The organism is Martinezella rhizogenes (assembly GCF_027460065.1).
GTDB classification, from domain to species: domain Bacteria; phylum Pseudomonadota; class Alphaproteobacteria; order Rhizobiales; family Rhizobiaceae; genus Agrobacterium; species Agrobacterium rhizogenes_C.
Genome location: NZ_JAPYZZ010000017.1, coordinates 57,672 through 109,225 on the forward strand (window position 1 = coordinate 57,672; position 51,554 = coordinate 109,225).

Below are 51,554 nucleotides of genomic sequence, written 5' to 3' on the forward strand. Positions count from 1 at the left end.
CATGGTGGTGACCACATCGCGGCGGACCTATCATATCCAGCTCAAATCCCATGCAAGTCAATACATGGCGAGGGTGGGTTTTTCCTATCAGGAAGACGTGTCGACCAAACTTGCGGACGTCAATGCACGGCTCGATACAGGCGGCATGGCCGGCTCCGCTCCCGATAGACTGAACTTTTCCTATACAGTGAGTGGAAGCGCGTCCTGGCGGCCGCAGCGCGTCTATTCGGACGGAGCAAAGACCTATATCCAGTTCCCCCGCTCGATATCCGCAACGGATGCACCTGTGCTGTTCGTCGTCAGCGGCGGCCAGAACCGTATCGTCAATTATCGCATGAAAAACGGCATGATGGTCATCGATTACGCGGTGGACAAGGCTGTGCTCGTCTCCGGGATCGGCTGGAACCAGGAGAAGATCACCATCCGGCGAGGGACCGACCGATGAGGTGGGTAATCACCGCCGTCAGCGTCCTCTCCGTTCTATCCGGTTGCCAGACCGGAAGCGACATACTGACCTCCAACTCCAGGCCCGCCACTGTCACCGGCCCTACCGCAAGCGCAATTGCCGGCGATATGGCAGGCCGTTTTGCCGAGCAGGTGGGACCTCCCGGCACAATGACCTTCAAAATGGTCAAGGACAGCTCCGAATATGCCACAGCGCTCGAGGCGGCGATCAAAGGATGGGGCTATACCATCGTTACCGATGGCAGGGTCGGCAAGAAAGAGACGCCGGTCGATATCTCATGGTCAGTCGACAGTCTCGACGGCCAGATACTCGCCCGTCTGAGCACACCGCTGATAGCGATCAGCCGCGCCTACACGACGACGAAAACAGGCGCGATGCCTGCCAGTCCGCTTTCGATCCTGCAGAAGAACTGAGGGAATCCGGATCATGGTTCAATCGCTTCACCTCGGAACGACTGATGACACTGATCATCAGGATGGCATGCGGCGTGTCAACCGCCTGCCGATCATCGTCGCCGTCGTCATTATCATGTTGTTTTTTGGCGCCGTCGTCCTGGGCCTGTCCTGGCGGGGGCTTTCGTTCAATCGCAGCAACGCACCGGACAGCGCCTCGAACGCACCGGCGACCAATTTCGCCGACCGACTGAAACGGGGCGTGACAAACGGGATCATCGGCGAGCCCGAGCCGAAAGAGATGTTTCAGCCGAGCCCTGTCATCATTGAACGAGAGGCTGAAAAGGACACTCCGGTCACGCACGAGGTAGGTCCTGAACGGCAATCACGAATCGAGCCGGAAGACGAATGGAAGGCCCGGCTGAAACGCGAACAGGACGAGCAGATCGTTCGTGAAGCGCAGCGTCAGCGGATGGCAAGCCTCCAAGCGCGGGCAAGCGCCCTGGAATCACCTTTGACGGTCGATATCTCCGATATCGGAAAAAGCGACACCGACCGCGTGGGCGACCGCCGCCAATCCTTGAACGCGCAGCCAGACAGCGCATCGGATCTCTATGGTGCCGCAATGAAATCCGGACTTTTCGGACAGAATGTCGACCCAAACGCCCAGACCTCCAAGGAGGATTTCTTCAATCAAGACATCAAAAATCTTGGGTATCTGCCCAACCAGATCGTGCCGCAGCGCTCACATTTTGAGTTGAAGCGAGGCTCGGTGATCCCGGCGACGTTGATCACGGGACTGAACTCCGACCTGCCCGGAAGGATTTCCGCGCAGGTCAGCCAGAACGTTTATGACAGCGCCACTGGTTATAGGCTCCTCATCCCGCAAGGCACGAAGCTGTTCGGGCGTTACGATTCCAAGGTATCGTTCGGGCAGGAACGGGTCCTCGTCATCTGGACCGACCTGATCTTTCCGGACGGGTCGACGCTTCAGATCGGCGGAATGGCGGGTACTGATGCCCAGGGCTATGGTGGCTTCAGGGACAAGGTCGATCGTCATCTCTGGCGGACCTTCGGTTCCGCTGCGCTTGTCGCCATGATCGGCACGGGCATCGACATGTCGATGCCGGACAATTCGACGCGTGCCAGGCAGGATACTGCCTCGGATGCGGCGCGTCGGAACTTTGCCGAAAGCTTCGGCCGGGTTGCCGAGCAGACAATCATGAAGACGCTGAACGTGCAGCCCACCATCAGGATTCGCCCAGGATACAAGTTCAATGTCCTGGTTGATCAGGATATAATCTTTCCCGGTTCGTATCGAAATTAAAATCGACTTTCGCTGGCGTCGATGAACTGCCATATACCTGAAACTATTTTATACTATACGAGCCTGCGCGAGCGATATATTTTCTTGATAGGCAATTTTGCCCGGTGGCAACGATGATGTTTCGCATTTGTCTGCAGTTATATGGCCTCTCCAAGAGGTGCTCGAGCCTGATGACGGCAATCCTTTTTCATTCATGGCTTCAATCGAAGGAGGCTTGGGTTGGACCAATGGTTTGAGCGTTTAACCGAGCGCGTCACGCTCGCGCAGGACGAGGCGTCGGTAAAGGCGATCCTGGAAAAATTAACCCGCGAGGTGGGGTTCAACGCATATGCATATTTGAGCGTTCAGGCGGGAACGCAAGTCGCCATCTCAAATTATGAACCGGACTGGCAAAAGCGATATTTCGAAAAGTCCTATGCCAAGATCGATCCGGTCGTGCGCAACGCACGCGATCAGCTTGAAGCATTTGCTTGGTCAAACGAGACCTCGTTCAGAACAAGCAAAGAGCGGCGCACCTTCTATGGCGAGGCGGCCGAATTCGGGATCCGGTCCGGCATCACAATTCCGATCAAGAGCGGTTTTGGACGAATGGCCATGCTGACCCTGGCATCAAAGGAAGCAGAATTTGCCAAAGCGCAGGCGGTCAACCCGGTGCGCGCGGCATCTGCCGTTGCACTTCTCCATTCGCGGCTCGAACGCCTGGGTACCAGGCCAACCCAACAGACGCCGATTCGAATGAAGTCCGATGAGTTGATCTGCTTGCGTTGGTCGGCCGAGGGAAAGCCCATGAAGGCGATCGCCATCATCGAAAATACGAGCTATTCAAACGTCGCTTTCTTTCTCCGCAACGCAAAATCCGCTCTGGGGGCGACAAGCCTGCCGCAAGCAACCGCGATGGCAAAGGAGCTCGGCCTGATCTAGGGTCTGGATTCGTTGATCACGGCCAGAAGACGACTGCCGTTGCGATACGGATTGGTTAGGTCCGGTGCCTCGGCAATATCCACCGAAGGGAAGCAGAACCTCCCCTGCATCAGCAAACGCAGCAACAACTATTTTCGTCGCTTGATCATTTACGGAGCAAGGTCATGCTTGATGCATCTCGATCGCGACCAGGATTGTCTTGGCGCCTGAATCGATGCTTTGCGGCTGAGAATACGCGTTAACAAGGTGACCGAGCTTTGGCTGCCAAGCTGGCCCGTGTCGTTTGGGTCGTCCTAACGAAGCCGGGGGCCACGTACATGCGCCAGATCGCAGCTTAGCCCCATCGCCTTTTTGGCCATCGACGGTCAAGACACCTCCAGTATCGCGAGCACGGCGGTCAGCAAAAGATTCTCTGCCTCGACACCTTCTGCCGCGTTCAGAACCAGCTCTTCGTCTCCCCAGATGTCGTATTCCATTTCTACGCGCAGATTGCCCCGTTCCAGCACGGCCCATGAATGATCGAGGCCACCACCCATGTCGAGCGACCATCCGTGTTCCCGCAACGCGGATATCGCCTCGTACCAAGCGCCTTTGGATATACAAAAATGGCAAATTCGTTCCGACATTTTCGTCACCTGTGCAAGAGTATCGCGAGTGTTGTCGCTAATGCGTCGTCCGAGGGCTCATGTATTTCGGACAGAGGCTGAAAAAAACTGCGACATTGTTGACGCCATTGCGAATATCGAGTCCATCATCCGGAAAACATTTACACATCGCGGCGGCGAAAAGGAATATGATGCGCTTTCTCCTCATTCTTGGCTCGCTGATCGCTGGAGTTATCGTCGGCATCTACCTGTTCGGGATGATCTGGCGTACCACTGCTCCGCAAGGAGCTACAGCGATGATCGTCGGAGGAGGAACGCCAGTCGTGCTCGGGGCTTTGACGTTTCTCTGTACAAAGGCGGCCGACGGGAAGCGACCGAGCCTGAGCAACCCGCGCACATGGGTTGCCCTAGTTGGAATAACGGCAGCAGCGGCCGGGCTCTTCATGCTTCTTATCGCGACGCTTTTTCTGATCGTGCAACGCGGCTAGCTGCCATCCGCGCTGGAGTGCTCATTGGACCAATTTGGGGTCATGTGTGGATTTTGTGGTTCTGTTGCAATTTTCCATTTTGGTCATAGTGGCCGTTGGTTGGGACGTCGATTACCGGGCAGCCTCGCGGCTTTTGAGACTCCGAGCGCGCAGTTCTGCTGCCGTCGCCGTGCCATTGCGACCGGAGGAATGGCCAGAAAATAACTCGCCCAGGCCTTATGCAAAAGAGCGATCTGATTCTTCGGATTTCCCGATTCGCAAGTCCACGCAAAAGCAATATTGTATTCGCGGAGATCCAAAGGGTTTGAGTGCCTGTTGTCGACATCGAGGCGACAAGATTTTAACGCTAGGGTTGGGTCTCACTGGATATATGGACCAAGCTCACGCACAGTTCGGCGCAACGGGTGGCGGCGATCTGCCCACGTTTTTTGTATTTGGGCCCTGGATCATTCTACTGGCTGTAATCCTCGGCTCATGGCGGCTTTATCCAGCTGGAAGGCCGCGCCTTTGTAAGGCAATGCGTCGTGCCCTTTTTGTTTATACGTTTGTGGAGATCGTGCCGATATCGGTATGTCTTCTTTTGATGCCCATATTCAACATGGCACAATCAGCGGGTCTGTTTTTCTGGGTCGTATCAATGATGGGCGTTGTATTTTCCGGCATTGTGCTTTCTGTCTTTATATTAGCGGCGCTGATCCTGGACTGGGTTTTCGATCTTTGCCGCAAAGAAAAAGAACACCGTGAGCGTTGAGCTTTCTCCAGATGCTAGCGGAGCACCGTTCCCGTAATAGGTTCACCGAATAGTTCAGTGTCCTGTCGTCCGTGGCATTTCAGGCATGTATCCCAGAATATCGAGCAGCGTCGACACAACCGTCTGCTGCGCGTGAACTGCGATCATGGCGGCGATGTAAGCCCGCGCGATCTCGAGGTCCGGTTCTTGCTCGACCGCTGCTTCCATCATTACGGCGCCTTCGCGCAGACGACGGTGCTTTTCAAGCTCCCGAACGAGATGGCGTTCGATCTCGTCCGGCGGCTGACCGCTCATCAGCCCGAACAAGGGGCGCAGGACAAGCTTCGCCTCTGACAAGTGTCCATCGTTTTCCGGTTTGAGCATGACCAGTCCAATCAACGTTCCAGCCACTGCAGTAAACCATCTTCGCGTGTCGCGATCCTGGAAAGTAAAAACGACCCAGGATGCATTTACATAATATAGTTGATAAACTTAAAGTATGTAAATGACGATCTTCACCGCATGGATATGCGCAAGCTGGTCGGCCGGAATTTTGCCCGCCTCCGTCGGGAAAAAGGCCTGACGCAGGAGGAGGTCGAGATACGCAGCGGCTATAGCCAGCAGTATCTGAGCGGCCTTGAAAGGGGTCGACGAAATCCGTCGATCATAACGATCTACGAGATCGCGCAGGCACTGGGCGTGAGCCATGTCGATCTAGTTAGACCCGACGAGTGACTATCAAGTACGGACGCACAAATTCGGTCGCCTTTTTGTCGCAGCCGTAGTGCCATTGAGCGCCTCCTGGTGACGATGCGTTGACAAGTCTTGATATGAAGCGCGTCAGTGGCACGCTGGCACGCTCAGAGCATCCATTTTGGCTCAGCCTGAAGATAATCTTCCAGCCCCTCCGCTAATCCCCGAAATGCTCTAAGGCGCTGCAATCGATCCTCAAGGTCTTTTCGCAGTGCGTTGTTCACGTTGCCCTCTGTCTGAGCGCACTATCGTGATCAGGCATCTTGGGCAAGTAACACCACCTCACAAATCGCAAAGATGACAAGTGTCACCTTTGCGATAGGCTCATCGGCGCTTTTTCTTGCGCCACGGGGCGTCACGCTGCCAGTTGCCGGCCATGATGCTGCCAAACGGGATCACCTCGTCGACCACTTCGGCCAGCCCGTAGTGGTCGATCTGTGCCCGCACATTGGCGGCCGACTTATATGCGCTCGGTAACTCGGAAATATCTGCGTTGCCGGAGAAAAAGCGCGCATCGAGCCCCGCTGTTTCCTTCGCCATGATGTCGGCAATATTATTTGGGCTCAGCCCACGCTGGTCCGCACCATATTCCTCCGCAAGGCGGCGGATATGGGCGCTGCGCGAAAAGTTGCGACCGGCACCATGCGGTGAGAAGCCGAGGCCATTGGCGGCGTTCGACCCGCGCACGATCAGGATCGGTTCCGCCATATTGAGCGGAATGATCGTCAGATCGGTGGCATCCTCCGCCCAGCCGTCGAAAGCCGGCGTTGCACCCTTGCCGTGGTAGAAGAGCCCATCCGACTTCCGGAACACGAAATTATGCTCGTTCCAGAAACGGTCCGACACGCGCGCAGCGAGCTTCTCAGCCGCCAAGTCGTGTAGGATATAATGGTTTTCCTTGGTCCAATGGCGGATAATCTGGAGAGCCGACCAGTAATGGTCGCCTTCCTCGGTATCCGCCGGTATCCAGGCGTTATCCCGTTGCGTTTCCGGCGAAAGCTGTTCACGGAACTTGTTTGCTATCTTCATGCCACGCTCGTAGAGGCGGGCGCCCGGCGCACGCGAACCATGATGTGTCACCAGAACCGTCTCGCCGGTCGATTTCATCGTTCCAACATAGGCGAAATGGTTGCCATCACCCTGCGTGGCGAAGTGCTCGATGCCGACATCAAGCGCCGCACCGGTGAGATACGGATTCTCCTGGAAGGCAGCGAGTGTGGCTTCCGATGGCTTGATCTGCTGGCCTGCCGCTCGTCCCCCGGGCCCGAAATGGGTCACGGAATGGATGGCGTCGAGCAGCGCCTTCGGATCCACCCTCGGAAAGACCGAGATGGCCATCGAGCAGCAGATATCTGCCGAATGCATGCCCGGATGGATAGCCTCCGAAGCGACGACGCCGCCGACGGGAATGGTCCCGACCGGACCGGCTGGACAGGCATCCGGCATGATGGCGGCAGAACGCACCACGGGAGTGCAGGCGAGCGCGCGCATGGTGGCATTCACCTTCTCGACATTGTCTTGCTCGAAAGCATTCTCAGCACGGATGTTGGAATAGATATCGATATCGCCTTCCAGTCTAAGCGGGACAGTCGGCGCCGGTTGGAAAACACGGGCAGCGGCCATGGCCACATCCATCGAGCCGCCTTCGCTCAACACCTTGTTGGCCGCATCCAGCGCGGGGCGAAACCATTTGCCCTGCGGCATGCCTGCATCGATCAAATCCTGTCCGCTTACGATCTCAACCATTTTCTTTTCTGCGTTTGCAGTCCTTCTGTTCATTTCCACATCTCTGCCGGAGGGCCTATCCCACCCGGCACTTTCTTACAAAAAGTCGGCAGCGGCGACGAGGGTAGACGAAAATCAGGCGGTCCCGCTCGTGCCAGAGAGCGCTGCCAGGGATGGGAGTCGAACCCATCAGACCGCCAAGTTGGCGGCTGTAATTTCGTCCGGCATTCGCCGCTGCATTCCGGTCGTGGCGACCAGTATTGAAGAAACCTCCGCATCAACGACCTTACGGTCGTTCCGCGGTGCGGGCCTCGAACCCGCGACCCTTACGGGTTACCACTGTAGTTTCCCCGGCATTCGCCACAGTATTTCGGTTCATGGCGACGAGGTGTCCAGAAACATTCCACCGCTCTTCCGCTGAGCTACCGGCCCATTGTGTCGGGCCGGGCGGGATTTGAACCCGCGACCTGTGAATTAACTGTAGTTTCCAGGGCATTCGCCATGCATTTTATGTCTGTCCTTTCGAGTGCGGCGACAAGAGTTTGCGAAATATGAGGCAGACGCATCCGCCCAAGCGTGACAGGCTGTAGTTTCGCAGGCATTCGCCGCTTCATTTCAATTCAGCCATGGCGACAAAAGAAGTTGGAAGAAACATTTTCGAAAGAGAGCGATGTAGTTTCTTCCGGCATTCGCCATGCAATTTTCAATTCGTCCGTGACGACGAAAAGTGGTGGAACGCCTGCTCAACCACTGAGCTACGAAGTCCTGCTGCACGCAGCTGAAACCTCGACGGGACTCGAACCCGCGACCTGGCGATTAGTAGTCTGTAGTTCCATCCGGTATTCGTCACGGTGCCCTGCGCCATTCACGGCGGCGCAGGACTTTTTCTAAAGTTCGATCGCCTCGATCCGGCGCAACCACGCGTCCGGGCTCGATTTTCCGGCCGCAAAGCTGTTGATCGCACCATAGACGGCATCGGAGAAACCGCCGATGTTCAGCACATCCACACCCTTTGCCGGGGTCTGGACATAGGGCTGAATATCAAGGCAAACCAGCTTTGCAGCCGGGTTGATCCTCTTGATCCGCGCCCATTCGCTCATCATGCCAGTTGCCTGTCCGCCGCCGCGAGCATCCATCCAGGACTGATTGTCCGAGACGAGGACCACGAGGTCGACCTTGGCCCTTTCATTGGCCAAGAGCTTCAGCGGAGCCGAGCAATTGGTTCCACCACCACCAACCGCCGCAAGTTTCGCTGCATTGGTCATGACGCTGTCGCGACCGTTGAGCTGCACGCGCACCACATGATTTTCGAACGGCAGAACGCGTGTAAATCGGTTCCGTCGCAGGAAGGAAGCTGCGACAAGCGCGGCCACGTCAATGCATCGAACCGTCGAGGTCGCACCTGGACGATAACCGGTCACGGGCGACCCCATGGAGCCGGAAACGTCAGGGCAGACCACGACATTGCCGCCGAAGGTCGGCACGGTGGAGACTGCGGTCTCCATCGCATCCTGCAGCGCATCGGCCACCACCGGCGGCACCGTGTGTCCCGTCATTTGCCAGGCGACCAGCAACTGATAGGGAAACACGCGGGCTTTCCGCACCGTTTCCGGGTCGGCAAGCTTTGCCGCCAGCTGTTCAGCGACGCCCGGCACCTCAAACACGCCCCTCCGGGCAAAAGTGTTGAGGTTCTGGCGCACCATCTGCCAGGAGCCTTTGAGCGCCACTTCCGCCCACTGTTCCTTCGTCAGGGCGAGCGAGGTCAGCATCTGGAACGGTACCGGCGGCAAGGCGAGCGTTATATCCCGCTTGAACGCCTCGAACGCCCTCACCTCGCCCGGCAACGCGGCCACGTCATACGGCTTGCCGATCGCCCAGGCGTAGAGCGCTGCGCGCTCCGCGTCCCTGGGCCTAGGGTGAACCATACGGATCACATCCGGCAGCGTTGGCTCATTGCCAACCATGGCTTGCAGGAACTGTTCCACCGTGCGGCTTTCCAGCCATGCCTGCACCATCTTTTTCGGGCGTGTTCCGAGCGACTTGCGGCCAGCCGCACCCGAACGCATGATTTGCACAAAACCACGCAGCATCTTGCCGCTCTTCACCACGCGCGGAAAAGCACGGGCAAAGGTATCGCTTTCAAGGCCGGAAAGCATGGCCAGCAGCATGACCGGCATATCCTTCATGTGGCCTTTTTCAGCGGCGTAGACCGCAAGCTTTGCCAGAAACTCCGGCTCGACTTCTACCGCGAGCTTAACAACGCCGTCTAGCTGCTCGCCGGCACCGGCATAGAAGGTGTCGTTGAACGTGCCGGTGACAGCATACTGAGCCAGCGCTTCACGGGCGGTCAGCGCATAGGCCGGCGCCGCTTCGTGATTGACCGTGTTCGTGGCGGGCAAAAGCTTGCCGAGATAGGATTTGAAGATTGCCGTATTGACCATGGCAGCACCTCTTTGTCTGGTTTCTGCCAGATACGTTTCAAGATGCGTGCCAGTTTGATGCCAGAATGAATTCCGGTCAGGCATTTCAATGCAACCGATTGATTTTAAATAAATAAAAAAATCGCCACCTCTGGCGTTTCAAAATTTGCCATTTTAAGACGCTTCTCTTATTCTATCTTTGAATATAAAGTTTATATGTTTGGATAAACCATGAAGCGCCGCGTTGCCATTAGCATCCTTGGAACTACACTGGATATGGGCAAGCGTGAGGATCGGTGGAACCGCTGGAGGCCTAATGTGGGCCTTATCCAGCAGCCCGGCCTGTTCTTCGATCGCGTCGAACTGATCCATGATGCGAATTTCGAGCGGCTTGCAAAAACCGTTATCGGCGATATCGAAACCGTTTCGCCCGCCACCGAAGTTCGCCAGAACATCATCAACCTGACCGACCCGTGGGATTTCTCGGAAGTCTACACAAAGTTGCGCGATTTCGCCCGCGCCTATAATTTCGATCCGGACGCGGAAGACTATCTCGTCAACATCACCACCGGCACACACGTTGCACAGATTTGCTGGTTCCTGCTAACCGAAGCCCGCATCATTCCCGGCCGTCTACTGCAGCTTTCGCCATCGCGCGACCGGGAGGCAGAGCAGAATCATGCCGGCACGCATGCGGTCATTGATCTCGACCTGTCACGTTACGACCAGATCGCCACCCGCTTCGCTTCCGAGCGCGACGAGGCGACCTCATTTCTGAAATCCGGCATCTCCACCCGCAACGCCGCCTTCAACCGCATGATCGATGAGATCGAGCGCGTGGCAATGCGCTCCACCGCACCGGTGTTTCTTACCGGCCCCACCGGCGCCGGAAAATCGCAGCTGGCGAAAAGGATTTACGAGCTGAAAAAGGCGCAACGAAAGGTGACCGGACCCTTCGTGGAGGTGAACTGTGCCACGCTGCGCGGAGATCAGGCCATGTCGGCTTTGTTCGGTCATGTGAAGGGCGCATTCACAGGCGCGTCCGGTGAACGCGCCGGTCTCCTGAAATCTGCAGACAAGGGCTTGCTGTTTCTCGACGAGATCGGCGAGCTTGGTCTGGACGAACAGGCCATGTGCCTGCGCGCCATCGAGGAAAAGCGTTTTCTGCCGGTCGGAGCGGACAGGGAAATCTCTGTCGATTTCCAGCTGATCGCCGGCACCAACCGCGATCTGCGCACGGAAGTTCTGAAAGGCCGGTTTCGCGAGGACCTGTTTGCTCGCCTCAACCTCTGGATATTTCAGCTTCCCGCACTTCGGGAACGCAAAGAGGACATCGAACCCAACCTCGATTTCGAGTTGCGGCGTTTTCTCGAACGTGAGGGCCAGAACGTTACTTTCAACAGGGAGGCACGCGAGCGCTACATCGCTTTTGCGACCGGGCCGGAAGCGGCGTGGAGCGCCAATTTCCGCGATCTGTCCGCCTCTGTCACCCGCATGGGAACATTAGCGCCGCAAGGACGCATCACCGTCGATGTCGTCGACGACGAAGTCCTTCGCCTCAAGGCTTCATGGGGCGGTGCGTCGCAACATGCTGTCAGCGACAGCAAGCTGATTGATCTCCTCGGCGTTGGGGCAGTTGCTCGCCTGGACCTGTTCGATATCGCTCAGCTTTCGGCAGTGTTGGAGATATGCCGCCTTCACAACACAGCCAGTGCGGCCGGGCGTGTTCTGTTCGCGAGTTCGAGGTTGAATAAAAGAAGCAGCAACGACGCAGACCGCGTGACCAAATATCTGGCACGTTTTGGGCTGAAATTTGCAGACGTCAGACGATCGACTATATCTGCTCTCGGCGAGTCGATACACTCATAGCTCTCAACATATACGGTGGCAACTTTCAGCATGCCACCGGTTACCGTTACAAGACATGATGACTACTACGCTGGAGCAATAGTCGCCGTCGCACGATGATGATAGAAAAGGGATTTTGCCTCAAAGGTAATTGCAACACCTTTGAGTGATACTTTGTCGCTTCTGGTCGCAACCTTCATATGTATCTTTCGTACATGCCCCCAGCGAATGTGGATCACGCCGGCTTTATGCTGGGAAGGAAGCACGCCAACTCCCATAGCTTTCTCGATTACTGCGACCGGCACCCTGGCTGTAACGCTACCAGCACTGCCGCGTTCGCGAGATGATTTAAGGCTATAGAGCCGCCATCGCCATCTTGTTCCACACCTTTTCACCAGTTATACTGTTTTTGAAAAACAGTATAACTCCGGAGTTCCGCTGATGAAGCCCATCGATCTCATGTACCAGACGATGCTGGCCGAGTTGGGGCAACGCTCACTCGACGCAGCCTGGACCGCCGACTTTCCTCCGGAAGGCCGGTTTACTCCCGCGAACATCAAGGGGCGCAAATACTGGTACTTCGACATCCCCGATGGACATGGTGGTACGAAACGTCGTTACGTTGGTCCGGATGATGATCCCGACATCAGCCAGCGTGTATCGGAGCACAAGCGGGATAAGGACGATCTTCGAGCTCGCAGGCGCATGGTCAACACCTTAACACGCGAGGGTGGGATGATCACTCCTGACGCCATTTCGGGTGACATCGTCGAGGCTCTTGCCGGCGGAGGGCTCTTCCGGCTTCGGGGCGTTCTCATCGGAACTGTCGCATTCCAATGCTATTCAGGACTGCTGGGCGTCCGTCTTCCGATGGCTGCGATCCTGACCGGCGACGCTGATATCGCCCAGGACTATGCCATCAGCCAGGAAGTTGAGGACAGTCTGCCACCGATCGTTGAGCTGCTGCAAGGCGTGGACGCCAGCTTTCGGCCGGTTCCCCATCGGTCAGGATCCGCCGCCTCGTCGGCGTTTCAAAATGCCGACGGTTATCGAGTTGAATTCCTTACGTCGAACCGTGGTCCGGACGACTACATCGATCAGCCAGCGAAGATGCCCGCCCTGGGCGGTGCCAGCGCCGATCCACTGCGCTTTCTCGACTTCCTCATCCGGGAACCCGTCAGGACAATGCTGCTCCACCGAAGCGGTGTTCCAGTCGTTGTTCCTGATCCGTCCCGATACGCAATCCACAAGCTCATAGTTGCCAGCCGCCGGCACTCGGACGGGCAGGGGCCGGCCAAGCGAGAGAAGGACGTTCGGCAAGCCGCATTGCTCTTCGAAGCCCTGCAGCAGACGAGGCGATCTGCAGATCTGGCGCTTGTTTATAACGAAGCGTGGGAGCGCGGACCTGCATGGCAGGAAGGTGTTCGCGCCGGAGTAGGGATGCTACCGGCACAAGATCTCGAGCGGTTCAAGACGATCCTCGTCGAGGGGGCAAAGAAAAACCGCGAGGATATTGAGATTCCTTTTTGAGAACAGGTCGTTCGCCCATTCGGACCTCAAGTATTTGGTTCGAGATGTCGAAGGCAAACGAGATGTTGAGAGTTCGATGCCGACGCGGCTGCCAGGGCGCGTGTCAAGTTGCGCGGACGAAGACAGGCCTGGAATGCGGCTGATCTACGCACAGGATACAGCGCGAGCCTTTCGAAGGTGCGGGAGACTGCCCAGTTTGAGGGGATTGCCGGGCGTATCCTGATTGCGATGCAGACCCATCACATCCACGACATCGCCGCCAAACGCCATTACATGCTGGTGAACTACGATCCGGACCTGCGCAAGGAGGAAGCCCCATGGCCATATCTGCGGCGCATGCTGCGCGAACTTATCCAGCCGCATTGGTCTGTCATTGACCTGCAGTCGCGTATTCGCTGGTTGCAGCCCAGGAAGCGGGGAGGGGTAAGAAATCGGCCGGACAGGATTGCTGTATGAACAACACCGGTTCGTCCTGAGCGCGCGCGGCGAGAAAAGTGGGACTTCTGACATGTCGAGTTGAAACCAGCCCGAAAAAGTAATACCATATTTTGCATCAGCATTACAGGAGCGCCAGATGACAACAACGGTAACGGCCAAAGGGCAAGTCACCATTCCAAAAGCCGTGCGAGAGCTTCTCGGGATTGTCCCAGGAAGTTCGGTTGATTTTGTGCGCGCGCCGGATGGACGGATCGTGCTGGTCAGAGCTGACAAGAAGCAGCCACCGACGCGTTTTGCCAAATTGCGGGGTCACGCTGGTGACGGTCTCGATACCGATGCTATCATGGCACTGACACGTGGTGACGCGTGACACTTGTCGATACAAATGTCCTGCTTGATCTCGTAACGGATGATCCGGTTTGGGCTGACTGGTCAATCGAGCAACTCGAACTGGCAAGCATTGCCGGTCCGTTGTTCATCAACGACGTTGTTTATGCCGAGCTTGCTGTTCGCTATGAACGGATAGAGGCCCTTAATGCTTTTGTTGATCAGGCGGGGTTGAAGCTCATGCCTTTCCCCCGCCCTGCGTTATTTTTGGCAGGTAAGATCTTTACCAGATACCGCCGTGGCGGCGGCACTCGCACCGGTGTTTTGTCCGATTTTTTTATCGGCGCCCACGCCGCAGTCCAAAACCTTCCTTTGTTGACGCGAGACGTGGGTCGATATCGATCCTATTTTCCGACCGTCAGCCTGATCACACCTGATCCGTAGGAGTGGAGTGCCGGTTCACATCTGCGACCTGCATCTGGTGGATCGTCTCGGAGCCTAATGTGCCTATGCCGCACCGCCCCAAGGTCCAGAGCTGACTTATCGACCCCCGATTTTCGACAAGTCGATCCGGATGCCCGCCTCTTCAGCCTGTTCAACTGCAGGGGATGGGACGCTTGGCCGTTTTTCAACTGAACCCGCCGGCTCGTTTGACGCAGACTGCAGCTGCATGACCGCGCCGCCGGGGTCCTGCGCCTGGAATATGCTTTGACCCTCGAACTCGCCGGTCTGCCAAGCGTAGACCGCGTCGTCGAACAACTGCGGAAAGACTTCATCATTTGTCGGATTTCCGTACCACCTGGCAACGATGCGCAGGATCCTGGCGAAAATCGCCGTTCCCCTGCGCAGATTGGCGCAGGGCTCGAAGAGCTCGGCGTTGAGTTCTGATGGATCCGTGTTACCTATCCCGGCTGGAAATTGCGTGAGACCAACACGTACGATCGAGCCTCTCACGTTCTTCCTGATAATCTCGACCGCTTCCACCGCCGATTTCGGCTGTGGCACGAGAATGAGGCGGCCGCCTGATCTCACCGTTATGGCGAGGGGATCGTCCGATCCGGCCGCTTCGACAAACTGCTCGACGATGGCGGGCTTGAGGGTCGGGTCAGCACATTCCTTGATCAAGACGGCATCGGGCATGGAGACTCCATGGTCAGGTGTTGACTGAAAAAACGAGAGGAAGGTTAAACAAACGCGCCCAGGCCTCGGTGCTTGCACGCTGGATATCGACAACCGCCGTGCCCGCGGTCCACCAGCCATTTGACACCGCAAGGATTACGTCTGGACGGTGGAGCGCCGACTGCAGGATTGGCCAGACGAGAAGTTGCTCGTAGCAGATCAGCGGTGCAACTTTCGAGCCGGCGATATCAATTGCCGGATTCGCAAAGAAATAGGCGCTGGCGCCGCCACCTCCTGCGGAAATACGGCGCCAGGGCTGCCACATTGATCCGGGAACCGGCATGCGTTGACGATAGAGAACAACCAGGCCTTCCGGGGAGATTTTGACGAGGACATTGTCATAACCGCTTTCGTCGATAATCGTCGCACCGGCTATGACGGTGACACCCGTTTCCGCAAGCCCTCGCTGCCAGAGGCGAGCAACCGTCGGTGTCCAGAAGCCGATGGCGCTTTCCGGCAGGATCACCGTTGCTCCTGACGGGTGGCCGCGTGCAAGGTCAATCAGCGCGTTCTGCCGCTCAAAACTGACGTTGCGGCCCAGGGACGATCCCGTTTGGAGGTCGACACCAATCCAGGAGGGGAGTAGAACGGGCGCTGTCCAGCTAGCGGCGGACCAGAGCCATAAGCCTGACATGGCCATGGCTGCAGCCGGTCGATGGCGCGTCGTCATGATCGCCAGGCCGGCTGCCATCGCCGCAAGACCCCACCATCCCCATGCCGGAAAAAGGACGCCTGCCGCCGTGACGGGATGTGCCCAACCCATGATGCCAAAGGGTGGTACCGCCATGACAATGCCGGCAACAAGATAACGGATCGGAGGGTGCAAGCCGTCACGGCTTGTCCAGAGCACGCAATGCACCATCACGAATGATATCGAGGCGATTAGCCACAACTGGACGCCCGGCCAGAGATCCGTCCCGTAGAAATTTGCCACGCCCTGCGGAAGCCCGCGCGAAGCGGCAAGGAAATAGGCTGCAGAAACGACTGCAGCCTGCCAACGTACTCTTGCCAGAGACCACAAGATGGGAAAGGCGATCGCCGCGGGAAGAAAAAGCACATGGCCGCTCCAGGCAATCCAACCGGTCAAAACCGAACCCGCAACAAGAATAATGGTCCGCAGACATTCATCGCGCATAGGTAAAGACCTCCTGCGCCAGCCCGAGAATATTGTCGACCGGAAGAGGACCGAAATATCTGGAATCGAAGGATCCGGGAAATTCCGAATGCAGATAGACGGTGCCATCCGGGATGGCGCCACCTCCGTGAGGAACAATGTTACGCCCTTGACCGTCCTTCAGCGCGACCCCGGAATGGGAAAGCACGCGGCCATCGATGGTGACGATGCTGGTGATCTCGATCACCTGACCGGCCGTTGCCGCCACGGTTTTGATCAACGGTGCGATCCCGCCGGGGCATAGGCCACGCCGAAGATAACCCCGGCTCCAGGCTTCACGTATCACACTGTTCTCGCTCGGGCAGATGAACACCAGGTCGCCGATCCGGACGGGGCGATCAAGAGCTCGAATACGCCACAGTCCCAAAGGTTTGCTCGGTGTAATATTGACCCGAAAGCCTGCCAATCCCAAGGCAAGGACCGTGGCGGGCAATAAAAGTGCGACACCGCAGAACAGCGCCCAAACCGTCCAACGCGCAGACCTGGCAGACGCTCCACCCTTGCCCATTGCCGTCACTTGAGAAAAAGCCCCTGCTTTGCGGTCCGACGCAGTGCTTCTTCCTGTTTAAGCGCCGTCACCCTGCGCTCGTGGGCCGACAGATGCTGCATCGCCCGCATCATTGTCCACGCTTCCCGCACTTGGCTCTTTTGCATGTGATTCATACCCGCGGTTACATGCTGAAAGACCTCGCCATCAGCGCGTATCGCGGCAATCGGCAGGAAGGTTCGCTCGCCAAAACGCTCTGACACGGCCTTGGCGAAGGCTTCAAGCTCCGCCTTTACCTGTTTCTCTCCAAGCCAGTATTCGGCCCCCAGGGCCAAGTCGTTTCGATCAATGGCGCCAGATACACGTTCGAGCACCCGTCTGGCATTTGCCGACAGGGGAGGTATCTCCAGACCGGCCTGTCTGCGAAAAGCAGTTTCTGCGGCACGGTATCGGCGTCCCACCTCGTCGCGCTGGCGCAGATAGTTACCGAGGCTGGCGGAGAGCGGGGCGACATTCTTCAGCGCCCGATCGCGATCCGACCTCTCTGCGCGGCTCGCGAGCAAACCCGTCCTGCCCTTGAGGGTGCCGAAGGCTTCAGGTTGGTTGGAGATCGTCGCGATCGACTTTGCTGCCGTTGCCTGATCGCGCAACATCGCATCGACATCGACGACCCTGAAGGCCAATTCAGGTTGCGCATAGACATGATGGAAACGCATTGACACTTCCTCCCAGAGCTTTTTCAGCGCAGGGTCGCCCGCAAGCCTGTCCTCGACGGTCTGATCGACGGATTTCGGGAAATGGGTGATACCGGCCACCATTGATGTCGCCTCCTTTGCATTTTCGCCGATCTCTTTACTGGCGCGTGTCGAAAGGCCGACCCTGGCGCCAATCGCTGCGAGCCGGCAGGCGATATCGGCGAGCTTTTGCTTCTGGCGCACTGTCCATTCAAGCCGGTCTCGGGCAATAGTCCGTGCGACGCTGACGAGATGAAGCCCGCGCGCTTCGGCAAAACGGAGCGACTGGCGATAGATGCTGCCACCTGCGTAGTCGAGCGTCGTTTCCTTTGCGTTTTTCCGCGACAGGATCTCTGTCAATCCACCGGCCATGGCGAAGGATCGGCTTCCATAATAAACGGAGAGATCTTCGCGATGACGGGTCATCGCCACATAGGTGAGATGACGGTCGAGCGACAGCGACGCCAGCATCTTCACCCGGTCGACTGTAGCACCCTGGGCTTTGTGGATGGTGGTGGCATAACCATGATCGACGTTGTCGTAGAAGCGCTGCTCGACCGAAACCTGCCGGCGCTGTCCGCCCTCACCGATCGCGGCAACGAGCCGCCCGGGGCTCGCCTCGATCACCTTGGCCAGCATTCCGTTCCTGACACCGAGGGATGTTTCGTTCCTGAGGAAGACTATCTGATCGCCAGCGGCGAAATTGCGGTTCCCATCCGCTGTCTTGAATGGCAAGCCGGGCTCGATGATGCCGCGTTCGATGAGCCTGGTGCGTGCGAGCTGATTGAGCATGCGGACGTCGCGACGAAGATGGGCCAGGATCAAACTCGATTTGGCAGGATCGAAGTCTCGGTTCCAATCCGAGATGAGGTTTTCGACCGCATCTGCTTTCACCTCGGCGCCAGTCATCCTGCCATTTGCGCGATAGGCTTCGATTGCCCTGCCGAGATTGCCGCGCGCAAGGTCAAGGGACGCGTCACGCATCCATTGCTCTTTTTGGCGATAGATGGTTTCGAGTTCGGCATAACCGATGCGATCCGCAATCGCGCGGAAGGCGGCTCCCGCCTCGATCGGCTGCAACTGTTCCGGATCGCCGACAAGAACGAGTTTGGCGCCAGACCTCACGGCGGCCTCCACGAACAGCGCCATTTGCCGCGATGACACCATGCCGGCCTCGTCGAGAACGAAGATCGTCCTGCCGTCGAGCCGGCCGCGGCCCTCGCGCCAGCGAAGCTCCCAGGACGAGAGTGTCCGCGAGGCAATGCCTGCTTCCTTCTCCAGACCCTCCGCAGCCTTGCCGGAAAGCGCGCCACCGACGACACGATAACCGGCTGTTTCCCAAGCTAAGCGTGCGGCCTTCATCATTGTCGTCTTGCCGGCCCCCGCACGACCGATCACGGCGGCGATCCGCGCCTTGCCGGCAACGTGCTCAATTGCCGTCTTTTGCTCATCCGACAGCCGGTCGAAGCGTGTAAAGATCTCCTTGAGGACGATATCAGGAACAGCGTGCGATGAACGCTGCGAAAGCCAGTTCGCCCGATTGGCCATCTCTGCTTCCAGTCTGATCAATTCGCGTGTCGTATATTTCGCCAGCACTCGCTGTCCGGTCGCGAGGTCGATCCTATCGCGATCGAGCCGCAGCGTTTCCGGGCTTTGCAGGATGCGGGCCGAAAGGCTCCGGCAAAGCAGGGCATCATCGATGTAGCGGTAGAGGATTTTCGCGATATCACGTTCGTCGAAGACACTCTTTTCCCGTGTTATCAGGTCGAGCACGATCTCCGGATTACGCTCGATCGAACGGGCATTTTCCGCGCGCCGTTCCTCCTGCCGCTCCAGCCGTTCAAGTGTTGCCGCTTCTCCTTTTCCTTTCGCCTTCCGCTCGATCGCCCTGGCGCCGACACCGAGATGGAGAGTGGGCGACAGTTCGATACCCTGTTTTTCGAAGGAACGACCATCAATGTGCAAATCGAGGCCGGCGAGCGCGAGATGCCTGTTCTGGCAGGCGAACCATCCATCGCGAAGCGCATTGAAGCCCTCCATGTCCCCCGCCCAGAGTTCGTAAACGATTTTCCCGGCTCCATTACGAAGTGGCTGGCCATTTGCAGCAATTACAGCGACCTTCTTCGAGCCGAAGCCGTCTTCTGTCAGAGGCCGCAATGTCATCATGAGATGGATATGGGGATTCTCTAGTGCCGCATGTAAGACCCAGTCCGCGACCATGCCCCCCGCCGTGATGTGTCTCGCTACAAAATCGCGGACAAGCTCTATGTTCTGCTGCGCCGAAAGCTCGTTCGGCAGCGCGATGGTCAGGTCTTTTGCAAGCTGAGCATCGGAGCGCTTCTCGAAGCCCTCGACCCTGTTCCAGAAGGCCTCCGAGGTCCCGGACACCGAACGATTGGCAATCATGTTGCGTAACCATTTTGGTGCATCGGCCGGGATGACGAATTCCTCATGCAAAAGACCCTGTTTGCGGGTGTAGTCGATCGTTCGGGCTTCCCGCTCGTAATCCATCTTCGCGCAATGCCGATAAGCAGCCGACAGGACCGCGCTGGCGCCCTTGCCGCGGGCGACGATGCTGACTGAGAAATGCGGGACGGCCATGAGAGCACAGTCTCCTTCAATCGATCAATTACGGGCATTCAAAACCGGAAGCAGAAGGTCGCCGCAGCGACGTATAATTGCGCCCTTGGACCCGCTCCTTCGGAACGGTCGGGATCATGCTCAAAAAGCGTAGGCTCCGCCTACTGGCATTTGTGTCAGTAGATCGGCGCGGCGATCTGGAGAATTCTGTTGCCGTCAACACGACGGGCAACATCAAAGGACAATCCAGACATGAAGAAGCCGTCTTCCAGAATCCGCGAGGAAATCGTCAAGCTCCAGGAACAATTGAAGCATACAGAAACGAAAGAGGCCGAGCGCATTGGGCGCATCGCACTGCGAGCGGGGCTCGGCGAGATCGGGATCGAAGAGAGAGAGTTGCAGGCGGCCTTCGAGGATGTTGCGAAACGATTTCGCGGAAATGAGCCTGTTACGACCGGAAGGAAAGCCCCGGGGGAGGGCGGGGTTGGCAGCGGACAGTCAGAGATGGCCGCGTCTGGTGCGGCTGCAGGCAGCGCTGGCGAGGCTTGATCGGATGGGTAGAGATGCAATTTCCGAAGCCCGGAAAAAGGATACTCGTGAGAAAATCGAGCTGGGTGGCCTGATCGTCAAGGCCGGTCTTCGCTTTGAAAAACGGGCGGTTCTGCTCGGTGCTCTCGTCGAACTCCAGCAACGCCTGGCTTTGGATGAAAGCGAGCGCGCAAGATTGAAGACACTCGGACAAGCAGCGTTTCACCATGAGAACAAATAGGGTCATTCTCGCGGTCCTACCCGCAGCCTTGATGATCGTCGCCGTGTTCGCCCTGACGGGCATGGAAACATGGATGGCTCGCTTCGGGGAAACACGACCTGCTGAACTCGTGCTGGGGCGGGCAGGGATCGCTGCCCCCTATGTGGCCGCAGCTTCAATTGGCCTCATCTTTCTGTTTGCATCAGCGGGGGCAGTCTCAATTCACTTCGCAGGTTGGGGCACGCTCATCGGAAGCATCGTCGTCGTCCTGATCGCCGGCACAAGGGAGATGATGCGGCTTGCGGCCTTGTCAACCGAGGTGGCGGACGCCCAATCGTTGCTTTCCTATCTCGATCCGGCGACGGTAATCGGGGCAGCAACGGCATTGGTTCCGGGCTGTTTTGCGATGAGGGTCGCGATGATCGGCAATGGCGCCTTTCAGCGCCCGGCACCTAGGCGGATCGTCGGGAAGCGGGCGCTCCACGGCGAAGCCCGCTGGATGAAACTCGACGAAGCCCAACGGGTGTTTCCGGACGCAGGCGGCATCGTGGTCGGTGAAAAATATCGCGTCGACCGCGACAGCATCTCAGGCATTTCGTTCCGCGCCAACGCGAAAGAAACATGGGGCGCAGGCGGGAAATCACCGCTTCTCTGCTTCGATGGCTCGTTCGGATCCTCGCATGGTATCATCTTTGCCGGGTCGGGTGGTTTCAAGACGACCTCGGTGACGATCCCGACGGCGCTCAAATGGGGTGGCGCTCTCATCGTGCTCGATCCCTCGAGCGAAGTCGCACCGATGGTTGAAGCGCACCGGAAAGCCGCGGGCCGGCGGGTCCACATTCTTGATCCGCGCAACCCCGCGACCGGCTTCAACGCGCTCGATTGGGTCGGCCAGTATGGGGGCACGAAAGAGGAGGACATTGCTTCGGTCGCATCCTGGATCATGAGCGATAGCGGTCGCGCCAGCGGTGTTCGCGACGATTTTTTCCGTGCCTCCGGCCAGCAACTGCTGACAGCGATCATCGCTGACATTTGCCTTTCCGGTCACACACCGGAAGATCAGCAGACCTTGCGCCAGGTGCGGGCCAATCTTGCCGAACCCGAACCGAAACTTCGCCAACGCCTTCAGGATATCTATACCAGCACGACCTCCGACTTCGTGAAGGAGAACGTGGCAGCTTTCGTCAACATGACACCGGAAACCTTCAGCGGGGTCTATGCCAATGCGATCAAGGAGACACACTGGCTATCCTATCAGAACTATGCGGCTCTGGTCTCGGGGTCGAATTTCAGGACGGGGGACGTTGCTTCAGGTTCGACCGATGTTTTCATCAACATCGATCTCAGGGTCCTGGAGACCCATGCCGGACTGGCGCGCGTCGTCATCGGTTCGTTTCTCAACGCAATCTTCAATCGCGACGGCGCCATGGAAGGACGTGCGCTATTCCTGCTCGATGAGGTGGCCCGGCTCGGCTACATGCGCATTCTGGAGACCGCACGGGACGCCGGCCGCAAATTCGGCATCACGCTGGCCATGATCTATCAGTCAATCGGCCAGCTTCGTGAGACCTATGGCGGCCGTGATGCGGCCAGCAAATGGTTCGAAAGCGCAAGCTGGATCAGTTTCGCTGCCATCAATGATCCGGAAACCGCCGAATACATTTCGAGGCGGTGCGGCATGACCACCGTCGAGATCGACCAGACCAGCCGCAGCATACAGGCGCGAGGGTCATCTCGCACGCGTTCAAAACAGCTGGCCCCCCGGCCGTTGATCCAGCCGCAGGAGGTCCTGGCGATGAGGGCGGACGAACAGATCGTATTCACGGCGGGTAATCCGCCGCTGCGGTGCGGTCGCGCGATCTGGTTCAGACGGGAGGATATGAAAGCATGTGTCAGAAGAACGCATAATCGCAGCCGCTGGCCATTAAACCGGACCAGACATCGCTCTGGCTGATAAAGGCGCGGCTCTTGGAGACCGTGTGGCGACGTCTCATCAACAATGTGAATCAGTCGCTCCTCACCGATTCAAAACAGTCATTGGACGCGACGACCGCGAGGGTCGATCATGCTTTCATGATGACGCAACGCTACGAGCTTTACATCGAGAGGACCGACAGGACGAGGAACATGGCACGCTTTTACGCGATGTCCATCGAACCGGACCTTTTTGGTCACGCCTGCCTGATACGCCGTTGGGGACGCATCGGGACAAGAGGCAAGATGCTGGTTCAGCAGTTCGACGCAGAAAACGACGCCGTCGATCTTTTTCTTGAACTCCTTCGCCGCAAGAGGGGGCGGGGATATTCAACAGTCCATCCGGGACGGGCTTGCTCAATCGCGCACGATGGGCGCGGCACGGCAATGAACCTGTAACGCCGTTCATGCGGTGGCGGCGAGGATGCCCCTGGTCGCGGCCGTCGTGTTCCTGGCACTGTTCCAATCTCGACGATCGCCGGTTCTTTGCCAGTCGTGTGGACTGATGACGTTCGATGAAAGCCCGTCCTACGCATTGCTGTCTCGGCAATAGGACGACGGCCAAACCGTCGCGCAACAGGACTGCTGTCGGGCGAGAGCACGTTACCGACATGCGAACCGGCACTTTAACCATCATTACGCGCCTCAGGCGATCTCCGGCAGGGCGTTTGGTGAGGGCGTCCCGAAGGCGGACCTTCTTACTAAATTGCTGCCAGAAATGCGACTGTCGGACCTGCCACTATATCGGCTCTATATCAGCGAAATAACGTCACGCGTTGCGCCAACATGGTAGAAATACCGATGCAAAGGCGGCACTGCGGCGGAGGCAATGATTGTGAATGGCGAAACCGTAGATGCAGGCGATCGACGTCAAGCCGGCAATGCAGGACAAAACGCGCGAGGCGTATAACCGGATCAGAGCGGTGCTCAATTCAAACTGCGCGGTGCCGGGCGCTTTCTTGAATATCCGCACCGTCGCCGAACGGCTCAGGGTTAGCGCCACGCCGGTTCGCGAGGCGCTCATTCGCCTTTCCCATGAGGAGGTTATAGGTTTCATCAAGGGACGCGGCTACTATATCAAGGCGCTCGATCCGGACGATCTCACTGCGGATTACGAACTTGCAACGATCCTGCTCAAATCATCAATCGAAAGCCGCAATCGTACTCATCACGAGCCGCAGCAGCACACGCTGAAGGAAATCTGGCAGGGAGGGGCGGTCCGTGATCAGCCGCATGCCGCAACGATCGCAAACCGCGTTGAAACGATCTATGAAAAAATTGCGTGGACCTCCGGAAATCCGCGGCTTGTGGCCAGCATTGCGTGCTTTTGCGCCAGAACAGGTCACATCAGGCAATTCGGCCTTCTTTCAGCTCCAAGGATCAACGACGCGCTGTGGTCCTTGAACGGGTTGGAAGAGGCAATTTCGTCCGGCAATCGGGTTCTCGCAAGCCGCATTTTAATCAGACATACACGCCTGATTTGCGAGGCGGTCCCCGAACTGGTCCGGGAGTTCAATCTGCGTGCCCAGACCAACAGGAGCCCGCTTGAAGATCTTTTATGACAGGTTGCGATCATTTTCCGCAAGCGCCTTTCCCAAAGTCAACGCCAACCCTTGGGGCAGCACCATCATAGGGGCCGCTATGCGTGAGGATGTAGCGGTCGCAGATTACCCGCTCTTCTCCAACGTTGCGTGTCGGTATCGGAGAGCCAAGGCCAGGGGCCACTCGGAAATCAGTGGCCATGCGGGCAAGGCCGACGACGGCATCCATTGAAATCATTGATGCAAGCACCCGGCCTTCAAAGGCGGGGCGGATTCGATTTCCCGCCGAATGCCACCACAAAATCGCAATGCGGGTGCTATACGCATTCTTTTCAAAGAGACATGTTCAGGTCTGAGGCATCTGCACAAAAAGAACAGGTTCGGTTGCAACGTGGTCGTAAAATCTCTTCTCGCCGGTCTCATCGTCCTTAATCTTGCAACTCTCATAATCGGTGTTGCGAGCCTGGCCGGATTGCTCCCGCGTTAGGTCAATCCACCGGTTGGTGTCGCGGTCTTCGAATAGACAAGCCTGGTCCCTGGTTCAGGCGCATCTTCGTATATTTGTCTCGCTTCCGACCTGACCATACCCAAAAGGTAGACGAGGAACTGCACTCGGTCGCTCGGCTGGCAGAAATTCACGAGCGCGATTAATTCGTCTGTCTGTTCCGCAATGTATTGCGCAATAGCATGCTCGGTTAGCGCGTCAGGCATAGGTTGTCTCCCCGACTTGTTCTGCGTGTGGGCGAGAAATAAAAGCGGTCATCGCGTGCCCGGTTACCGGATTTGGAACATCACCCTCCAGTTCCAGTACACTTCCGTTAATGCCGGCGCCGCGGTGATGGGACTGAAGAGCCAATGGTGAGGGGACGGCGTGGATCGGGACGACAAGCGCCCCGCCATATATCATCGGCGCGGCAAGTGGCGTCACATCCCAGAGGTTGGACACAAGGAGATTGACCAGCTTCGGATGCGTCTCAACGATAAGAGCCTCAATACCGGCACTGAGGCAGAATTCGGCAACCCCGGTCAACAGCATATGGGACGCTTCAACGCCAGACAGCCTCGCACCAGGTTCGGCAACGCACCGCGTCCATTCATAAACATTTGGTTTGCGCGGATAGTGGGCGTTACCCACGATTTCCGGATAGACATCTGACAGAAGATGCGGCCCGCTTGTCGTGAGCAGCCGGGAGTACCCCAGAACAACGCCTTTATCCTCCAGTACGAGATGGACGGCGTCATCGGTGTCAAAGCTATCGATCTCCCGGCGGTCCGGTTTTCGAAGCGCTTCCCAACCGAAGCGATCAACAAAATGAAGATGGCGAAACTGCCAGACCCTTTCGGCAAAGCCGGAAGCTTGTAGCGATGAACCTTTGAAATATCGAAGCATTAAAAACCCCCGCAGATTTACAGGGGCAGGAATAATTGAGCGCGATTTCCGGTAAATAGGCCGTTCTGCCTATTGTCAGCGAATGAGGCCTGTGCGGATCGCCTCGGCGATGAGCTGCGCGCGGTTAACGCAATTCATCTTCCGCTGGGCATTATGAAGTTCGTGTTGGACGGTCTTTTCCGAACGCCCGAGTATCTGCCCTATCTCCCAATTGGTCTTGCCTTCCGCGCACCAGCGGATAACGTCTCGCTCGTGCCGGGTGATATGGGGCGTCTCCCTCTTGCCGGCACCGCTTTGCTGCTCCAGAAGCGCCCTCAGTCGATTATGAGCATAGATGGCGACGATGTGGAGAATGCCCTTTGCCTCCGCAGACAGGTCGATTTTCTCTGCGCCGAAGGTCACGATGGCCTGAAGCGCACCCGGCATGTGTAAAGGCACGCTGTAACCATCGATCATCCTGAATTCAGACGCTTCATTCATCAGCTTCCTGGCTTCGCGCCGGATAGGCTTGCCGCGCAGTTCTTCTGACCAGACGAAGGCACAGTCCGAAATTCTGCTTTGATAAATCACGGGGTCGATATGGACATAGTTTTCCTGCACATAACGGTCAAACCAGCCTTCCGGCCAGGCACTCAGCAGAACATAACTATCGATTTTCTCACCGGGCAGAGGAATTCCGGAAATCGCGAAACAATCAAGGCCAAATGTCCTTGAAACCTTCGTCAAGTCACTAATGATAGCATCGACATTGCTGGCCGCCGTCATCGCAGTGATAAAGTCGAACATAAGGTTGGCGGCCTGTTGCCTATCGTATGCGCCCATGATGTGCTCTTAAACCGGATTTCGGTTATTCATTCAGGTTTGAGTAATGGTCTATGACAAGGCGATAATAAATTTTCTGCTTCAAAGAGCACGCGCAGATTTTAACAAGGGCACAAATCTTGACAAGGCTCTGGCACAACTGCGGCTGATGGCCAGAAACAATCAATGCGCCGATCTTTCTGATAATGTGCCAATCAGCGGCGATAAGGGACAGGTGATGCCACTTCATTTTCGCCCTCCTAATAAAAATTCTAGTTGAGCAGACTCGACTCTAATCTTTCTGCGTGTTTTCGTGACTGCGGGGACATTATTGGGGGCTTTGTTGACAACTGTTTATTTGCGGGCGCTTGTCGCCCTGATCATTTCCTGTGCCTTAAGCGCATGCACCACGTCTCGCGAAGCATTTCATGCCAATCCAAAATCGATCGACAAGCCCACGCTTTGTCGGACATATTTGCAGAGCCAGGATCCAGTATTCCAGCAGGATCTCGCAAAGGAGCTTGGTCGCCGCGCAGTGGAAGTTTACCAGTGTCCTGAGATGGTGAGGAATCAGGATGCCGCAGCGGCGGCTCTGGTTGCCGTCGCACTGGTTGGGACTGCCGTCGCTGTGTGCGCAAACAACAATTGCGGTGGTGGGGGTTATCCGCCGAGGCGCTACCCCGGCAATTGCTACTCCTACTACGACCGAGCAGCCGATGGCAGTTTGTGTGGCCATCGCAGCGCGATGTCGCGTCCCGGAGGATGGTGAGAAAACTGCAGGCTCCGTCTGGACGCGATCAAACCTATCGGCACGTCTCTCGCAGTATCGATCACTGCCCCATGGGCGTGGTGAGACCGGTTTGAAAACAGGTCAGACCATGACTTCAGATACACGTTTCAACATTGCATCGACGGCCCGTCCCTCCCGGGTGGTCGGGAGGAGCAGTCCTTCACCGTATTTGCCCGGATTTTTTGTTTGCGTCTGGTGGGAGACGCCATCGGTTTCGGCATAGGAATTTACCGCAACTGCCTGCCTCTTCACGGCTTCTGCGAAACTCTTTAAACCCAAATGGGAGGCGGTCATATGGTGGAAACCGTTTTCCGTCCTGATGTGCGAGTTCCTCACAAGCGCAATAACCGGGTAGCCACGCCGTTGCGCTTCCCTGACAGCCCTGTATGTCATTTCCTTCTTCAACTGTTCAGGCGATGCCGCCGAACTGCCCGTGACGACAAAAGCCCGGCCGGTTGTGTTCGACAGCGAAAATTTTGAGCTTTCAGCCTGCGTCGTCTTACAAGCCGTCAGCTGGATAAGAAGAAGCAACGTTATTGCGCACTTCGTGGTTATCTCCCTCGTCCGGGAGCATTGAGACCAGTAACTCTAAGAGCCCGATTAGCTTCAGCGTCCAGTTGAGACCGCAATCCACGCAGGTGAACAGCCAAGTGAATTTCTCATTGAAAAATCAATGATATATCCTTTTGATTTTGCCGATATAGCTTGCCCGGAAACCTGATTTCCAATCTTATGGCGGCAGTTGATCGAGAGAAAGCTCACCGATGACGCCCATACCTCAACATGCCGCGCAGCACAGCCAGGAGCCATCGGAATGGCTCTTCGGAACGGATGAACCGCGTTTCGTGATGGAGGCGCATGACGGATTGTCGGCGATCATTGCGCGAAAAGCGGGGTTTTCGAGCCTCTGGGCTTCAGGCCTTGGGATATCCACATCGCTTGGGTATCGCGACAGCAATGAAGCATCGTGGTCGAGCGTTGCCGATGTCGTCGAGCGCATGGCCGAAGCAAGCGGGTTACCGGTTCTGGTTGACGGCGACACGGGCTTCGGCAACTTCAACAATGCCCGCATTTTCGCCAGATCCATCGCCCGCCGCGGGGCAAGGGGACTTTGCATAGAGGATAAGCAATTCCCGAAGCTCAACAGTTTTGTCGGAGACAGGCATATGCTTGCCGACGCGGAGGAGTTTTCAGGCCGCCTTCGCGCAATCAAGGATACATGCCCCGATCTGGTTCTGATCGCCAGAACAGAGGCGCTGATAGCCGGGGCCGGCATGGCGGAGGCGCTCGAGCGCGCCCACGCCTATGCGGACGCCGGCGTCGACGGGGTCCTTGTCCATTCCCGCAAAAGCGATGCAGGCGAAATACTCGACTTCGCTTCACGCTGGAGAAACAGGCTACCCGTGATTATCGTCCCCACGCGATATTATGAAACACCTGTTTCTCTCTATCGCAAGGCGGGCATTTCCACGGTGATCTGGGCCAATCAAAGCCTTCGCGCTTCGGTGCGGGCGATGAGAGAGGTCTCGTCGCGCATTTTTGTCGACAAGGGCGTGTCCGGCGTCGAAGCCGGTATCAGCTCGCTTAAGGATCTCTTCGAGCTCCTCGACTATGACGAGCTCGGCGAAGCTGAGCAACGATATCTGCCAAGATAAGCCAGACATTTCATCCGTATCGCGGTTTCAAGTGAGGTCGACAGATGTTGTCTCATCGCATGTCCCTTTTGCCTCAGTCCGGAACGGCGAAGGCGCGGATCGCCGCCCAGGCGGCGCAGACGCAGGCCCGCGACATCATCGACATGAGCGGCGGCGAAATCTGGGCGGAGCTGATCCAGCCGATCCGCGAGGGCGCCTTGCAAGCGATCGCGGACAACGCCGCGCGCTATACCGAAACGATCGGCATGCTGGCCCTGCGGGAGGCTGTCGCTGAAAAAATATCCTTCGAGACCGGCCAGTCCTTCTCGCGCGACGAGGTGGCGATCACGGCGGGAGCCAAGCAGGCGCTTTACAATATTGCGATGTGTCTCTTCGATCCGGGCGACCAGGTGATCATTCCGTCCCCCTATTGGGGCACTTTTCCGGCTCAGGTGAAACTGGCGGGCGGCACGCCGGTCTTTGTCGAAACCCGATCCAACGGTTTCATTCCCCGCATCGAAGACATGGAACGGGTGGTGACCCCGCTGACACGGGCCATCATCGTCAACACGCCCAACAATCCAACGGGGGCCATCTATGACCGCCAGACATTGATCTTGATCGCTAGGCTTGCCGTGGAGCGAAAGCTGTGGGTGATTTTCGATGAGTGTTACGCGCCCTTCGTCCATGACGGATCGGTCCATCACCCGATTGTCTCGCTGGTCCCGGAGGTACGCGAGCACCTGGTGATCGTCAATGCCTTCTCCAAGAGCCTTGCTCTCACCGGCTGGAGGATCGGCTATCTGGCGGCACCGCCAAGGCTTGTGCGGGCGGTGGACACGCTGCAGGGCCACATGACGTCGAACCCGAACGTCATCGCACAGGCCGCCATACTCCATTACCTGCGCAACCACGATCGCCGTCATGAGGCGCGCTTGCTGTCACGGTTGCAAATGTCTCGACAAGAGGGGCTCGCTGCCCTTTCGCGCTTGCGGACCGTGCCTGTCCCCCAAGCACAAGGCGGCTTCTATTTCTATCTTGACCTTGGGTGCAGCCGGTCCGGCGCGCAGCAGCAGGGCTCGGTCTCCGACGCGCAGAATGCCGCCCGCTTGATCCTGGAAGAGGCGGGAGTGGCAACGGTGCCTGGCACTGCCTTCGGTGATCGCGACGGTATCAGACTGTCATACGGCATCGATCCGGCGCTGGTGCGCGAAGGGTGCGAGCGCGTCGTCGCACAGCTGAACGCCAGGGCCTCTCCCGACAGATCGTCAACCTGATGGAAAGAAGGAGTTTGACATGACACCTCGATCCGCGACACGCCATGCGATTATTCTGGCCGCCGGCACGGGAACGCGGCTGAGGCCGCACACGCTCGATCGACCGAAGCCGCTGGTGGAGGTCAACGGTACGCCGATCCTCGTCAACGCCCTCGAAAACCTCGCCGCAATCGGCATCGAGGAGATAACCATCATCGTCGGCTATCGCAAGGATGCGATCAAGGCCGCCTTGGGCGACCGCTTCAAGACGCTTCTTATACGATATGTGGAGGCTCCTGACTATGCCACCACCGGGAGCGCCTGGTCGCTCTGGCTTTCTGCGGACGTGCTTGCAAAAGAAAACCTGTTCCTGCTTGAAGCGGACGTTTTCTTCGAACAAGCCTTGTTGTCGCGCCTCGCCGCGCATCCTGCGGAGAGTGTCGCCGCCGTTGCACGTTTCGACAGCTGCATGCAGGGATCCGCAGTCACCATCGACGAAACCGACCGTATCAATGATGTGAGAACAGGCCTCAAGGCTTCCGACATCGATCCGGTCAGCCCGTGCTTTTACAAGACGATCAACATTTACCGCCTGTCGCGGGAGATGGCCGGCGAAAAGCTGCTGCCGCTTCTAAGGTCCGCCGCGGCGTCCGACGAACGCGGCCTGTTTGTCGAACAACTGCTCGAGCGCCTTGCGCGCCGCGGACAACTAGGGCTCGTCGCCGTCCATTGCGACGATCTCAAATGGGTCGAAATCGACAGCGCCGACGATCTGGACATGGCGACAGTGATCTTTGCCGATCCTTCAACCCTGGAGCCACGGTGATGATCGATCATCTGCGCGATCCCGCCAATGCAATCACCGCTTTCGGCATTGGCCTGTCAGCGACGGCGCTTATCCATGTGATGGCCGGGCGTCCCGAAATCGCCACGTCGTTTGGTCTATGGGCCATGATCGCCGACCAACTGGATGGCATCGTCGCCAGACGGACAGGCAAGCGAAATGAAGCGGCAGCCGTGATCGGCAAAAGTCTCGATGGTTTCGGTGACCTGATCTACGGAGCCATCCTTCCCGCCATGCTGCTTCTCGCCGCGACCGGGGATGAGCTTGCCGTCTATCCCGTGGCGATCGGGATGATCGCCACTGGCGCGTTGCGATTGAGCTATTTCAGCGCATTCGGCCTCAAGGAGGGATCCTTTATCGGTCTGCCGCTCTCCTATGACCTGCCGGTGCTGGCCGCGCTGTTCCTGATGCGACCGTTTCTCGAGCCCTTGCCATTCACGCTCCTTCTTACCGCTGCCTGTACGACGCTGGCGATCCTTCACGTTGCGCCTGTCAAGATTCCGGCCCCGGATCGTGTCGGTTACGCGGCGATCATCTTGAGCGCCTTCGGGCTCTCTGTCGCCCTTCTCTTTTTGGCTTTGTGACCTGCAGACACCGAGGAGCTTGAGACCCGCATGATTGACCTGGCAACCGCGCTTCCGACCACCACGCCCTGTCTTTCCCAGGCGTTGAGCGAAGGACTATCCCGGTTGAGCAGGGACGCGGATCTTGTGAATAACATTCGCGAAAATCGACCCTTCGGTTCCGAGCAGGACAGGCGCTCAGGAGCAAACTGGCTTTCCCGGCGCTTCGGTACCCCATTGGATCCATCAAGCGTTGTCCTCACCAATGGCACCCAGTCGGCACTGCTGTGGATCCTCCAGTCGGAAACGCGACCAGGAGATATTCTGGTCGCCGAGCAGCTTGCCTACCTTCGCCTCAGGCCCGTGGCCCAGTCACTCGGCCTCCGTGTCGTCGGGGTCGATATGGACGAGGAGGGCATAGTGCCGGACGCGCTGGAGGTGGTTTGCCGGCAATCCGGGCCTAAGGCTCTCTTCTGCACGCCAACCCTCCAAAATCCCACCCTTGCGGTCATGAGCAGCGCGCGCAGGCTGGAAATCGCCAAGGTTGCCAGGACCCATGATCTCCTGATCGTTGAGGACGATGTTCTCGGCCTCTTGCATCCCGATGCTCCACCGCCCCTTCACAGCTTCGCGCCGGAGCGATCCTACTACATTCTGAGCCTCTCGAAATCTTTGGCCATGGGGCTGCGCCTCGCCTATGTGATCCTGCCGTCCTACCGCAAGGCCCCGGACGCGGACGAGCCTTTTGCGCGCGCCTCCTACCTTTTTCCAAACGCTCTGTCCTGCGAACTGACAAACCTCCTCATCGAAACCGACAGGGTTGACGGCGTCCTTTACAGCGCCCGGCTGGATATTGAGGAGCGGCAAAAAATCGCGCGCTACTTTCTCGGTCGGTTCCTTCCCCGCTTTGCTGCGGGTGCCCTTCATGTCTGGCTGCCGGTTAAAAACCGCACCACCGCGGAGGTGATCTCAAACGAGGCCTTTCGTCGCGGCGTCGCCCTGAGGGCGGCGAGCATCTTCAGCATCGGCGACCGGCCCGCACCGAACGCGCTTCGCGTGGCTGTCACCGCGCCGAAGTCGCTCGACGTGCTCGCACAAGGGCTCGAGATCGTCGCAGAAATCCTGTGCAACCCACCAAAAGCCGAGACCAGAGGGTCTCCTGATCGACATCAACCGGAAAGGACGGACCTTTCATGACCCTGGAAAATCAACCCTATCGCTCTCCGCGGGATCTCTTCGACAGCGCAGCGGAATATTATGCCCGCTACCAGCTCGGCTATCCGGCGGCGATGCTCAACCTGCTCCGCCATCAGTTCCTCAAGAACCCTGACCGCGACCGACTTCTCGATCTCGGTTGTGGAACAGGTCAACTCGCTGTCCCCTTGTCCCGATATGCCTCAGACGTTGTCGCGGTTGATCCCAACCGCGACATGCTTGAACAGGCGAAACTGTTTGGCGAGGCGCAAGCTGCGACCAATATCGCCTATGTCGAGGCACGCTCCGAAGACATCGCGCCGGAACATGGCCGCTTTGCGCTCGCAACGATTGCCGGCGCGTTCCACTGGATGGACAGGGCTCACGTCCTGACGGTTCTCGATCGTCATATAGACGAAGAGGGCGCCGTGGCTGTCGTCCTGCCGCGGCGGCGCATCCATTGTGCTCCTGAAGGTTGGTGGGAGGCGCAGCTCGATTTCACCAGGACGTTCTGGGGTGGACATTTCCCGGCCGGCAAGAGCGACAGGAGCCCGCTCCTTGAAACATCCGACAGGGAGATGCTTCTCGCGTCACCCTTCAACGTCGTCGAGGAGATCGAGTTTCCTTACGAGCACCGGTGGACGCTTGATGATTTCATGGGTTATGCGTTTTCGACGTCGAAGGCGAACCCCAACGTGCTGGGCGCACGCCGTCAAGAATTCGAAGCTGGCTTGCGTGGACATCTCGCTGCCATGTCGCCGTCGGAGGATTTCGTCGAGCGGGGGCGTGTGGTGCTCCTTCTGGCGTCGCGCGGCCGTCAAGGCTGAGCGACGCCGGCTCTCGGCATTACCTTCTCGGCATCACGTTGCGAGTAAGGGCGGTCTTAAGGCCTGTGCATTCTTGATCCGCGCCATGAAATCGCGCGCACCGTAGCTCAGCATGTGATTGGTGTGATCGTAAAGGAGCGTCACGCCCTTCTCGACAAAATCGGCCACGTCACTACGATTGACCAGCGTACCGCAGGACTTGCCGGCGTCAACGATGGTGTTGATTGCCCTGTCTATCACGGCGGCGACCTCTTTCGGACGCTCGCCGCTGTGCCATTCATAACTATAGGGCGTCGCCCCCATCGTCAGGGCAAGATCGCCGGGCGCCACCAAATAGGCATCGACGCCCTCGACAGCGAGAATTTCCGGCAGGTTCTCCACGGCTTCGATGGTCTCGATCATCAGGATCATCAGCCTGTCCTGGTGGTCGAAAGGGGCCGAAAAGCGAAAGCGGTCGACGAGGTTCCTTGCCGTTTGCGCATCCGACACCAGCGGGATCATCAAACCATCGACGCCGCATTCGAGATATTTGGTGATCATCCACGGTTGGGGATCTTCGGGGCGGACGATCGACACGATGCCGGACAATGTGGCGGCCCGCGCCATGTCTTCAACGCGCTCGGGGCCGGCTGTCCCGTGCTCGCAATCGATGAGGACGGCATCGAAGCCGCATTCGCCGAGCTTTTCGACAAGGCTTGCCGACGGGTGGCTCGAATGCACGAGCGTTGCCACCTCGCCTGCCTTGAGCTTCTGCTTCAACGCCCGGGGTGCCGCCATGTCGCGTTTGAGAAAAGTTGCCATTTCAAATTCCTTTCGAGGCTTAGGCAGACACGATCATGCTTTGGGAAGGAGGGCGCTGACCTCGGCGGCCATCGCAGCCAATGCCGCATCGACAGGCGCTTTCAGCAGGACAACGCTTGCCAGATGGCGTTTGATTGCATCTGTGATCTTCACGGTATTTTCACCGGGAAATGCCTCCCAGGGACCCATTTTCGACAGCGCAGGGACGAGCGATGCGACACTCGGCCTGTCGGCATAAAAGCGGGCAAGCTCGTCCGATTGCAGGGCAAGTCGATTGGCCGGCAGATAGGCTGTGTTCCTGGCCATGATGGTCTGACCCGCAATACCCGACGCAAAGGACATGAACTGGAAGGCGCGGCGTTGGCGTTCCGGATCGCGCGAGAACATGATGGCGACCGGGCCGGCCGCCGGCAGTCGCCCGGCGGGAGACGGGATCGGGAAAGGCACCATCGTGATCGCAAAGCGGCCGCCGGCGCGATTTTCGATCGCGGAAAAGCTGCTGCTCGATGTACCCAAAATCCCGAGTTTTCCCGCCGAGAACGCCTGGCGTGCCTGATCACGCGACATGTCCGCACGCGCCTGGCCGGCCTCTCCGAACGATCGCAGCAGGTCCAGCGCCTGGTGTCCTTCCTGACCGGCAAAGCCGATCCTGCCGGACGGATCAAGAATCCGCCCGCCAAAACCATTCAGGAGACCGTGGAACGTCCAGTTGCCGCCATTGTCATATTCCATGAAGGCGCCGAGCGTGTCGCCGCCGCCGAGCGCGTCCATCCGCCGCCCGGCCTCTATCACCTCTGACCAGTTGCGGGGCACATCGACGATGCCGGCGCGCTGCATGAGATCGCGGTTGAAGAGGAGAACCGGCATCGAGATTGCAAAACCGAGACCGTAAATCTTACCCGAGACATCGCCGATCCGGGTGATTGTCTCGGAATAGCTGGAGTTCCAGTCCGCATCGGCCGCGACCTGAGCGTTGAGAGGCTGGGCGAGATTGCGCTCAACAAAGACCCGAAGATAATTCGGACTGATGAATAAGATGTCGGGCAGGTCACCGGTGAGGGCAGAGCGCAGTATGGCAGCGACGGCGGCCTCGTCTTCCCGGATCGACGTGTCGAGCGTCAGCGTCTCTTCCCCGGAAAGCAGGAATTGATCCCTCAGCGCACCGTACATCCCGGCAAAGATCGAGGGCAGGGCGATGACGCGGAGCGCGCGCATGTCCTGTCCCCACGCCATTCCTGTTCCGGCAATCAGCGTCGCCGATGCACCCGCCATGAAATGGCGGCGATTCAAGGTAAACATTTCAAATATCCTTTTTTATGAAATTGCAATTGATCGGTGCCGCGCTTGATGCGGTGTTATTTCACGGCTCCCCCGGTGAGCCCTTCGACGAACCATTTTTGAGCGCAGAGGAATGCGATGATGAGAGGGGCGACAACGATGGTCGAGGCTGCCATGAGCGGGCCGTAATCATTGCCGGCTTCCTCGTTCCTGAAGGCCATGATGCCCATCGGCGGCGGCATGAGGCTCTGGTCGCTGACGGCGATCAGCGGCCAGAACAGGCTGTTCCAGTGTCCGACGACGGAAAATATGCCGAAGGCGATGACGGCGGGCATGGCCATCGGCACCATGATCCGCCAGACGATGGCGAATTCGCAGAGGCCATCAAGGCGGGCCGCGTGCACAACGTCATCCGGGATGGTGCGGAAGAACTGGCGGAACAGGAAAATGCCGAAGGGCGAGACGATGTAGGGAAAGATGAGGCCCGCATAGGTGTTGAGGATCCCCATCCGGTAGCCGAGGATGAAGAGCGGCAGCGACAGGACCTCATGCGGCAGGATGAGTGCGATCAGCACTAGGGCAAACAGCATGTCCCGGCCGGCATAGTCGAGCTTGGCAAGCGCATAGGCGGCCGGCGCGCAGACAAGCACCTGCAGGAGGAGGATCACGGCGCAGATGAGGGTGCCGTTCAGAAGATAGCGTGGCAGCGGCGCATCGGTGAGCGCGCTTATGTAATTCTCGACGCCGTAGAACTGCTGCGGAAAGAAGGAGAAGGATTGAGCGAAGATCTCGCCCGGCGGCTTGATCGACAGCGAGACCATCCAGATGAAGGGGATCAGCACCAGCGCGCCGGTGATCAGGAGCGCCGCATGGCGCGCCAGAGCAGCCGCCAAGGGTACTCTTCTGGGGGGCATGGCACTCATTGATAGTGAACCTTCCTGTCCATGAGGCGCGCCTGGGCGAGCGTCAGGATGACGACGATGATGAGGAAGACAACGGCGATGGAGGCGCCGTAGCCGGTGCGCAGATACTGGAAACTTTCGCGGTAAAGGGAAAAGAGCAGCATTTCGGACGCATGGCCCGGACCGCCCTGGGTGAGGATCTGCACGGTGTCGAAGGTCTCGAAGGCCCTGAGCGCCACCACGATGAAGACGAACATGGTAACAGGGCCAAGCATCGGCAGGGTGACGGTGCGCAGCCGATCAGGGAAGGCGTCGGCGCCGTCAATGTCGGCGGCGTCGTAAAGCTCCTGCGGGATCGCTTTGAGACCCGCCAGGAACAGGACCATGGCATAACCGAGATTCTGCCAGATGCCGATCGCGGCAAGCGTCGGCAGGACAGTGGTATCGTCGCGCAGCCAATTGGCAACGGGAAGGCCAAGGCCACTGAGCGTCTGGTTGACAAGACCAATGGTCGGGTGCAGCAGCGCCTCCCAGGCGATTGCCATGGCGGTCAGCGTGGCCATGAACGGCAGGAAATGGACGGCGCGGTAAAAGGCGCGCATCGAGCGGCCTGCTTCGATCAGGAGCGCGATCGACAGCCCGAGGACGATCGAGCCGGGCACGACGATCATCGCATAGAGGACCGTGTTGACGAAGGAGGCGCGGAACGCTGCGTCGGAGAAGATCTGCCTAAAATTTTCAATTCCGACAAAGGACATGGTGCCTGCTCCGAATTGCCAGTCGGTCAGCGCGATGGCGAAGACGGCAACGACCGGAAGGAAGAACAGGGCGACGAGAAGGACAAGGGCCGGACCGGCGAGCGACCAGCCCGCGAGCGCCTCGCCGCGCCTGCGGCGCTGCCCCGTGGCCGCAGCGGCGCAGGCGACCGGCGGATTTTCGCTTCCCGCTGCATCAGAGGGGACGGCCATGATCATTGCGCCCGCTCCTTCAGCACCGACAGCCTCTTATCAGGCGCGGTTTTTGTCAGCGGGTCGATGCTTGCATCAAGGCGCTTGCCCTCGCGATCAAAGACGAGGATCCGCTCCGGCCTGACGCCGAGATGCAGGGCCTCGCCTTCATGAATCTCTTTCGCCCGCTCGGCGGGAAACCGTGCGATGACAGGGCCGGTGCCAGCCTCAGGATCGAGATGGACGAAGAGGTCCGAGCCCATATGTTCGACCAACCTGACCCTACCGGACAGGATGTTGGGGCCACGGCTGTCGGCGAGGTGGAAAGCCTCCGGACGGATGCCGAGCGCCACCCTTTCACCTGGGGCAAGCGTCGTCGAGACGGAAAACACCGTGCCGGCTGCCGTCGCCAGGCCGGGTGCGCCCACGGTTGCATCAAGGATCCCGATCTTCGGCGAGCCGATGAACTCGGCGACGCGGCGATCCCTTGGATCGGCATAGATCTCCTGCGGCGGCGCGACCTGCAGGAGCTTGCCGTCGAGCATGACCGCGACCCGGTCCGACATTGTCATTGCTTCCGACTGATCGTGGGTGACATAGATGAAGGTGACACCAAGGCGTCGGTGCAGGTCCTTGATCTCGGCGCGCATCTGCACACGCAGCTTGGCATCGAGGTTGGAGAGCGGTTCGTCCATCAAAAAGACAGCGGGTCGACGCACCATGGCGCGGCCGACAGCCACGCGCTGGCGCTGGCCGCCTGACAGCTGCGCGGGTTTGCGCGCAAGGAGATGGCCGATGCCCAAGGCAGCGGCGGTCCGCCCGACCTCGTCTGTGATGCCGGCGACCCTCGCCTTCGTGCCCGGCAGGAAACCGCCGACGAGCGGCAGCCGCTGAAAGAACGACAGGCGCCGCATCCGAAGGGGAAGCGCCATATTGGCCGCGACCGTCATGTGCGGGTAAAGCGCATAGGACTGAAACACCATGGCCACGTCACGCTCTTTTGGACGCGCCCCGTCGCTTAAGCGCCCGCCGATCGACAGCGAACCGGAGGTCTGGCTGTCGAGGCCTGCGATGATGCGGAGCAATGTCGACTTGCCGCAGCCGGACGGGCCGAGCAGCGTCAGGAACTCGCCATCGGCGACCTCAAGCGAGACCTCCTCAAGGATATTGGATGTGGCATATCGCTTGACGATACGATCGATGGATAAATGCGCCATGGCCTCATTCTCAGATCCGGTCGAGGCCCGTTTGCCTCACCGGATCGTCAGTATCAGGGTGCCTGAGGCGCGACTTCACAGGCCGATGACAGCTATCGCCAAATGCGATGACACCGCGTCATTTTCGGATGAGAGCATTGACCACGCAGGTACGTACAGACGCGGAAAACGGCTTGGAACGTTGTAGTTCGACACCGGCTATCCGGAGAAACGTCATTTCCTGTCAAAGACCATCATTGCGAGATGCTCTGATCCCCAAAAACTGGATCGTTTATAATTGGAGTTTTCCGCGGGATGAAGTGCTCCCCGAATTTGGGCCAGCGGGAGCTGGAATTTTCCGGGGTTAAGGCTCAGTTCGGCGGGGATGCCGATGAGCCGTTCATGAGCGAAATCGGCACCTTGTTGCCGATCGCGCTGTGTGGCCGGAACTCGTTATAGTCTCTACGCCAATCCTCCATCTTTGCCCTTGCGTCGTCAAGGCTCATGAACCAGTGAGCGTTCAGGCACTCGGCGCGGAATTTGCCATTGAAACTCTCGATGTAGCTGTTGTCGCGCCAAGGGACGGGCGAAAAAGCCTGGGGACCACTCCTGCTGCTGAATGCCAGCACGGCGCTCACGTTTCTGAGCTTTTTCTATGCCCTGAAACTGATCGAGCCAGCTATCGTCGGAGCCGTCGAAATCGGCATCGGCCCGATCCTCGCTGTCCTGATCTCCCTAATCCTCACAGGAGAGCGGCCTTCGGCGGTGCGTATCGCGGTATGCGCTGGAATTCTCCTCGGGTGCGTCACCCTGGGAGTCGCCGCCTTGCAAGGCAGTGGTTTCGCATCCTTCGGCCGGAACGCGTGGCTTGGTCTGGGGGCAAGTGTTGCGGCCGGCATTGGCGCAGTACTGATTACTCTAGCATCCAAGGCGTTGCTCAATCGCGGCTGGAAGTTCGGCGCTGTTCTGGCACACCGTTTCTACCTTATCCTGCCGATCTCACTCATGATGACGTTGGGGGTGGATGTTGCAGTAGTAGGATGGTCTGGTGTTCTGGTCGCGACGCTGCTTGTGGTGTCGGTCGTCGGCGTACTTGCGCCTCTGTATCTGCTGCAAGTCGGTATCGCCCGTTGTGACGCCTATACGGTGATGGTGACGATGGCCGCCCTGCCTGTTCTCACCTTCATTATTGAAGGCTTCTCGCCGCTCTACTCGTGGTCCATTATGACGGCTGCGGGCCTGGTGATCGTCACGGCATTCTTGCTACTCGATGTCATTGCAAAACGCTCTTAAAACTCCGGAAACACTGTGGCCGTCACGGTGTCCTCTTTACCCCCGAAGCGGACGTCACGCCAATGTCACGAAGCATTCCAAAGTGTGTGCCGATCCCCGCGAGACAGACTTCCTGAGATGGCCGAAGCCCCCGACGTATTCAAGAAGATTTCCGGTACGTTCTATCGATCTGTACTGACAGATAGAGTTCACCAAGTATTGGAGCCACCAGGTCCGCACAGCGCAGGACGCTATCATCGTCTCGGTGAGCCGACCCTTTACACGAGCGCGGCATTGGAGTGGTCCGTACGCGCTATCGCCGGCTATATGCGCGAGGACGGGCTCCCGCGAGTTGTCGTTCCGCTCAATGTCGTCGATGCGATGGTGCTCGATCAGCATGACGAAGAGGCTTGCAAGCGGCTCGGAATAGATCGCGAGTTATCGAACGAATCTTGGCGGAAAGCCCTATCAGAGGGCCGTGAACCCGCATCATGGCGGACAGTCGATATCGCGCGAGCAGCAGGTGCGGATGGCATCATAGACCGATCCCGTATGATACCCGGAGGTTGGCATCTCAATCTATTCCGTTGGAATGGCAGCGGCGGCCCTTTGGTCGAGGTGGCCGGTGATGCGGTTGAGATCGTCCTGACAACAGATGGATCGAAGTGGGGCCTATAGACAGCCGCGCCGTTTGTCACCACATATCATCCACATGTCCGCTCTTGGCGTTTCTGCGCCATTGTGGATGTCGGCCCGAAACAGACTTGCAATCGCCGGTGGCTTTGCTGGCTTGTTCGGTGAACCCGCGCCTAGTACACACAGTCACTAGCCGAGCAACCACTGACGAACGAGTTTGGCCGCCGCCCGTTTGCGGCCCACACGAATGTCGGCAGCCTCTGTGTCGAAGTCGAGACCGCTTTCGGTCCTGGCCTTCTTCAGCCACTCCGGGAAGGCGGCAAGATTTCCCGCTCCGAGCGGTTCTAAGCGCAGGTCGTTTCTGAAGACCTTGCTGTCATTCTCGGAAAATTCATCATAGCCAGATATCCGGACACACAGCTCCCACTGCCAATCCGGATCAGGTCTGATCTGCAATCGTACAAGATCATTGCCAATGGGAGCATTTTCCTTCATTTCTCGCAGCGGTATTGAGACGTAAATCTCCCAGTCTTCCGTGGCCTCGAACGGTAGGCCCAGTTCGTTAGCCAATGCCACCGACTCGGTCGCATTACGCCTTTCGAGCACAATCGCCTCGAGTTGCATCGCTAGGGAGCGGAACCGTTCTTCGTCGGGTGCAATCTCCGGCAGGACTGCCTCCACATAACGATGCAACATACCGATCTGCTCGTCACGCCGCACGAGATCATACTTGCCCTCGATCATATCGCCGACAAGGTCCGCGCGAACTGCCTCGCTGAGCAAGCCGATGAGCACCATGCCCCAAAAGGTCAAGTTGGTGACGTCATACGTATCACCGCCATAGCGTCTATCATGTCGATAGCCCAGATGCCGAAGGGTTTCCAAGATACGAACCGCATCAGTGACGAAAGGCGCGAACTTGGCCTTCTTGTCGCGCTGCGCCGGTTGGGTTGTGTAGCTACCGACCTGAGCGATGAGCTTCAAGCGCGCTTTCAGCTCTTTTGCCGACGTCGTTTCGCCGCTGGGCAGAATCCCGGCCTCGTCCAAACCAAATATGAATAGCAGGTTGTGTCGTGGGATCATCCGAATGTCGGTTCGATCAAGAAGCGGCAACATCCGTCTGTAGGCATTGCGCAAAAGCTGAATTTCTGTTTCGCTGATCAGCGGTACACCAGAGGCGCGCATGAAGTGGAAATAGAAGTCCGTCCTTTCTTGCGGGGTGAGAAGCCCATCGGCCTTGGTCACCAACGGACGAATGCGGTAGTGGTTTTGGGTCCAGAACTTGCCTTGGCGGCCGTCGCTCAAAGCCTGGTTTTCATCAGTGATAAAGGTCCGGATCAGTTCAGCATCGGTATCATTCATGATTTTCCCTAACCTCATGGTGCAGCTTCGTCGTCAGAGCGCCCGGCGGTTGCCGCTGGATCAACCGACTTGATGAACGAATCAGTCGTTGGTCAAGAACAAGTCTAATCTTCTTCATAAACTAAAGGGTGACGGTCTGCGGCGGCAACTACGGATACAGCTCGCGCGGAGGGGGGCATGATCGCTTGTGGCGCAGAGCCGACGTCTGCAGTTGGCGCAAAGCAGCCGATCAAGCATGAAGGCTCTCGGCCCAAAAGCTGCCGTAGTTGCGTCCGATGGAAAAGACCGCAATGGATGTTGGAAGCAGTGGGTGGCTACTCTAAGTCTTCTTGAGCGAATTCATCGGTAACATGAATATCGGTCATCTCAAGACGGCCCGGACCCATGTTTACATATTTGTGCGGTAAGTTGGCCGGCCCAAACACGATCTGACCCTCCCTAACGTCCAACTGCTGCTCCCCAATGGTAAAAAACGCTCGTCCTTGTCGCACTATAAATACTTCATCATAAGGATGTTTGTGTAGCTTGGGGCCGCGGCCGATTTCGTCCGTGGTGTAAAACATGACCGAGACGTTTGCGCCAAATGCGCTCCCTTCAAATTCGCCTTGCCATACGCTCTCTTTTTCGGCCCATTGAGCGCGTTCGAGGAGCACTGCTTTCTTTTGCATTGAAATTCCTCTCTTAGTCAGGCCAGCCGTTCGAGCCCAGACTAAACATCAAACGTGCAGCAGTGCAAATGTCGGTAATTGATCGACGGTGACGCTGTACGATCTGGGCGTATGACTACTGTTGGCGCAAAGCGGAAGACCGCAATTGGCCCCAAGCGGACTTTAGACTTCGAATGGCATCGGTTCCCATGATCCTCGAAACGGAAAATCGGGTGGTTCAAGTCGCCAGGTTTCGCCGTTCTGAAACTGAATTTCGCGGCAACCGTATTTCAACTGATCGACAGCCAGACCCTGCGACTTCTCAATACAGCCGCCGCTGGCGATGACGGTATCCAGCCAGCTACTGAAACGTTCATACTCACTTGGACTTCCGAAGCCGTGAATCTCGAACAGTTCGACGCTCAGGGTTGATTGTGTCATGCCCAACATCCTTCTTCCTGTTCCGGATGTTACATCTCGTAACACGGCGACTGGAAAATAGAAGAAGTTTCCGCAAATTGGTCAACGTCTCCTATTGGCGCATTCTTGCCACGGTAGCTGCGGAACAGCTCACCACGCTTGGTACATGTGGGAGGACATCGCTTATACCTGATCTATGAGTCTGGCCACATCACCAAGACGATACGTGTGAACAGTCCGGAGTTAGCGGATTAGTGCCTGCGCATTGCCGGAAACCTATGATCGATACCGAAGCTGTAGCCAGCGATCGGTTCCCTGAAAGATGATGCCATCACATCGCACTCATCGGAGATTTTCGGCAATCGTCCGATAACACGCTTCGTCGTTGCCCACGTTAGTTGTAGCAACCGGCTTCCACATGTCGCGATCAAAATCAAAGAACTCGACGACGCACGTTTTGGTGTCGTAATTCAACCATTGGGCAGCAACCAGTCGGCTATCGCGACGAAAGTCCAGGGTCAGATACATGTGCTCTTCCCCGCCACGGGGGAATGAGCCCGGGCGACCCGTTTGATTGTTGGCGACGATAACGAATGAGCATCCCGTACCGCACCCGATCTGGATGAGGGTATAATGGCCAGCGAAATTTGGTCCTTGTCGCATACCGTCGCGAATACGAGTCCTGAAACTGTTGAATTCGCGATCGCGTCCCCTGAAGTCTGGCATGACGGTCTTTCCAGAAAAACCACCTCGGGCAGGGTAACTGGAAAGGTCCGGCCGCCTGAACGTTGCGCTCGAAGCAATCCCTGCCGCGCTTTCCTGTTTATAGGATGTCGCTTCACAGGCGTGCCAACGCATTTGATAGCCGTATTCCCCCTCACGGCCATAACACCATCCTACAGCTTGCAGCTTATCGTTGATGGCTTCGCGTCGTTGACAGGCAACATCTGTTTCCGGCAAATCACCGCTGCCGCCGCGGCAGGCAGAATTCTGTTCGGCCCACTGGGATATCAGACGTACAGGTTGAGAGACGCCCTTGTCGGTCTGGATAACTTTCCCGGTTTCGGAGAGAATCACACCAGCCCTCTGGTCCCAAACCAGAGAGAATTCGGCGGAGCCGGATGAAATCCGGTTCCCGACGTCGCGTTTCGTGTACCAATCAACGATTCCGTCAACCTTGCAGATTTCCGCGCAGGTTATCTTCATCGAACCTGCCTTCACGCTGTACGCACGGACTGGCCACCTATTCGCGAAGTTCCGTTTTTCACCTATCACGGCGGCTTTCGGCGTTGCTCTACCATAGAAATCGACGGTTTCGGCGTATGCCTTGTCCATAAAGGCGAGCGCTTCTGCGTTCCTACGAGACCAGGCGTCATGGTACGCTGTGACGAAGACTGATGCTTTTTCCTCGGTTGTCGGCGCAGCGGCTTTGGTGGTTGGCGGGGTTGCAGGCACGGCCGTCGGGGCGACCTTGGACGCTGCAACGGATTCAGTTAGATCGGCTAGACTTCCCCATGTCACTTTATAGCTCTGCATCTCATTAGCTGTGAGATACCGCATGTCGTCACTGGGAACCGATAGGCTCAGTTGAAGCAGTTTGGGATCGACGTCCATTTCGACGAGATACGTCATGATCTGAGCGGTTAGCGCCTGAACGGCGGCGACTGCGATGTGCCCTTCGATACTGGATTCCGGAGAGAAAGAAGACTGGTGCACACCGATCGCGCCGGGCTCCGCCTGTCGATTTACACCTCCCACGAAAGCGAGCGCGCAGGCAGAAGCGCATTCGGCGGACCGAAGCTGAAGCGTCGATAGTCCGAGCGACCGGATCATCCTCCCATACGCCATCGCTGTTGCAACGTTGCCGCCGTTGCTGTTGAAGGTGACCAGTTTGGCACCGCTTGCGGCGACTTCACGTGAAAGTTGGTCAGGATTGTCCGATGTGGTGAACTCACCCTTGAGTAGGAGAACAGGCGAAGAGCCGTCGATTGGAACCCGCTCAAAGGTGATATCGGCATATGCGGCTCCGACCCAAGCCAAAGACATCGTGGTCACTACCAATAGAATACGCTGAAACACGACCTCTGCCCCCGTTCGCCCTCAGGTGCATGCTATCGTGTCAATCACCACGCGCAATATGGAAAGCTGCCATACTGGGTTCGATGACTGCCTCCAGTAATTCAGCCGAGCCGAAATGCCGGTGAAGCACACTCGGATAGCCGCGTTTTGCAAATTTGACACGAGGAATTGCAAAACAGGGCCTTTGCAAGGCGCCTGTCAAATGCGCTAACGTCATGCGGTTTGTGAAAGTAATTCAGGAAGTGCGCCCGTGTCGTATAAAGTGACCTACGAACCCTTAAACCGCATCCGTGGAGTTTCGCCATCCACTGACGCTTTTGAAACCGCTGGGGAGGCGTTAGCTAACGTTGTCGGGTTAGAACACAGCGACGAAAAAATTACCGACATCACCACGCCCCAAGGGCATCATATTTCACGGGCGGAACTGGAACGCCTCGCTCTTAAAGAACAGCAGCGTAAAGGTTGATGTTCCGCAGCAATACCCTGAAGCCGGAGTGTCACGCCGTTTTGAGGCCGCGTTGAGGATGTTTTGAGGGCTCCTTAATGACCGTTTAAATGGGCATTTTTTACGGCACTGAACCTTAATAGACTCGACTCCGCTGCCTGCTTCCCCGATGTTCTGCTCAGGAATCGGGGAGAATTAAGATGGGGCGAGTTGATGGCGCGAAGCCAGTAGAACTGAAAATCACCAGCGATGAGGAATGGCATCAATACTATGCAGCCCTCGGGCGGCTCATGTTTGCATTTGCGACCATGGAAGAGGAAGTCAACAGGCTCCTGGAAGACTACGTTCGGGATGACCTGCTCGGTTTGAAAAAGGCTCCGCCCAGATCAGCAAAAATTATAAAGGCTCTTATCTCGGGTATGAGGATATCGGCGGCGAAAGATACGATAAAGCGACTGCTTCGTGTTGCAGACGCTCCTGCCGCAGTAGAGGCCTCCGTCACTGAAATACTCTCGCATCTCACTGATCTGACGACATTGCGGGACCAGCTCGCACATCACGCGTCGTTCCCGACGATGCTGCCCGATGGCACGTTCCAGACAACCAATCAGTCCAGTGCGCGGGAGATTATGAAGATTGAATGGGTAACGTTCCATCCACGGTTCTTGCTGGCTGCTGCTGAGGACTTAGAACAGATTCCGCTGCGCCTGCGTTTGGCTCTCAGGCCGTTGGAGAAAGCTAGGCTCTCGGCTGATCCTTCTTGGGAGGCGGAAATCGTGAAGCACTCTCAGCCATGGCGATATAAACCCGGCGAGCTAATTCGTACGGGTCCGAAACATGACAAAAATCCTCAATGGCGATCGCTCCCGCCTCGATCATCTCAGGAGTAATTTCAACTGAATTTGAGCACGGCTTCATTCGCATAGGTAAACCATATCAAAATCAAGAGAGTTGGGGAACAAGTCTTCATGGGCCAGCGCGTGTCTATATCACGCCGTCCACCAACTGGGCCAGCGGGCGATTTTTTCATGCTGGCGGCTTGTTATGCAATCTCGACTCATATTGCGTGTGTACTAAATCGGGAAGACAACATGACAAAACTCTCTTTCAATTCGGCCCTTGAGGCGTCTGTCGCCACGTTTGCATATCGCCAGATCGCCATATTGCTCTTAGAGGGTGCTCTGAAAGGCCATATAGAGTTCACAGAGATAAAATCCGGCGCTGAGGATTACATCAAGGGCTTCATCGGAGAGAATATTTCTTATGGAGAAGAAGCAGATGTAATCGGCGCTGGCTTAACAGCGATTGAAGAGTTCTTTTCCAAAGTGACATTTGAAGGTCCCAGTGAAGAAAATTGAACGTCAAGGCCGTCCTGCCGGCCTTGGTTTCTACGGCCTTACGAGGCCGAGGCGGGGCACGAGACCCTCTATAATCACGCACCGCTGAAGCCAATTGACATCGGCTGTGGGCGCTGCTGCGCCACCGAATGCAGGCACATACTTATAGCTCGAATTGGCATCGGTATTGCGCGCATCGCAGGGGATGCCGCCATAGACAATCGGCATCCACCCGCCAAGGCGCTGACGCACCCGCTGTTGGGCTCCAATAGCGAACCGCCAATTCGATAAGCTTTCTTCTGCTGTACCATTCACCGTTTCTCGCTGATGTAGAGGTAACGGTCGACAAAGACGCCGCTTTCCCCGAGTTGTTTCCGATAAACTTCTTTTCTGTCGTGCACTCGTTGGGCGACTTTTTGCGATGGTGTGTTTTCGGGGCTTACGATGCTGACCACTCTCGGTAAACCGAGGCTGTGAAATGCATAATCTCGGCACGCAATTGCCGCCTCGTTCCGATACTGGTCGCACATACCTTTGACGGTCAGCTCGGACGATTTGAAACGTCCGGGTGTCGAGAATGTGTGCATGCCAAGTTTAGAAGAAGCTGCCGAACATATTGTCGCGCACTCCGGAAGTCATGCTCGGTAATGGCGGTGTCAAGGTTTGCTCAGTCTGACCATGACGACCTTGGGGCCGACTCTGTTGACATCGACATCGAGTGAGGCCTCAGCGTGAACAATAACGGGTAATTTCCGTCGAAATTTAACGACTTTGCGAACGTGAGGTAAATTCGCGCGACCTATGCTTGCAGCATGAGCAAGTTTTCGCTTTTAGTCATCTTATCTTCGGCAACTGTGTTCCTTGCAGCAGGCGGCCATTCTCTCGTGCCACGCAGGTGGTACGATCCGGTATGCAATGTGAAAGGCAATATCTCGATCAATACCGGTCAGCGGATTTTCCATATTCCAGGGCAAGAGGACTATGAAGCAACAGTCATTCGCTCGGAGTATGGTGAGCGTTGGTTCTGTTCTGAGGCAGAGGCGCGCGAAGCTGGTTGGCGGAAAGCGTCAAGATGACAATTTCAGAGGGTAAGGTATTGCGAAAGATCATTGGCTTCGTTTGTTTTCTGGCTTTGACGTTCGGCTCGTTGTTTCAAGCGAATGCCGATCAATCCGCCTTTGCAGGAAACTGGCAGCAAATCGCCTCGAATGCTGGGCTATGTGAGAAGTGTCGCCTCACTATCGAGCAACAAGGCACAGTTCTGCGCGTCACCGCAAACAATGGCTGGTTTGCTGTCGTAGAGACAAATGGGGACGGGAAGTCCAAGACTGTCCGTGGCATCGGACGATGGAAACATGGGCATGGTGGTAGCTACAGCAGTGCGCCCTTCGACATCCATCTCACGCTGACAGATGGTCAGCTTTATATGAACATGACCGTTCCAATGGCGAACAGACCCACGAGAGCCATCAGGGCGATTTTTGATAGGTTACCTTCAAGTAATCGCAACAACGGTTCCTCGATAAAGGCTTAACCGGCTGCCTTAGCCGACGAGTTCGCAAGCCCCGGGACTAACACCCAAGAACTCTTCGTAAGAAACGGCCCGCTCAGATGCAACTTGCCAACTAGCGTCCCGTTGGCAGATTGTGGTTCGCGAAGAACTGACATGCAAAGAGGGACCGATTTGAGAAGTAGATGGAATACCGTAGATGGATGACCCCGTCCTGAGAAACGCCGTGCGCGAGGCGCTCCTCCAGCTCGAAACTGACGGTCACGTTGTGATCGTGTCGACAACACTCGGGTCATTGGTCGATGCCATTGCAAACAAAGTTGCCGAGGTCGTCCCTCATACCAAATTATCCCTTGGAGAGCTATACGCCACCCGACTGCTAATTAATTATGCCATTCATGATCATAAATTCTTCGATTGGGAAATGCCGACGTTGACAGGTTTGACCGCCGAAGAGTTTGGGGCCGTTGTCGACAAATTGCCACGCGAATAGGTGGCCGTAAAAATCTGGCCTGCTTCCATATCTGCGGCCTTCACCGAATGGATACCATTGAATTAGGTCACCGATGGCGACTTTGGGCCATGGCCACGCTACAAATATGGGCTATTTCAATGCACAATGACCAAACTCTGTTTTGTCGCGTTTGCGGCCTAGAGCAACCTTATCCACAATACGGAGATAATGGGAATTCTCCTACTTATGAGATATGTGCTTGTTGTGGCGTTGAATTTGGCTATGAGGATACGACCGTCCAAAGTGCTCAAAAATTCCGTGAAAATTGGATCGGGGACGGTTTGAAGTGGTTTTCACCGTCAGAGAAGCCTGCAAATTGGTCGTGGGAGGAGCAAAAAGCTTACATCCCGGAATCTTTCAGATGAATTGGCGAAATGGCAGCGATAGGGGTATTAAAGCGTCAAGAGATCAAACTGCCGTTAAATGATCAAGATTGTCCTAATGGTCCACCCATGAAATCAGGGCGTTTCCGGGAGCAGGTCAATAAGGACGAAAGAGGTTACACAGATACTAAAGAGTCAGGGATGGAAGGGTCTTTCTCCGTCCCGTTCTGCAGAAGGAGACGACTATGGATGGGAACCCTGTCGCTGAACTGGTTGACAAACTGATCGAGGTCGGTTGTGACATTCGTGCGATCGGCACTGTCGGCTATACATTGGTTGATCCGCTGGATGACGAAGAGGTGTCGGCTCGTGCCCATGCCATTCTGGAGGATTTCGGACCGCGTGATCATCTCTTCGGCGATATCATTGCATACCTGAATACGCTCGGACGCGTCGTTCCTCTGGAAACTCATGACGCCATTCCATTGCCGCCCTCTTCGTTACATTAGCCTGCAACGTCCCGGATACGGAATTGTGGGCTTCCCAAGTTGAGTGACCTACGAAGCCGAGTCTAGGTTTTTGGCGATCAACAGTGGAACTATCGATTTTACGCCGGCACGTGCCTTCATCTTCTCAATACGGTGTTCCACCGTTCTTGGGGAGAGTTCGATGACGTGACCGATTTCACGTGCGGACAGTCCTTCTCGGAGCAATTGAACGATAGACAGATCGATGTCATTGAAACGGACGTTGCGAACGACGGCCGAGATAGAATGGACCTCGCCGAGAATGCCGCACCAGGTCTTTTTTACCGACGGATCGGGTACAACTATTCCACTGGCGACGACCCTCGCATTCTGAATGACTTGATCGATTTTGCCGATGATAGGGCGGCCGTCGGCACTCGCTTTTTGGCAGACCCCGATGATGTGCTGCTCGAGGAGAGGTACCCTCGAGAAGTCGCGGAGACTGTCCGCGTTTTGAAGGGCTTTGGTGTCGATCAGGCTGGTCTGAATCCTATATCGTTGGATGAAGTCCATATGCCAGTTGGGTGGCGCATTCACCATGTCAACGACGACCAATACCATATTGACTTTCAGGAGGTCTTTCACGGAACGCCAGATGGTATCTGGCAAAACCGACGGTTCCCCTGAATTTTCCAGCCACGCATCCGTCAGCCGCCTCGCGAGATCGGCAAATGAAACATTCGGTTTCACTGGAAGGTCGTCCAGACGGACAGAAACGAACGGTTTTGTCACGACGGACCGGAGGTTGTCGTTCTACGCGTAATTACCTCTCATTGTTGAATTTAAGACTTGAACGAGAGACTGAATGCACCTCCCGCGAAACCGTTCGTTTCTGTCAAGCCGTGATCTGGAATGTGTGAAATGGAAGGCTTCATTGGCGACATGACAAGGATCTGTTACGCGCGCGTTTCAACGGTTGACCAGCATCTTGATTTACAGAGAAACGCACTACGTCTGGCGGGATGTAACCGTATATTCGAAGATCACGGCGTGTCGGGAAGCGATGAACAGCGTAGCGGTTTATCCTCCATGCTGAAGGCGCTTCGGCGTGGTGATGTCTTGATTGTATGGCGGCTCGATCGCCTTGGACGCTCTCTCACCCATTTGATATCCATGGTCGAAACCCTAAAGCGCCGTGGTATCTGTTTCATTTCGCTGACGGAGAGCATCGACACATCGTCCGCAGGCGGCCAGTTGATATTCCACATTCTCGCGGCACTTGCGGAATTCGAGAAGTCGCTGATCCGCGAGCGGACTATCGCGGGCATTGCTGCCGCGAAAGCACGAGGTAAATTACCTGGGCGGCGGCCTGCGCTGACCGAGATGCAATGCAGGGAAATCCGTATTGTGTTGAATACAGGCGTATCGGTGCGGGAGGTCGCTCGAAAGTACAACGTTCATCCTCGAACGGTCGTCCGGGGGATTGAACTGCCCCCCATTTCGACCGGACAGTCGGCATAAGCAGAAAGGCTCAAGCACAGGCTTGAGGACAGGCTTATGTCTAACGAGTATCGACACGTTGAATTGCTGACGGGTGATGTTCGCCGTAGGCGGTGGACAACCGAGCAAAAGCTGACAATCATTGAGCAGAGTTTCGAACCCGGCGAGACGGTATCTTCGACCGCTCGCCGTCATGGCGTCGCGCCCAATTTGCTTTATCGGTGGCGCAGGC

The 51,554-nt window shown here is 57.1% G+C and carries 57 protein-coding genes and 1 pseudogene (1 of these 58 only partly in view); 35 read left to right on the forward strand and 23 right to left on the reverse strand.

Going from position 1 to position 51,554, the window contains the following annotated elements; genetic code table 11:
* The 4 genes from trbG to O8B93_RS21915 all read left to right on the forward strand — a co-directional run.
* On the forward strand, nt 1–445 hold the 3' portion of the coding sequence (trbG, locus tag O8B93_RS21900) for a P-type conjugative transfer protein TrbG (RefSeq protein WP_269712002.1). It extends 374 nt beyond the left edge of the window; the window shows 445 of its 819 coding nt (coding positions 375–819); its start codon lies beyond the left edge, outside the window; it ends in the stop codon at nt 443–445.
* The gene (gene trbH, locus O8B93_RS21905; protein WP_269712003.1) at nt 442–879 is read left to right on the forward strand and encodes a conjugal transfer protein TrbH; all 438 of its coding nucleotides are present in this window, start codon (nt 442–444) and stop codon (nt 877–879) included. Before trbG ends, trbH begins: the two co-directional genes overlap by 4 nt.
* A 13-nt stretch (nt 880–892) precedes the next feature.
* Nucleotides 893–2,185: an IncP-type conjugal transfer protein TrbI gene (gene trbI / locus O8B93_RS21910; RefSeq protein ID WP_269712004.1), complete on the forward strand. Its 1,293-nt coding sequence runs from the start codon at nt 893–895 to the stop codon at nt 2,183–2,185.
* 219 nt (nt 2,186–2,404) lie between these two features.
* Nucleotides 2,405–3,106 carry an autoinducer binding domain-containing protein gene (locus tag O8B93_RS21915; protein WP_269712005.1) on the forward strand — a complete coding sequence of 234 codons (702 nt, stop codon included), beginning with the start codon at nt 2,405–2,407 and terminating at the stop codon, nt 3,104–3,106.
* A 365-nt stretch (nt 3,107–3,471) separates the two neighbouring features.
* Here the strand turns inward: O8B93_RS21915 and O8B93_RS21920 are convergent, their stop codons facing one another.
* Complete coding sequence (locus tag O8B93_RS21920) at nt 3,472–3,732, reverse strand: hypothetical protein (RefSeq protein ID WP_269712006.1); 261 nt, start codon at nt 3,730–3,732, stop codon at nt 3,472–3,474.
* A gap of 59 nt (nt 3,733–3,791) precedes the next feature.
* Between O8B93_RS21920 and O8B93_RS21925 the strand changes: the two genes are divergently transcribed.
* Entirely contained in the window at nt 3,792–4,199 is a 408-nt protein-coding gene (locus O8B93_RS21925; RefSeq protein ID WP_269712007.1) for a hypothetical protein, read from the forward strand.
* A 46-nt stretch (nt 4,200–4,245) separates the two neighbouring features.
* Nucleotides 4,246–4,950, forward strand: a complete 705-nt coding sequence (locus O8B93_RS21930; RefSeq protein ID WP_269712008.1) for a hypothetical protein — start codon at nt 4,246–4,248, stop codon at nt 4,948–4,950.
* A 54-nt stretch (nt 4,951–5,004) separates the two neighbouring features.
* On the opposite strand, the gene O8B93_RS21935 is transcribed toward O8B93_RS21930, so the two are convergent.
* Entirely contained in the window at nt 5,005–5,313 is a 309-nt protein-coding gene (locus O8B93_RS21935; RefSeq protein WP_269712009.1) for a transcriptional repressor TraM, read from the reverse strand.
* A 138-nt stretch (nt 5,314–5,451) separates the two neighbouring features.
* On the opposite strand from O8B93_RS21935, the gene O8B93_RS21940 reads away from it, so the two are divergent.
* The gene (locus O8B93_RS21940; protein WP_269712010.1) at nt 5,452–5,664 is read left to right on the forward strand and encodes a helix-turn-helix domain-containing protein; all 213 of its coding nucleotides are present in this window, start codon (nt 5,452–5,454) and stop codon (nt 5,662–5,664) included.
* Nucleotides 5,665–6,006: 342 nt separating this feature from the next.
* Here O8B93_RS21940 and O8B93_RS21945 read toward each other — a convergent pair whose 3' ends face one another.
* Together O8B93_RS21945 and O8B93_RS21950 are read right to left on the reverse strand one after the other, a co-directional pair.
* Nucleotides 6,007–7,428: an RtcB family protein gene (locus O8B93_RS21945; protein ID WP_269712011.1), complete on the reverse strand. Its 1,422-nt coding sequence runs from the start codon at nt 7,426–7,428 to the stop codon at nt 6,007–6,009.
* An 866-nt stretch (nt 7,429–8,294) separates the two neighbouring features.
* Nucleotides 8,295–9,848: an RNA-binding protein gene (locus tag O8B93_RS21950; protein WP_269712012.1), complete on the reverse strand. Its 1,554-nt coding sequence runs from the start codon at nt 9,846–9,848 to the stop codon at nt 8,295–8,297.
* A 210-nt stretch (nt 9,849–10,058) separates the two neighbouring features.
* On the opposite strand from O8B93_RS21950, the gene rtcR reads away from it, so the two are divergent.
* The 5 genes from rtcR to O8B93_RS21975 all read left to right on the forward strand — a co-directional run bounded on the left by rtcR (nt 10,059) and on the right by O8B93_RS21975 (nt 14,414).
* Complete coding sequence (gene rtcR / locus O8B93_RS21955; RefSeq protein WP_269712013.1) at nt 10,059–11,696, forward strand: RNA repair transcriptional activator RtcR; 1,638 nt, start codon at nt 10,059–10,061, stop codon at nt 11,694–11,696.
* A 420-nt stretch (nt 11,697–12,116) separates the two neighbouring features.
* A complete protein-coding gene (locus tag O8B93_RS21960) occupies nt 12,117–13,205 on the forward strand; it encodes a nucleotidyltransferase family protein (protein ID WP_269712014.1) in 1,089 nt (362 codons plus the stop codon).
* A 177-nt stretch (nt 13,206–13,382) separates the two neighbouring features.
* Complete coding sequence (locus O8B93_RS21965; RefSeq protein ID WP_269712015.1) at nt 13,383–13,661, forward strand: hypothetical protein; 279 nt, start codon at nt 13,383–13,385, stop codon at nt 13,659–13,661.
* Between the two features lie 118 nt (nt 13,662–13,779).
* Nucleotides 13,780–14,013 (forward strand): AbrB/MazE/SpoVT family DNA-binding domain-containing protein, encoded by a 234-nt coding sequence (locus O8B93_RS21970; protein ID WP_269712016.1) that lies wholly within the window; start codon nt 13,780–13,782, stop codon nt 14,011–14,013.
* On the forward strand, nt 14,010–14,414 hold the full coding sequence (locus O8B93_RS21975) for a type II toxin-antitoxin system VapC family toxin (RefSeq protein ID WP_269712017.1): 405 nt from the start codon (nt 14,010–14,012) through the stop codon (nt 14,412–14,414). The genes O8B93_RS21970 and O8B93_RS21975 overlap by 4 nt, the downstream gene beginning before the upstream one ends.
* Before the next feature lie 96 nt (nt 14,415–14,510).
* Here O8B93_RS21975 and O8B93_RS21980 read toward each other — a convergent pair whose 3' ends face one another.
* Genes O8B93_RS21980 through traA form a run of 4 tightly spaced genes read right to left on the reverse strand, consistent with a single transcriptional unit; the run spans nt 14,511 to nt 20,145 of the window.
* A complete protein-coding gene (locus tag O8B93_RS21980) occupies nt 14,511–15,110 on the reverse strand; it encodes a TraH family protein (RefSeq protein WP_269712018.1) in 600 nt (199 codons plus the stop codon).
* A 13-nt stretch (nt 15,111–15,123) separates the two neighbouring features.
* On the reverse strand, nt 15,124–16,284 hold the full coding sequence (locus O8B93_RS21985; protein ID WP_269712019.1) for a conjugal transfer protein TraB: 1,161 nt from the start codon (nt 16,282–16,284) through the stop codon (nt 15,124–15,126).
* Nucleotides 16,274–16,831: a conjugative transfer signal peptidase TraF gene (traF, locus tag O8B93_RS21990; RefSeq protein ID WP_269712020.1), complete on the reverse strand. Its 558-nt coding sequence runs from the start codon at nt 16,829–16,831 to the stop codon at nt 16,274–16,276. Before traF ends, O8B93_RS21985 begins: the two co-directional genes overlap by 11 nt.
* Nucleotides 16,832–16,836: 5 nt before the next feature.
* Nucleotides 16,837–20,145 carry a Ti-type conjugative transfer relaxase TraA gene (traA, locus tag O8B93_RS21995; protein WP_269712021.1) on the reverse strand — a complete coding sequence of 1,103 codons (3,309 nt, stop codon included), beginning with the start codon at nt 20,143–20,145 and terminating at the stop codon, nt 16,837–16,839.
* A gap of 231 nt (nt 20,146–20,376) precedes the next feature.
* Here traA and traC point away from each other — a divergent pair, with 231 nt between their 5' ends.
* The 5 genes from traC (at nt 20,377) to O8B93_RS22020 (ending at nt 24,408) form a co-directional block, all read left to right on the forward strand.
* On the forward strand, nt 20,377–20,673 hold the full coding sequence (gene traC / locus O8B93_RS22000) for a conjugal transfer protein TraC (RefSeq protein ID WP_269712022.1): 297 nt from the start codon (nt 20,377–20,379) through the stop codon (nt 20,671–20,673).
* Between the two features lie 4 nt (nt 20,674–20,677).
* Nucleotides 20,678–20,893 (forward strand): conjugal transfer protein TraD, encoded by a 216-nt coding sequence (gene traD / locus O8B93_RS22005; protein WP_269712023.1) that lies wholly within the window; start codon nt 20,678–20,680, stop codon nt 20,891–20,893.
* On the forward strand, nt 20,880–22,826 hold the full coding sequence (gene traG / locus O8B93_RS22010; RefSeq protein ID WP_269712024.1) for a Ti-type conjugative transfer system protein TraG: 1,947 nt from the start codon (nt 20,880–20,882) through the stop codon (nt 22,824–22,826). Before traD ends, traG begins: the two co-directional genes overlap by 14 nt.
* A gap of 119 nt (nt 22,827–22,945) precedes the next feature.
* Nucleotides 22,946–23,245 carry a WGR domain-containing protein gene (locus O8B93_RS22015; protein ID WP_269712058.1) on the forward strand — a complete coding sequence of 100 codons (300 nt, stop codon included), beginning with the start codon at nt 22,946–22,948 and terminating at the stop codon, nt 23,243–23,245.
* A gap of 455 nt (nt 23,246–23,700) precedes the next feature.
* Entirely contained in the window at nt 23,701–24,408 is a 708-nt protein-coding gene (locus O8B93_RS22020; protein ID WP_269712025.1) for a GntR family transcriptional regulator, read from the forward strand.
* Between the two features lie 682 nt (nt 24,409–25,090).
* Here O8B93_RS22020 and O8B93_RS22025 read toward each other — a convergent pair.
* Nucleotides 25,091–25,777: an acyl-homoserine-lactone synthase gene (locus tag O8B93_RS22025; RefSeq protein WP_269712026.1), complete on the reverse strand. Its 687-nt coding sequence runs from the start codon at nt 25,775–25,777 to the stop codon at nt 25,091–25,093.
* A gap of 75 nt (nt 25,778–25,852) precedes the next feature.
* The gene (locus O8B93_RS22030) at nt 25,853–26,599 is read right to left on the reverse strand and encodes a helix-turn-helix transcriptional regulator (RefSeq protein WP_269712027.1); all 747 of its coding nucleotides are present in this window, start codon (nt 26,597–26,599) and stop codon (nt 25,853–25,855) included.
* Between the two features lie 46 nt (nt 26,600–26,645).
* Here O8B93_RS22030 and O8B93_RS22035 point away from each other — a divergent pair, with 46 nt between their 5' ends.
* The gene (locus tag O8B93_RS22035; protein ID WP_269712028.1) at nt 26,646–26,858 is read left to right on the forward strand and encodes a hypothetical protein; all 213 of its coding nucleotides are present in this window, start codon (nt 26,646–26,648) and stop codon (nt 26,856–26,858) included.
* Nucleotides 26,859–27,449: 591 nt separating this feature from the next.
* Here O8B93_RS22035 and O8B93_RS22040 read toward each other — a convergent pair.
* Nucleotides 27,450–27,899: a hypothetical protein gene (locus tag O8B93_RS22040; RefSeq protein WP_269712029.1), complete on the reverse strand. Its 450-nt coding sequence runs from the start codon at nt 27,897–27,899 to the stop codon at nt 27,450–27,452.
* A 233-nt stretch (nt 27,900–28,132) separates the two neighbouring features.
* On the opposite strand from O8B93_RS22040, the gene aepX reads away from it, so the two are divergent.
* From aepX to O8B93_RS22070, 6 genes are read left to right on the forward strand one after another with little or no spacing between them, the layout of a single operon-like run.
* Complete coding sequence (aepX, locus tag O8B93_RS22045) at nt 28,133–29,023, forward strand: phosphoenolpyruvate mutase (RefSeq protein ID WP_269712030.1); 891 nt, start codon at nt 28,133–28,135, stop codon at nt 29,021–29,023.
* Between the two features lie 59 nt (nt 29,024–29,082).
* Nucleotides 29,083–30,279 carry an aminotransferase class I/II-fold pyridoxal phosphate-dependent enzyme gene (locus O8B93_RS22050; protein WP_269712031.1) on the forward strand — a complete coding sequence of 399 codons (1,197 nt, stop codon included), beginning with the start codon at nt 29,083–29,085 and terminating at the stop codon, nt 30,277–30,279.
* Between the two features lie 19 nt (nt 30,280–30,298).
* Nucleotides 30,299–31,084, forward strand: coding sequence for a phosphocholine cytidylyltransferase family protein (locus O8B93_RS22055; RefSeq protein WP_269712032.1), 786 nt, complete (start codon nt 30,299–30,301; stop codon nt 31,082–31,084).
* Nucleotides 31,084–31,686 (forward strand): CDP-alcohol phosphatidyltransferase family protein, encoded by a 603-nt coding sequence (locus O8B93_RS22060; RefSeq protein ID WP_269712033.1) that lies wholly within the window; start codon nt 31,084–31,086, stop codon nt 31,684–31,686. Before O8B93_RS22055 ends, O8B93_RS22060 begins: the two co-directional genes overlap by 1 nt.
* Before the next feature lie 30 nt (nt 31,687–31,716).
* On the forward strand, nt 31,717–32,862 hold the full coding sequence (locus O8B93_RS22065; protein WP_269712034.1) for an aminotransferase-like domain-containing protein: 1,146 nt from the start codon (nt 31,717–31,719) through the stop codon (nt 32,860–32,862).
* Nucleotides 32,859–33,686, forward strand: a complete 828-nt coding sequence (locus O8B93_RS22070) for a class I SAM-dependent methyltransferase (RefSeq protein ID WP_269712035.1) — start codon at nt 32,859–32,861, stop codon at nt 33,684–33,686. The genes O8B93_RS22065 and O8B93_RS22070 overlap by 4 nt, the downstream gene beginning before the upstream one ends.
* A gap of 33 nt (nt 33,687–33,719) precedes the next feature.
* On the opposite strand, the gene O8B93_RS22075 is transcribed toward O8B93_RS22070, so the two are convergent.
* The 6 genes and pseudogenes from O8B93_RS22075 to O8B93_RS22100 all read right to left on the reverse strand — a co-directional run.
* Nucleotides 33,720–34,487: an HpcH/HpaI aldolase family protein gene (locus O8B93_RS22075; RefSeq protein WP_269712036.1), complete on the reverse strand. Its 768-nt coding sequence runs from the start codon at nt 34,485–34,487 to the stop codon at nt 33,720–33,722.
* Nucleotides 34,488–34,520: 33 nt separating this feature from the next.
* Nucleotides 34,521–35,786, reverse strand: a complete 1,266-nt coding sequence (locus tag O8B93_RS22080; protein ID WP_269712037.1) for an extracellular solute-binding protein — start codon at nt 35,784–35,786, stop codon at nt 34,521–34,523.
* Between the two features lie 56 nt (nt 35,787–35,842).
* Nucleotides 35,843–36,679 (reverse strand): carbohydrate ABC transporter permease, encoded by an 837-nt coding sequence (locus O8B93_RS22085; protein ID WP_269712059.1) that lies wholly within the window; start codon nt 36,677–36,679, stop codon nt 35,843–35,845.
* A 5-nt stretch (nt 36,680–36,684) separates the two neighbouring features.
* A complete protein-coding gene (locus O8B93_RS22090) occupies nt 36,685–37,635 on the reverse strand; it encodes a carbohydrate ABC transporter permease (protein WP_405049081.1) in 951 nt (316 codons plus the stop codon).
* 2 nt (nt 37,636–37,637) lie between these two features.
* On the reverse strand, nt 37,638–38,831 hold the full coding sequence (locus tag O8B93_RS22095; RefSeq protein WP_269712039.1) for an ABC transporter ATP-binding protein: 1,194 nt from the start codon (nt 38,829–38,831) through the stop codon (nt 37,638–37,640).
* 350 nt (nt 38,832–39,181) lie between these two features.
* Nucleotides 39,182–39,382: pseudogene (locus O8B93_RS22100) on the reverse strand (integrase core domain-containing protein); the annotation flags it as partial.
* Between O8B93_RS22100 and O8B93_RS22105 the strand changes: the two are divergent.
* Complete coding sequence (locus tag O8B93_RS22105; RefSeq protein WP_269712040.1) at nt 39,378–40,103, forward strand: EamA family transporter; 726 nt, start codon at nt 39,378–39,380, stop codon at nt 40,101–40,103. The pseudogene O8B93_RS22100 and the gene O8B93_RS22105 sit on opposite strands and share 5 nt — an antisense overlap.
* Nucleotides 40,104–40,220: 117 nt before the next feature.
* Nucleotides 40,221–40,760, forward strand: coding sequence for an RES family NAD+ phosphorylase (locus tag O8B93_RS22110; protein ID WP_269712041.1), 540 nt, complete (start codon nt 40,221–40,223; stop codon nt 40,758–40,760).
* A gap of 147 nt (nt 40,761–40,907) precedes the next feature.
* On the opposite strand, the gene O8B93_RS22115 is transcribed toward O8B93_RS22110, so the two are convergent.
* From O8B93_RS22115 to O8B93_RS22130, 4 genes are all read right to left on the reverse strand, one after another.
* Nucleotides 40,908–42,080, reverse strand: a complete 1,173-nt coding sequence (locus O8B93_RS22115; RefSeq protein ID WP_269712042.1) for a hypothetical protein — start codon at nt 42,078–42,080, stop codon at nt 40,908–40,910.
* A 314-nt stretch (nt 42,081–42,394) separates the two neighbouring features.
* Complete coding sequence (locus tag O8B93_RS22120; RefSeq protein WP_269712043.1) at nt 42,395–42,748, reverse strand: cupin domain-containing protein; 354 nt, start codon at nt 42,746–42,748, stop codon at nt 42,395–42,397.
* A 162-nt stretch (nt 42,749–42,910) separates the two neighbouring features.
* Nucleotides 42,911–43,168, reverse strand: coding sequence for a hypothetical protein (locus O8B93_RS22125; protein WP_269712044.1), 258 nt, complete (start codon nt 43,166–43,168; stop codon nt 42,911–42,913).
* Between the two features lie 321 nt (nt 43,169–43,489).
* Nucleotides 43,490–45,226 carry a COG3904 family protein gene (locus O8B93_RS22130; RefSeq protein ID WP_269712045.1) on the reverse strand — a complete coding sequence of 579 codons (1,737 nt, stop codon included), beginning with the start codon at nt 45,224–45,226 and terminating at the stop codon, nt 43,490–43,492.
* A gap of 250 nt (nt 45,227–45,476) precedes the next feature.
* On the opposite strand from O8B93_RS22130, the gene O8B93_RS22135 reads away from it, so the two are divergent.
* From O8B93_RS22135 to O8B93_RS22145, 3 genes are all read left to right on the forward strand, one after another.
* A complete protein-coding gene (locus O8B93_RS22135) occupies nt 45,477–45,692 on the forward strand; it encodes a hypothetical protein (RefSeq protein WP_269712046.1) in 216 nt (71 codons plus the stop codon).
* Between the two features lie 179 nt (nt 45,693–45,871).
* Nucleotides 45,872–46,561 (forward strand): hypothetical protein, encoded by a 690-nt coding sequence (locus O8B93_RS22140; RefSeq protein ID WP_269712047.1) that lies wholly within the window; start codon nt 45,872–45,874, stop codon nt 46,559–46,561.
* A 201-nt stretch (nt 46,562–46,762) separates the two neighbouring features.
* Entirely contained in the window at nt 46,763–47,029 is a 267-nt protein-coding gene (locus tag O8B93_RS22145) for a hypothetical protein (RefSeq protein ID WP_269712048.1), read from the forward strand.
* Between the two features lie 290 nt (nt 47,030–47,319).
* Here the strand turns inward: O8B93_RS22145 and O8B93_RS27975 are convergent, their stop codons facing one another.
* Nucleotides 47,320–47,595 (reverse strand): GNAT family N-acetyltransferase, encoded by a 276-nt coding sequence (locus O8B93_RS27975; protein WP_405049079.1) that lies wholly within the window; start codon nt 47,593–47,595, stop codon nt 47,320–47,322.
* A 225-nt stretch (nt 47,596–47,820) separates the two neighbouring features.
* Between O8B93_RS27975 and O8B93_RS22150 the strand changes: the two genes are divergently transcribed.
* From O8B93_RS22150 to O8B93_RS22165, 4 genes are all read left to right on the forward strand, one after another.
* A complete protein-coding gene (locus O8B93_RS22150) occupies nt 47,821–48,084 on the forward strand; it encodes a sunset domain-containing protein (protein WP_269712049.1) in 264 nt (87 codons plus the stop codon).
* Nucleotides 48,081–48,542, forward strand: coding sequence for a hypothetical protein (locus O8B93_RS22155; RefSeq protein ID WP_269712050.1), 462 nt, complete (start codon nt 48,081–48,083; stop codon nt 48,540–48,542). The genes O8B93_RS22150 and O8B93_RS22155 overlap by 4 nt, the downstream gene beginning before the upstream one ends.
* Before the next feature lie 175 nt (nt 48,543–48,717).
* Nucleotides 48,718–49,011 carry a GntR family transcriptional regulator gene (locus O8B93_RS22160; RefSeq protein ID WP_269712051.1) on the forward strand — a complete coding sequence of 98 codons (294 nt, stop codon included), beginning with the start codon at nt 48,718–48,720 and terminating at the stop codon, nt 49,009–49,011.
* A gap of 589 nt (nt 49,012–49,600) precedes the next feature.
* Nucleotides 49,601–49,864 (forward strand): hypothetical protein, encoded by a 264-nt coding sequence (locus O8B93_RS22165; protein ID WP_269712052.1) that lies wholly within the window; start codon nt 49,601–49,603, stop codon nt 49,862–49,864.
* Between the two features lie 48 nt (nt 49,865–49,912).
* Here the strand turns inward: O8B93_RS22165 and O8B93_RS22170 are convergent, their stop codons facing one another.
* Nucleotides 49,913–50,572 (reverse strand): helix-turn-helix transcriptional regulator, encoded by a 660-nt coding sequence (locus tag O8B93_RS22170; RefSeq protein ID WP_269712053.1) that lies wholly within the window; start codon nt 50,570–50,572, stop codon nt 49,913–49,915.
* A 171-nt stretch (nt 50,573–50,743) separates the two neighbouring features.
* On the opposite strand from O8B93_RS22170, the gene O8B93_RS22175 reads away from it, so the two are divergent.
* Together O8B93_RS22175 and O8B93_RS22180 are read left to right on the forward strand one after the other, a co-directional pair.
* Entirely contained in the window at nt 50,744–51,343 is a 600-nt protein-coding gene (locus tag O8B93_RS22175; protein WP_269712054.1) for a recombinase family protein, read from the forward strand.
* A gap of 36 nt (nt 51,344–51,379) precedes the next feature.
* A partial coding sequence (locus O8B93_RS22180) for a transposase (protein ID WP_269712060.1) occupies nt 51,380–51,554 on the forward strand: 175 nt, incomplete at its 3' end.

Coding starts and splice junctions, on each gene's coding strand:
- trbH (WP_269712003.1), top strand. CDS start 442: ATGAGGTGGGTAATCACCGCCGTCAGCGTCCTCTCCGTTCTATCCGGT.
- trbI (WP_269712004.1), top strand. CDS start 893: ATGGTTCAATCGCTTCACCTCGGAACGACTGATGACACTGATCATCAG.
- O8B93_RS21920 (WP_269712006.1), bottom strand. CDS start 3,732: ATGTCGGAACGAATTTGCCATTTTTGTATATCCAAAGGCGCTTGGTAC.
- O8B93_RS21925 (WP_269712007.1), top strand. CDS start 3,792: ATGTATTTCGGACAGAGGCTGAAAAAAACTGCGACATTGTTGACGCCA.
- O8B93_RS21935 (WP_269712009.1), bottom strand. CDS start 5,313: ATGCTCAAACCGGAAAACGATGGACACTTGTCAGAGGCGAAGCTTGTC.
- O8B93_RS21940 (WP_269712010.1), top strand. CDS start 5,452: ATGGATATGCGCAAGCTGGTCGGCCGGAATTTTGCCCGCCTCCGTCGG.
- O8B93_RS21945 (WP_269712011.1), bottom strand. CDS start 7,428: ATGGTTGAGATCGTAAGCGGACAGGATTTGATCGATGCAGGCATGCCG.
- O8B93_RS21950 (WP_269712012.1), bottom strand. CDS start 9,848: ATGGTCAATACGGCAATCTTCAAATCCTATCTCGGCAAGCTTTTGCCC.
- rtcR (WP_269712013.1), top strand. CDS start 10,059: ATGAAGCGCCGCGTTGCCATTAGCATCCTTGGAACTACACTGGATATG.
- O8B93_RS21960 (WP_269712014.1), top strand. CDS start 12,117: ATGAAGCCCATCGATCTCATGTACCAGACGATGCTGGCCGAGTTGGGG.
- O8B93_RS21970 (WP_269712016.1), top strand. CDS start 13,780: ATGACAACAACGGTAACGGCCAAAGGGCAAGTCACCATTCCAAAAGCC.
- O8B93_RS21980 (WP_269712018.1), bottom strand. CDS start 15,110: ATGCCCGATGCCGTCTTGATCAAGGAATGTGCTGACCCGACCCTCAAG.
- O8B93_RS21985 (WP_269712019.1), bottom strand. CDS start 16,284: ATGCGCGATGAATGTCTGCGGACCATTATTCTTGTTGCGGGTTCGGTT.
- traF (WP_269712020.1), bottom strand. CDS start 16,831: ATGGGCAAGGGTGGAGCGTCTGCCAGGTCTGCGCGTTGGACGGTTTGG.
- traA (WP_269712021.1), bottom strand. CDS start 20,145: ATGGCCGTCCCGCATTTCTCAGTCAGCATCGTCGCCCGCGGCAAGGGC.
- traC (WP_269712022.1), top strand. CDS start 20,377: ATGAAGAAGCCGTCTTCCAGAATCCGCGAGGAAATCGTCAAGCTCCAG.
- traD (WP_269712023.1), top strand. CDS start 20,678: ATGGGTAGAGATGCAATTTCCGAAGCCCGGAAAAAGGATACTCGTGAG.
- traG (WP_269712024.1), top strand. CDS start 20,880: ATGAGAACAAATAGGGTCATTCTCGCGGTCCTACCCGCAGCCTTGATG.
- O8B93_RS22015 (WP_269712058.1), top strand. CDS start 22,946: ATGATGACGCAACGCTACGAGCTTTACATCGAGAGGACCGACAGGACG.
- O8B93_RS22020 (WP_269712025.1), top strand. CDS start 23,701: ATGCAGGCGATCGACGTCAAGCCGGCAATGCAGGACAAAACGCGCGAG.
- O8B93_RS22025 (WP_269712026.1), bottom strand. CDS start 25,777: ATGCTTCGATATTTCAAAGGTTCATCGCTACAAGCTTCCGGCTTTGCC.
- O8B93_RS22030 (WP_269712027.1), bottom strand. CDS start 26,599: ATGGGCGCATACGATAGGCAACAGGCCGCCAACCTTATGTTCGACTTT.
- O8B93_RS22035 (WP_269712028.1), top strand. CDS start 26,646: ATGGTCTATGACAAGGCGATAATAAATTTTCTGCTTCAAAGAGCACGC.
- aepX (WP_269712030.1), top strand. CDS start 28,133: ATGACGCCCATACCTCAACATGCCGCGCAGCACAGCCAGGAGCCATCG.
- O8B93_RS22050 (WP_269712031.1), top strand. CDS start 29,083: ATGTCCCTTTTGCCTCAGTCCGGAACGGCGAAGGCGCGGATCGCCGCC.
- O8B93_RS22055 (WP_269712032.1), top strand. CDS start 30,299: ATGACACCTCGATCCGCGACACGCCATGCGATTATTCTGGCCGCCGGC.
- O8B93_RS22060 (WP_269712033.1), top strand. CDS start 31,084: ATGATCGATCATCTGCGCGATCCCGCCAATGCAATCACCGCTTTCGGC.
- O8B93_RS22065 (WP_269712034.1), top strand. CDS start 31,717: ATGATTGACCTGGCAACCGCGCTTCCGACCACCACGCCCTGTCTTTCC.
- O8B93_RS22070 (WP_269712035.1), top strand. CDS start 32,859: ATGACCCTGGAAAATCAACCCTATCGCTCTCCGCGGGATCTCTTCGAC.
- O8B93_RS22075 (WP_269712036.1), bottom strand. CDS start 34,487: ATGGCAACTTTTCTCAAACGCGACATGGCGGCACCCCGGGCGTTGAAG.
- O8B93_RS22080 (WP_269712037.1), bottom strand. CDS start 35,786: ATGTTTACCTTGAATCGCCGCCATTTCATGGCGGGTGCATCGGCGACG.
- O8B93_RS22085 (WP_269712059.1), bottom strand. CDS start 36,679: ATGCCCCCCAGAAGAGTACCCTTGGCGGCTGCTCTGGCGCGCCATGCG.
- O8B93_RS22090 (WP_405049081.1), bottom strand. CDS start 37,635: ATGGCCGTCCCCTCTGATGCAGCGGGAAGCGAAAATCCGCCGGTCGCC.
- O8B93_RS22095 (WP_269712039.1), bottom strand. CDS start 38,831: ATGGCGCATTTATCCATCGATCGTATCGTCAAGCGATATGCCACATCC.
- O8B93_RS22110 (WP_269712041.1), top strand. CDS start 40,221: ATGGCCGAAGCCCCCGACGTATTCAAGAAGATTTCCGGTACGTTCTAT.
- O8B93_RS22115 (WP_269712042.1), bottom strand. CDS start 42,080: ATGAATGATACCGATGCTGAACTGATCCGGACCTTTATCACTGATGAA.
- O8B93_RS22120 (WP_269712043.1), bottom strand. CDS start 42,748: ATGCAAAAGAAAGCAGTGCTCCTCGAACGCGCTCAATGGGCCGAAAAA.
- O8B93_RS22125 (WP_269712044.1), bottom strand. CDS start 43,168: ATGACACAATCAACCCTGAGCGTCGAACTGTTCGAGATTCACGGCTTC.
- O8B93_RS22140 (WP_269712047.1), top strand. CDS start 45,872: ATGGGGCGAGTTGATGGCGCGAAGCCAGTAGAACTGAAAATCACCAGC.
- O8B93_RS22145 (WP_269712048.1), top strand. CDS start 46,763: ATGACAAAACTCTCTTTCAATTCGGCCCTTGAGGCGTCTGTCGCCACG.
- O8B93_RS27975 (WP_405049079.1), bottom strand. CDS start 47,595: ATGCACACATTCTCGACACCCGGACGTTTCAAATCGTCCGAGCTGACC.
- O8B93_RS22150 (WP_269712049.1), top strand. CDS start 47,821: ATGAGCAAGTTTTCGCTTTTAGTCATCTTATCTTCGGCAACTGTGTTC.
- O8B93_RS22155 (WP_269712050.1), top strand. CDS start 48,081: ATGACAATTTCAGAGGGTAAGGTATTGCGAAAGATCATTGGCTTCGTT.
- O8B93_RS22160 (WP_269712051.1), top strand. CDS start 48,718: ATGGATGACCCCGTCCTGAGAAACGCCGTGCGCGAGGCGCTCCTCCAG.
- O8B93_RS22165 (WP_269712052.1), top strand. CDS start 49,601: ATGGATGGGAACCCTGTCGCTGAACTGGTTGACAAACTGATCGAGGTC.
- O8B93_RS22175 (WP_269712054.1), top strand. CDS start 50,744: ATGGAAGGCTTCATTGGCGACATGACAAGGATCTGTTACGCGCGCGTT.